The organism is Rhizobium sp. LEGMi-198b, from assembly GCF_054114205.1.
In genome coordinates this window covers 1-56,114 of record NZ_JBSYVH010000008.1, presented here as the reverse complement: position 1 = coordinate 56,114, position 56,114 = coordinate 1, and the positions used below count along the sequence as shown (strand labels likewise).

Here is a 56,114-nt window from a genome sequence, read left to right as displayed (position 1 = left end):
TACACAACTGGCTGGTGCTTGCCGCCTTTGGAGCAACCAATTTCTCCTTTGCGCTCGTCCTGTTTCTCGCCGGCGCGAAGCGCATGCCGCCCGCGGACGCCGCTCTTATCGGGACGATGGAGATTGTGCTCACGCCATTCTGGGTCTGGCTGTTTTTTTCCGAAAAACCGCCGCTTGCCACCTTCGTCGGCGGCGCCATCATTCTTGCCACCGTCCTCTGGCACACGTTCATCGATCTCAAGAAGAGCCGGCGCAGCCCAGAGCCTAGAACAACATGCCCATAAGACCAGATCTGGAAGGTATCACGCTTGAAACCAGACGCTAGACCGAGAGGAGCAATATGACCTCAGCGATCTCCATGACGAATATAAATATTCTCTTATGAGCTGTATATTTGTTCAGCTAACATTCATTTAGCGGAAGGCAAATAAACAATCGCCGCAACGCCTTGCGGTTGATCGAGGCTCGGCTGCTGACAGCTCACGAGGCAGGTGGCCGGGCCTCTCAAGTCCCTGGACAGCACGGATAACTCGCATGCGGCTGCTTCTCGCTTTGATTGACTGGCTCTCGGAGCGATGCCGGAAGCGGGCGGAGCAGGAGACCGTTCACTATTCCGCCGATGATCCATGGGTGCTCCGGCAGATCGAAGCGTTCGAGCGAGAATTGAAGCAATAAAGCGCACCAGTGAAATGCGGACGTAGAGCCGGACGTTTTCCTCCGGATCGACCGATATTGATAATGACTTGGACCTCACACGAGTCATCCCACTGGCGATAGGGATCTTGTCGTGGTGACGGGCGTCTTATTCGCGCTCCCCGCGGACACTCCAGTAAAATACGTCGAGCTTGTGGCTGGGAGTTGCGCCTTGGAACGTATCACCGAAAGCCTTGTCGAGGATGGAGGGGTTGAACACGACCTTTTGTGAAAGAAACTCAAAAAAACTGGCGACCAGCAACTGACGCGCGGTACCCCTATTGTCATTCTCGGGCCTAGCCTTCCCGAAGACTGCGTAGCGATCGTTAGTATAAGTCCTCGTGCCGTTGTCATATGCGCATCCCGGGATCATCTTGACGTTTTCGGTAATGATTTCGAGATCACCCACGAAATAGTGAAAATCATCATGGCAGAATGCGTTTGCCGCGGCTGTATACCCGCTATAGGACTTGACCCTGTTTTCAGTACCTTCTCCGCACAAAGGCTTTGAATCCGGATTCAGCGGATCGCCGCGCAAGTAATCGATTAGCGCGTCTTCGAATTTGGGAAGCTCATGCGCAATCAGAAGCGCGTTGATTCCCTCATTCTGAGCTGTCGTCCCACCTACAAGACCGATTAGTGGCTTTTTGGGGTAGGAACAGATTTTATCCGGCGGATCCTCCCCCTTGCGTGTGATGTAGCTTATCCCGGTTAAAAAGAGCGGCGCAGAAACTATGAAGCCGTTGCGCCGTTCATTGGTGATCGTTGCCGGATCGCAAAGTATGTCAAACTTGACGCCAAGGTCGAGGAAACGCGAATCGTTTATCGGGGAAATAGTGTTGCTCGTGGTGGCGTCTTTGCCTGCAACGGTGGTCGCACCTGCTGAAGCTTCTTTTTCACGCGCCTCGTCAATGTCGTAGATGCCGATGTCATTGAAGGTCAATTCGCCTGGCTTTGCGTCCAGTATCATCTCGGCGAGGGCGGCATCACATATTCGCACCATGTAGCCCGTATAACCGGCTCGTTCCAACGGACCGCGTGCCGCATCGGATGCCTTCTCGCCGGGCAGGCTGGACCTATAGGAAAAGGGCCGGGCATCGCTTCGGACCCCGATGCAAAGCTGCGTCTTCTCGTTGCATGTCGTGACTGGCGGTTGCTGGGGAGGCTCGGCTTCCGCGACCCCTCCCGCAATAAAGGTAAAACACGCAAAAAGCGAACTGAGCAGTGCAGTATTCATTGATCGCCCCCTTAGTTCAGTTTCTATTTCGCGTCGTCGTCTCCAGCCTCCGTAATCTCAAGCATAACGGCAAATGTCAGAAGAAATAGAAATGGAACGAAGCAAAAAATAAACGTGTCTCTCGTTTGTTGAGAGAACAAAGCGGCTTTTGGTGCTGAGGGAAGTGCAGATCCATAGGTCAGGAAAATCGCAAGCCACATATATCCCGCATATACTGCAGAGAAAATAATACTGATTAATACTGTCCAAAAAACACTGAGATGTCTGTGCTTATCCATAATAACGAGGGCCGCGAATGAGAGGATCAACCCGGCCCCAAAATGGAGGGCAAAAAACTCTCCCGATTGTTCGAATAAAAAAATGATTTGCGTTTGTGTCAGATGAAAATTTACGGCCCATGCCAACTTAGCAAAGTTGACCGCAGCCGACGCAAAAACTGCGATAAGCCCCGACAGTAAGGACATGCCAAGCAGCGTCAGGAACGGAAATTGATAGAATTTCCAGTCCGTTCGCCATGATTGTTGCTCGATGCGTACCTCGCGCGCGACGAGCACAAAGAAAACGCTCAAGAGAACCAGAAGTCCCGAATGAAGAGTATCCCAGGCTGTCGTTTCGATAAAAATGGGCCGTTGGGAAAGATTATATCGGTGAATGGCTTCCTTCGTCTTGCAGTCGGCGTCAGCTGGAGAACAAACAGGCTGGGCGATGGTATCCTTTGTATTTAATTTATCATTGTTCGCGCTTGCATTATTGTTTGCTCTCACTTGATTAGCAATTTCGTTCTCTAAGACGCGTGTTTGTTCGCTATACACGCCTGGATCACTTTGCACTTTCCAGTCACGCCACTGGTTGTAAATGAGAAAAGTCGCGATCGCGCCAAGGACCAAGCCAACCATCATGCTGATCGCGAACGAGTTTTGTTCGGCGTTATATTTTTCCTGGATTCGCTTTATGGTTTTTTCCATCGGGCTCAGAGGTCTTGTTTCTTCTTTCCTTTGAGACTTCTGACCGAGTTTCGGAGGGCGCCTGCGGAGCAAGCCGCTTTGGCTGAAGACTGACCGGTTATTGCGCACAAATAAGACGGCGAACACTGCCATCGTATTCGATCGCGCGATCGCCGCTTCGCGCTGGAGATTCGAAAGCGCGTCCCATATTTCATGTATATCGGGCTTTGCGGCTCCGTCTTCGCTGCCGGATTGAAGCTTCTTTTGTAAAGCAGCTATGAGGTCATGCAAGGCGGTGAGCTGCCCGTCGAGCTTGTTCGACAGTGCTTCCAGCTCAGACATTTGATATAGCGGGAAGTATAGCATTCGATTATTCGCGTTTGTAGCGACTGAGAGATAGTCAATTGTGGCCAACGATGACTCGATCTCCGCTATTTTCCTGCCTAAACCGATACTATTCTTGATTGATTCAGTCGCGTCGCGAAAACTTGTGACCAACAATCCCGGTTGATCTCTTAGGAACTCCTCATAGTCCACGCTGCGTAGACTCTCTATGACCCTGTAGACGCCCCGGGGGATGCCGGCCATCCGATGAGCAAGACTTCTCATCGTCGCTTCGATGGGTTTGACAGCGCCAATCGACAGGAATGAAATTAAGAGGGCAGAAACGAAGATGGGTTTGCCGTAGCTCGTCGCAGACAGTACCGACGGGTCACTTGCGGGCAACAGGACGTTGTCGGTTGCACCGATTTCGCTTCTGGCCTTGCTCGCGCTCAATAACAGGTCATACACCTCTGCCGAGCCCAAGACCACGGCGTAGACGATAAGGTACAAGCCAGCATAGAAGGTAAAACCGGCGATAATCTCGCCGGTCGTGCAGAGGTTCCTGACCTCGACTTCTTTGAGAATCGGATGCAGCGAGAACGGATGGTCGCCGGTCTGCGAGTTGAAATTCCGAAATGCCTCGATCAGCAGCGTCACCGCTCCGGCTGCAATGGCGCCCGCGTAGATCAAATCGTTCATCGCCAGGCGTCCGAGGTCTGTCTCTCAGGGGCAGTTTTGAGCTGATGAATTGCAAGGACCAGCGGCCATTGCTCGGTTCTCGTCGATGACGACAAAACCAGCAATTCCAAAAGCGAGGACACTCATCATCAATAAGAACTTGATCATGTGTTCACTCTTTTAATGGTGGTGATTTTTAATTATATCGCACTTAAAACTTGCGTCAACTGCGCGACAAAGGACGTATGTTCGCCTGTTAGTCGACATATGTCGCCGTTCAGCTTTATGGCCAAAGCTCGTAGAAGTGCTGGACCGGCCCATGACCGGTGCCGACGGTGAGCGTTTGGGCCGCCGCAACCGCGCCCGCAAGATAATGCTTGGCGGTGGCAACAGCTTCCGTCAGTGTCGAACCCTTTGCAATCTCCGCCGCCAAGGCGCTGGACAGCGTGCAGCCGGTTCCATGCGTATTCTTGGTTGGCATGCGACCGGCTTCGAACCAGGTCAGCCCCTCCGGGCTTGCGAGAACATCAGGGCTTTCATCGCCGGCAAGATGCCCGCCCTTGACCAGAACGGCCAGCGGGCCGAGCTTTGCTAAGCTTTCTGCCTGCCGCGCCATCGTCTCGCGATTTTCGGCAACGGGTTCGTGCAGAAGTGCCGCCGCTTCGGGCAGATTGGGCGTCAGCAGCGCGGCCAGGGGAAGAAGACGGTTGGTCAGGACGTCGACGGCATCCGCGGCAAGCAGCGCTGCACCGCCCTTGGCGATCATGACGGGGTCCAGCACGATTGGCACGCCTCGATGGGGAGCGAGCGCATCGGCAACGGCTTCGGCGATTGCCGCATTGGCAATCATGCCGATCTTGACGGCATCGACGCGTATATCGGCAAAGATCGCCTTGATCTGATCGGCGACGAACTGCGGAGGAACGGGGTGAACGCCGGAAACGCCTTGCGTGTTCTGGGCCGTCAACGCGGTCAGCGCCGCCATGCCGTAGACGCCGCGTGCCGAAAATGTCTTCAGGTCGGCTTGAATGCCGGCGCCGCCGGAGGGGTCGGAGCCGGCGATGGAGAGGACGTTTCGGATCATGGGCGTGCCTTTCTGATCCCGCCGATAGACAACGCACCGGAGATTGCGGCGAATTCGCCGACCTCCGTTTCGGCAAACGCCGTCGCGACCAAGTTGGTGATGCATTGCACCAGTGGAGGGTTTGTCCGCATGGCCGTCAGCAGCGCGCCGGGAGTGGTTTTATCTTGCATATCGCCCCTTTCGGGCGGGGCGAGACGCGAAGGGGACAACGACAAGAGCACGCCGAGACCCCGAGCGACTCCCTCCGCCAGCATTATCTGGTTCAGGTTCAAAGGGTGCTTCTCAGCCCATCACGCGACGGGCGCCCCTGTCTCTCATCACCGTCTTTTTCGCAGAGAAAGACCGCCCTGTCACCAGCAAATCGCAGTCTCGAGATGACCGAGCTTCCGCAGCGTCGAATGTGTCTAGTGGTGGTGGCCCGCCTCCGGCCCGTGTTCTGGCTTTCTGATGAACAAGGCGGCCGCGATCGCTCCCAGCGAGATGATCGCCCCACAGAGAAATGCCGCCTTAATGCCGCCGGTCGTTGCCGTAAGGATACTGGCGCCGCTAGCGGAGAGGCTGGTGGACCGGAGCGTCATGATCGCGACGAACAGCGCGGTGCCGGCGGCACCGGCGACTTGCTGGGTCGCACCGAGCATGGCGCTGCCATGCGAATAGAGGTTCGGCGGTAGCGATCCCAGGCTGACGGTGAATAGCGGCGTGAACATCAGCGCAAGACCGATGCTGAGCACGATATGGGCGATCAACAGCATCCAAAACGGCGTATCCTGCTGAATGAAGACCAGTCCGCCCATCACCATGCTGAGCATGATGGCCCCCGGAATGATCAACGGTGCTGGACCGTATTTATCGAACAGGCGCCCGACGGTCGGTGCGCAAAGGCCCATGATCAGCCCGCCAGGCAGCAACAGCAGTCCGGTTTGCAGCGTCGACAATCCCAGCACGTTTTGCAGATAGATGGGCAGCAGGATGAAGACGCCGAACATCGACATCATCAGAATGGCCATCATGGCGGCGGCGATCGTGAAGGTCTTTGTGGTCAAGGTGCGCAGATCGAGCAGCGCTCTATTCTGTTTCTGCAAATGCAACTGACGCAATACGAAAACCGCGATGACGACAGCGCCGGTCAGGAGCGGAATCCATGGCGACACCACGGGCGCGCGAAGTGCTGCGTCGCCGAGCCCGCTGAGGCCGTAGACGAAACCGCCGAAACCGATGGCTGAGAGGATGATCGAAAAGATATCGATCGGCGCGGTGGTTGGAACCGTCACGTTCTTCATCCGCAAGGCGCCAAGCGTCAATGCGCCCAACGCGATCGGCAAGACCAGGAGGAACAGCCAGCGCCATTCGAGCGCCGAAAGGATGAGGCCGGAAATGGTTGGCCCGATGGCCGGCGCCACCGATATGACGACCGAGATATTACCCATGGTCCTGCCGCGGGAGTCCGGCGGCACCAAGGTCATCACTGTCGTCATCAGCAGTGGCATCATGATCGCCGTGCCCGAGGCTTGCACGATCCGCCCGAGAACAAGTGCGGCGAAACCCGGCGCCAGCGCCGAGATCAGCGTACCGGCGCTGAAGAGCGACATGGCGAGAATGAATACTGGCCGGGTGTTGAGCCGTTGCAGCAGGTATCCGGTGATCGGGATGACGACGGCCATGGTCAGCATGAAGGCCGTGGTCAACCACTGAGCGGCACTCGCGGTGATATCGAGATCCGCCATCAGATGGGGGAGCGCAACACCCATGATGGTTTCGTTGAGAATGACGACAAAAGCCGACACCAGCAGCAGGGCTATAACGAGTTTGTTGCGGGCACTATGGTCTTCCACGGTGGGAATATCCTGTTCCACATCGGCAAAAGTCTGGCTTTCGGTCGTCATGGTGCTGCCTTGAGTTTGAATTCAGAAGGGCAATCGAATTGCCTGGAACGGTGAACCGCTTGGCGCTTTCCCGATTATGACGAACGGCCGCGTGAGATTACGACACGTGCAGCGAATTATTTTTGCGCCATTGATTGTCTGAGCAACGCGCGCCTGCAATTCTTGCCGGTTGCTCACCGGCAAGAATGCTAATGGGCTGACAAAGGTCAACCCTAAAGATGTTTCGGTTGGCCTGGTCCGGAGAGAGAATTTGAAGTGACAGAATGGGCCGCCTTCAGACCCATGCGCTACTTGCATGGGTGCAGTGAAGCCTTGGCGCTGCAATAACCGAGGGTGCCGTATTATATACCTCTCATCGAAGCAAAGGGGAGCGCCACGGACGGCAGCTCGGCTTCGAATGCCCGAAGAAAGGGGATCATCATGAACGTAGCACGCTCTTTCAACAACTGGCGGAAGTATCGTCAAACGGTCGCCGAACTGGGCCGTATGTCCACGCGCGAACTGGATGACCTCGGTATCGGCCGCGGCGACATCCGCAACATCGCTCGTGGCGCGGTTGCTCGCTAACGGCTCATAAACGCCATAACTTCGACTTTTCGTCAGCGCCTGCTTCCTCCCGAGCGGGCGCTTTTGTTTTGCGCACGCTGTCGGCGGTTTCCCGCATTTTCAATGTAAGTCGATGCTAATGGAGCATCCCGCTTTTCGCATAACGCATGCCTGCCCTGCAAAGAAATGCCTATGAACTGAGCAAATCTGCGATATGATCTTGGTTATCGAAGCGATGCACCTCCTCCCGCATCCCTTCGTGATGTAGGCGCCCTTATCCTCCTCCCAAGGTCGTCTGCGGGAACAGTAGCACTCCTCCTCCCAGCTACTGTTCGGTTCTTTTCGAAAGCCTGCCGCACCTCCTCCCGCGGCAGGCTTTTTCGTTTGGAGCTTCGGCAACAGCAGGGAGAGTTGATCGATTCTCGATGTTGTCATGAGGCTCAATGAGCTTTTCGCCGTAGAGGGGCCGCGCCTGCGCTTGCCGGATGACCCATTCGTGCGGAAAATATCGAGCAATCGTTGGTGCCGCCATCTGCGTCCCATCGGCAAGTCAGCTTCGCTCCATCTTATTTGTCCTAATGTTCCGTGCCCGAAATCATCCTGCGGGCCTCGTGCAGATCGCGGCGCTTGACGCGTTTCGATCTCAGGACTGTGAGAGGAATGTTTCCGCATGCTGAAGACCTTTGACGACTACGCCCCCGGCCTTGCCCCGAACGGCAAAATGGCTGAGACCGCAGGCGCGCCGTTAAAGCCGTCCGGCAAGGACAAGGATGCGCTTCTCACCTGCCTGATTTCCGGTGGGGACGAGAGATTGGAGTGCGACGCTGCAACCGGTCTCAACATGTATGGTTACGGGCCATCGCCCCGGCCGCAGGATCTGGCCTTCGGCTCCTCGACGGCATCGACCATTTCCGCACCGGCTTTCGCGGCGGTCGGCGCTTATTATGCTGATCTTTTGCGGGAGATGGAAACGCGGGCTGCGACCGACATCTACGCGCGGGAGATCGCGCGGATGCGGACGAAACTGCTGCATCTGCTTGGCCTCGATCAAGGCTCAGGGCCTTCGCGGGTGGATGCCGTCATGGCGACGTCAGGCACCGATATCCATCTTTTCGCTGCGGAGCTGCTGGCGCGCCAGGACGATCGGACCTTGATGACCATCACGCTGATGGGCAACGAGACCGGGAGCGGGGTGATGACTGCCGCAGCCGGGCGTCACTTCATGAGCCGCGTCAGCAGCAATAGGCCCGTCGCCAAGGGTGAGGAACTAAGCCCGGGACATGCCACGCGAAATACGACGGTCGCGGTGCGCAATCCGGATGGCACGTTGCGGAGCGAAGAAGAGATAGAATTGGAATTGAGGGGGTTGATCGAGCTTGCCCGCGCGGCAGAACTCAGATGCCTTTTGGTCGTCACGGATGTTTCCAAGACCAGCCTGCTGGCGCCAGGCCTCGAAACGGTCTTTCGCCTGAAAGCGCGCTTCGGCGCTATGCTCGATATCATGATCGATGCCTGCCAGTTTCGCGTCTCCGGGGCAACGATCCGTGCCTATCTGGCCCATGATTTCCTTGTGGCCGTCACCGGCTCCAAATTCCTGGCCGGTCCGATTTTCAGCGGGGCGCTGCTGTGTCCGCCTCGGATGTCGGATCGCTTGAAACAGCGGCCTTTGTCTCCGGCTTTTGCCGATTATTGCGCGAAAGCGGATTGGCCGGAAGGCTGGGTGGCCCGGGACGCGTTGCCAGATCACGCCAATTTCGGCCTCTTGCTGCGATGGAAGGCGGCGCTGTTGGAACTGGAGCGCTTCGTTGGCATGCCTGAGCAAAAGGTGATTTCGGTGCTGAACACTTTTGCAGAGGCGGTCGGAGAGCGGCTGAAGCACGATAGCGCCTTCGAACTGCTCGATAGCCGGCCGATAGACCGGAAGAGCCTGTGGGGCGACTCGCACGCCCCGCGCTGGGATGAAATACCTTCGATCTTCTCATTCTATCTGCGCAATCCCCATCAGGACGGCATCCTGACGGCGACGGAGATGGCCGCGGTGTACAAGAACCTTGCCGTCGAGCAGAACGGCCTTACACCGGTGCGTCTCGGTCAGCCCGTTCGCTGCGCCGATTTCGGTGACATGCCCGCCAGTGCCTTGAGGATATGCCTGAGTGCGCCGTTGATCGTGCGGGCTTGTGAGAGTGCCGATGCGCTTGATGAGCTCATCTCACAGGCAATGACGGTCCTAGATCGAACGGCTGACATGGCCGCGCAATTGGCATCCCAGCCGAGCATGGCCCGCACGTCAGGCGTCCAAGCCTAGCATCCCACCGAAGCGGCGACAGCAGGGCATCTCAGGCGGCGGCACTATGTTCGCCCCTGGCCGCCGTCCATACCTCACGCGCCGCAGCGGCGTTCATGGCGGCGATGGCGATGCCGACGATCAGGTCCGGCCAGGCGGAATTCCAGAGAAATGCGGTCACGAGACCTGCCGCAATGATGGCGACATTGGCGAGCGTATCGTTGCGAGCCGATAAAAACGCTGCCCGGGTTAGGCTGCCGCCATGCGCGCGAAAACGGGCTAGCATCATGGCGCAGGAAAGATTGATGGCGAGCGCGCCGAGGCCCGCCAGCGATAGGGGCAGCGGTTCCGGCGCAACCGGCATCATGAATTTCTGCCAGGCGGTCCAGATGGTCGCCAGCCCGGGAACGAGCAGGATCGCGGCAAGAGCCATGCCAACGCGGGCGCGATTGCGGGCGCTCCAGCCTAGTGCCATCAGGATCAGGAGATTAACCGACGCGTCTTCGAGGAAATCGACGCTGTCGGCAAAGAGCGATACCGAACCGATGGACAGCGCGACCACAAACTCGACACAGAAATAGCCGAGGTTAAGAAGCGCCACACGTTTGACCACGTTGCGGAGTGTAATGTTGGTCATATCAGCTCTTCACACTCCTCGCCGACCCCAGCTTATCGAGAGCTATTAGGTCTTCCTTACAACCCGCTGAAATCCACCAAACCTCAGCTAAGCGACCGAACAAGACGAATATGGGCTGAACCTAAGTCGCTGCGGTGAGTTTTCAGTTTAACGTCAGCTCGCCGCGATAACAGCTTGGCCACGCCAGACGCAGAACCCTCGTGGCCTTCGGAGAATAAGATTGAATCTCATAGTACTGCGTGATTCTCCTGTTCCGGAGTTCGTGCGCCAGCCTATTCCAGGCCATTTAAAATATCGCGCCGATATCGACGGGCTTCGCGCGCTGGCGATCCTGCCAGTCGTGCTGTATCACGCGGGCATTCCGGGGTTCAGCGGCGGTTTCGTCGGCGTCGATGTTTTCTTCGTCATCTCCGGGTTCCTGATGGCTTCGCTGATCTCGGGTGAGGTTGCTCGCGACGATTTCAGCATCGTGCGTTTCTACGAGAGGCGAATACGGCGAATTTTTCCGGCGCTCTTTGCCGTCCTTGCAGCCTCGTCCATAGCGGCATGGTTGCTTCTGATGCCGGTCGAGCTGGAATATTTCGCCCGCAGTGTAAAGGCCGCCGCATTGTTCACCTCGAACATTCAGTTCGAGAAGGAGAGCGGTTATTTCGACATCGGCGCGCAGTTGAAACCGCTGCTGCACACCTGGTCGCTGGCAGTCGAAGAGCAGTTCTACATCCTGTTTCCGCTGCTGCTGTTGGCGGTCAACCGATTTGCGCGGCGCTATACGGTGCCCATTCTGCTTGGCCTGTTGATCGCCTCGTTCGCGGCGAGTGCCTGGACGGTCTTCCGCACGCCTGCGGCGGCATTCTACCTGTTGCAGTTCCGCGCCTGGGAATTGCTGATCGGCGCTTTGCTGGCTTTCCATGTGATACCGAGACCGGCCCGGCCTGTGGTGCGGGAGAGCCTTGCGGCCCTCGGCGTAATCCTGATCGCCATCGCCGTCTTCGGTTTCACCGATCATACTCTATTTCCCGGCCCTGCCGCTTTGCTGCCCTGCCTCGGTGCGGCCCTGGTGATCTATGCTGGAGCGGAACATGGATTGGCCGGACGAGCGCTGCGGGCGAGGCCGCTAGTGTTCGTCGGCCTGGTTTCCTATTCCCTCTATCTCTGGCATTGGCCGATCATCGTCTTCACACGCGAAATCTTTGGCCGCGAGCTTTCCCCGGTCCAGAGTGGCTTGATCGTCGTCGTCTCGCTCGCTCTCGCCGCATTTTCGTGGCGGTTCATCGAGCAGCCTTTTCGCGGTCGTGGCAGTCGTTTGGGTCGAAGGCCCTTATTCGCGGCCGCAGCAGTGGTCATGGTCGCGGTGGTCGGATTCGGTAGCTACGTCATTCGCGACAATGGTGCGCCGAGCCGCCTCCCGGCCGATGTACAGAAGGTCTACGCCGCAACATATGACATCAGCCGTTACGGCGCACCGCCATGTTTTGCCGACTCCGATACGACCGGCCCGTCTCTATCAGACATACGCGCGGGAAAACTTTGTCCGCTCGGCGCTGACGGATCGGCCTCTCCTTCCTTCCTTGTTTGGGGAGATTCGCATTCCGGAGCTATGTCTCCGGCGATTGACGAGGCGGCGAAACAGGCTGGCGTTTCCGGTCTGTTTGCGGGACATGCGTCATGTCCGCCATTGCCGGATGCGCAGCTTCCGGCTCGCGGTGATGTGAAGCGGTGCGGCGAGTTCAATGCAGCCGTCCGTGATCTCGTTAGATCGAAGCATATTCCGCTGGTATTCCTGATCGCCTACTGGCCGAAATATGTGCATGATGCCGAGTTGCCGCATGAGGGCGTCTACTTCGACCCATCGGTGCCGCCGCCATTAGAGGACAAGTCCGCACCAGTCACGGCATCCCTCGACAGGCTGGTGGCGGAGCTGACGCAGCAGGGAACCAAGGTTGTGCTGGTCATGGACGTGCCGGAAATGGGCCGGTACATGCCGGAAGCCGTCGCCAAGGCTGTGATGACCAAGACATCGACGGAGGTTGCCCCGCCGTGGAGTTACGTTGCGAAACGGCAGGCATTGTCGCGCGCTATTCTGGCTGGTCTAGCGGCCAAATACGGCGCGGCTATAGTCGACCCGCTGCCTGCGATCTGCCACGATGGGCATTGCGACGCGACACAAGACGGCATGCCGCTCTATAAGGATGCCGACCACATCACAGCCACTACCTCGAAAAGGCTCAGCTACCTGTTCTCTCCCATATTCTCGGCCCCGAAGCGAACATCCGCTGCCTTCGGTAATTCATAACCGGTTCAACGCAAGATGCCTTGAGCCTTCAGTGCATTCCACCGCCGCCTTTTCCAAGGTCGATATTGCTGAGGATCAGGGCAAGTGGGATTGCCGAGAGGGCGATGAGAGTCAGCACGTAAAAAACGTCGATATAGGCGAGATAGCTCGATTGCATCTGAACCTGTTGTCCGATCCATGCTGTCGCCTGCGATTGCGCGTCGGCCATGGTCGCGCCTTTCTGCGCAAAGTAGCGCGTCATGGTCTGGAGGGTCTCCTGGTAGGCTGGGGCGGATGGGACTATGTGTTCGACGAGCCGGCTTTGGTGCCATTGCTCGCGATGTGCCAGAACGTTCAAGGCAATGCAGACACCGATCGAGCCGCCGATATTGCGCGCCGCGTTGATCATGGCGGAGGCCTGATTGGTCTGGTCCGGCCGCAGGCCGTAATAAGAGGCTGAGGTGATCGCGATGAAGATCAACGGCAGGCCCAATCCGATATAAAGCCGCGACCAGACGAAGAACGCAAAATTGAGGTTGGGATTGAGCCGCGTCAGCCACCACATCGACCCTGCAATGATCAATGCACCGGTGGCGATCATGTATTTCGGCTGAACCACCGTGGTCAGACGACCGGCGACGAACATCATGACCATGGTAACGAGGCCGCCCGGCGACAGCGCCAAGCCGGCCCAGGTGGCGGTGTATCCATAATCCTGCTGCAGGACTTGCGGAAGGAATTGCGTCGTCGCGATCAGGATCGCGCCGGTTGCCATCATGACGATGAAGCAGGATCCGAACTGCCGGGTTCCAAGCAGCCGACCGTCGATGATCGGGTTCGATTTCGTCAGCACCCAGGGGATCGCCAGTGCAAAGGCCAACACACAAAGCGCGGTCATGGCGATGATGAAATTTGAATCGAACCAGTCTTCCGTCTGGCCGCGATCGAGAACGAGTTCGAGCGAACCGAGAAATGTTGCCACAAGCAGGAAGCCGACAAGATCGAAGCGGACGCCTTGCCTGCGGAGTTCCTGCCGTTTTCGGTGCATTTCCTGCGATCTCTCCACCAGAAAATATACGAGGATGAAGGCAAAGACGCCCACCGGGCCGTTGATCAGGAAACACCAGTGCCATGAGTAATTATCCGAGAGATAGCCGCCGAGCGTGGGGCCGATCACTGGCGCCACCACGACCGCAACGCCGAACATCGCAAATGCCTGGCCGCGTTTTGCCGGCGGAAATGAATCGGCGAGGATCGCCTGCGACGTCGGCACCATGCCGCCGCCGGCAAATCCCTGGATGACGCGGAAGATGAGAAGCGATTGGAGATTCCACGCCAGTCCGCAGAGAACGGAGGCGATCGTGAAGATCGCGAGGCAAGAGAGATAGAAGCGACGTCTGCCATATCGTTCGGCGATGAAGCTGCTGGCGACCAAAATGGTTGCGTTGGAAACGAGATAGGTCGTAACCACCCAGGAGGCTTCGTCGGCGCTGACCGCAAGGCCGCCCGAAATATAGCGCAGCGCCACATTGGCGATCGTCGTGTCCAATACCTCCATGAAGGTCGCAAGCGAGACCACGACCGCGATCAGCCATGGATTGGTGGCGCCCGCGGCGGGAGTGGTCGCTCCGCCAGCGGTTGTGTTTGCGCCGCTCATGTCAATGCCTCGGCCGGACGGTGACCGTGGGGACCACGGACATGCCGGGACCGATCGAGAGATCCGCCGGCCAATTGTCGACGACAATCTTCACCGGCACGCGCTGTGTGACCTTCACATAGTTGCCGGTCGCGTTCTCGGCGGGAAGCAGGGAGAACGCCGTGCCGGAGCCGGGCTGAACCGATGCGACCTTGCCGTGCAGCTTGTGATCCGGATAGGCATCGATCGTCACATCCACCGGCTGCCCCGGCCGCATGTCGGTCAACTGCGTCTCCTTGAAATTCGCGGTGATCCAGATTTCGTCGGGAACGAACATCGAGATGGCCTGTCCGGCTTCGATGTATTGCCCTTTGGCACCAGTGAGGCGGACGACACGGCCGCGTTGGGCCGCGACGATCGTCGTATATTTGAGGTTCTGCTGCGCCTCTTCGGCCTGAGCCCGCGCTTGGCTCAAACTCGCGGCAGAACTCGCCCTCTGGGCTTCGGCAACCGCCTTGTTCTTCTGCGCCGAGGTTATGTTTGCCTCGGCCTGTGCAAGGCTCGCCTGGCTCTGCTGCAGGTTGGAGGTCGCCTGCTGCACCGCCTGCACGCTGCCGGAACCGCTTTTGACCAGTTGCTGCTGGCGTGCGGCCTCCTGCTGTGCATATTGCAGCGCGGCCGCTGTCGAGTTCTGCTGGGCCTTTGCGACATCGATCGCGGCGCCTGCGGCGTCGATCTGGGCACCGGCGCTTTGGAGCGCGGCGGCCGCAACATTCACCTGTCCGTTGGCCTGGTCGAGGGTGATCTGGTAATCGCGCGGATCGATCTTCAGGATGACATCGCCAGCCTGAACATGCTGATTGTCGGTCACGGGAACATCGGTGACATAGCCGGAAACCTTCATGGCAAGCGAGAAGCTGCGAGCGTCGATGAAGGCGTCGTCGGTCGATTCATAAGGTTGGAAATAGATCTGCCAGGCGAACCACGTAGCGGCGGCAAGGGCAGCGACAACAATCAGGCCAAGCAGGATCCAAAGGGGATGCCTGCGGACGAATGACGGACGCTTTTTCTCCGCCCGGTCAGTCTGGTGATCGTTGCCGGGATGGACACGTTCAATCCGAGGTTCGGTCTGGTTGTCTTTCTGAGCGAGATGCTGATCATCGACCACGGCACAACTCTCATATCTGTTGGCCATAGGGTCGGTAACGTTTGGGTAGAAGATCAGTTCCTGATCGCTTTGATCGGCGCCCCGGCATGGCGGTTTTGTCGCAGGGCCGAAGACATGCTCTAATCACCCACGCGTGGTCGTCGGTCGTCACCATCGAAGCCTGCAAAATCTCCCCGAACAATGCCATGGCGCTGGAGCTTGTCGTAGAAAGTCTTCCGCGGGATGCCGAGGGCCTCGATCGTACGGCGGACATCGCCGGCGTTTTGAGCGAGGGTCTCGCGGATCAGCTCGGCCTCATAGCGCTCGATGCGGGCGGGCAGGGGCAATGTGTTATCTGCGGAGAGGATTTCGCTTGCCTTCGGCTCCGCCGCCGATTCCAGACCTAGAACGAAACGCTCCGCAAAATGCGAAAGCTCGCGAACATTGCCCGGCCAATCGTGGCTCTGCAAATGATGGCGAATAGCGGCGGACATGGCGGGCACTTCACGCTTGAAGCGGCTGGCGGCGCGATCCGCGAAATAGCCGAAGAGCAGGGGGATATCATCGCGCCGGTCGCGCAGCGGCGGGATGGATATGGTGACGACGTTGAGGCGGTAATAGAGATCCTCACGGAAGTCGCCGCGTTGGCGCGGGTCGCCCAGATCGACCTTCGCGGCCGCCACCACACGGAGGTCGACCGGACGCACCTCGTTTGTGCCAAGCGGGGTCACCTCCCTCATTTCCAGAACACGCAACATCTGTACCTGTATTGCCGGCGGCATACTCTCGATCTCATCGAGAAACAACGTGCCGGCGCTTGAATGCTCGATGCGGCCGATGCGCTTCTTCTGTGCGCCGGTAAAGGCACCGGGCTCGTGGCCGAAAAGCTCGCTTTCGATGACGGTCTCCGGCAGCGCGCCGCAATTGAGCGCCACGAAATTCCCCTTGGCGCGCCGGCTCCAGCGATGCAAGAGGCTTGCGACTACCTCCTTGCCGCTGCCGGTCTCGCCGGTCACCAGCACATCGACATCCGTATCCGCGATCTGCCGCAGCGTATGACGCAGCCGCTCCATCGCCGGCGTCTGGCCGATCAACGGCAGATCGCCCTGTGCCTGTTCGGCCGCAACGCGGAGCGCGCGGTTTTCCAGAACGAGCCGGCGCTTTTCCGCCGCCCGCCGCACGCTTTGCACCAGCCGGTCGGTGGCGAAGGGCTTCGTGATGAAGTCATAAGCGCCATCCTGGATCGCCTTGACCGCCATCGGGATATCGCCATGGCCGGTGACCAGGATGACCGGCAGGTCCGCATCCTGCTCTTTGACGCGACTGAATAGCTGCTGTCCATCCATCTGCGGCATGCGGATATCGGAGACGATCACGCCGGCAAAACCGGCCTCCAGCGCGCCGAGCGCATCGGCCGCGGTGGAGAAGGCGGAAACGGAAAAGCCGGCGAGTTCTAGCGTCTGCTTCGTCGCTTTCAGCAGGTCCCTGTCGTCGTCGATTAGAAAGACCGCGGAAACGTCGCTCATGAAATTGCCCTGCGCAAATGAATGGTGAAACGGGTGCCGTTCTCGCCGCTTTCAACCTCGATGCGGCCGCCATAGTCGGCGACGATGTCCTTGGAGATAACAAGACCGAGGCCGAGGCCCTTTTCCTTCGATGTATTGAACGGCGTGAACAGCGAATGGAGGATGGCCGGCGGAATACCGGGGCCGTTGTCGGAGACGATGACAGCAATGCCGTCGGTCGTTTCCTGCACCGAAACCTCGACTTTCGGCTGTTCGCGCCCTTCCAGCGCTTCGAGCGCGTTTTGGAAGAGATTGATCAGCACCTGCTCGAGCCGAACGCGTGTGCCGATGACCGCCAATCCGGCGGGCGGAGGATCGATCACCAGTGCATCGAGCCGGCCGGCAAAGCGGCTTCTGAGCAGGATCACGGCGCCTTCGATGACGCTCCTCAGTTCCACCGGTTCCGGCGCGGTTCGTCCCTTGCGGGCAAATGCCTTCAACTCTTCGGTAATCGTGCCGATCCGTTCGGTCAGGGCCGCTATGGAAGTAAGATTTTCCTTTACCGGCGCGATCTGCTGTCGCTCTAGGAAGATATGGGCATTGTCGGCATAGGCGCGAATGGTCGCGACCGGCTGGTTGATCTCATGGGCGACGCCGGCGGCGACCTGGCCAAGGATTGCTAGGCGATTGGCCTGTACCAGATCCTGCTGCACGACCTGCAGCTTCGCCTCCGTCGTGCGGTGATCAGCAATTTCCGCTTCGAGCCGATCCCGGGCGCGGCTGAGATCTTCGGTGCGCTCCAATACGCGCCGTTCCAGCTCCTCGCGAGCGACCCTGCTGATGGCGATCTGCATCACGGATACGTGGCGGCGCCTTAGCAGGAAGGCGGCGATCGCCAGGATCGGCACCAGCACAGTCAGGACGAGGAAGCGCGTTTCGCGGACCGTGGAAGAAATTGCCTGATCCGTCGGGACGAGATAGTCCAACTGCCAGGGCGTCGAGGGGATTGCTGTTCTCAGCCGCAGATATTCCGCAGCGCTGCTGCCCGGCAGGACCGCGCGCACGATCGAGACATCCGGACCGATCGCTTCGGGGCGGGCGATCGGCAGAGGTGTCAGCGACGCATCGCCGAATTGCAGGCTCTTGCGGATGGCGGCGAGGTTTTCAGCAGGCAGCGGCGATGCCGTCATGAAGCGCCAGGAGGGAACGCTGGTGATCAGCACGACCCCATGCTCGTCGGTGACATAGGCCGGACGGCCGGCTTCCCGCCAATCGGCTTCGAGCTGGTCAAATTCCATCTTGACCACCACGACACCCAGCGCGTTCTCCGCGTCGCCGACGCGGCGGGAAATGTAAAGCCCGGGGCGGTTGCTGACATTGCCGAGCGCGAAATGCTCCGCCGTTCCCGCCTCCATCGCCCGCCGGAAATAATCACGGAAGGAATAATCATTGCCGACGAAGCTCAGTGGTTCGCGCCAGTTGCTCGATGCGATCGCGACACCGTCCTTGCCGGTGACGTAGAGCACCGAGGCCTTGGTACCGGAGACGAGGCTTTCGAGCTTGCGGTCGAGCGTGGTAACGGCATCGCCTTTAGCCGCCGCAAGTGCGTCGCGCACCTGCTGGTCGTCCGCGAGGAGAAGCGGCAAGGCGCGGGGCCGTTCGAGGACGGCTCTCAGCAGTGCGACCTTCAGGTTCGCGTCGGTGCGACCCTGGACCTGCAATGCCTCGATTGCGGTCATGCGGCCGTAAACGCCGGCGCCATAGAGCGCGGCTGCGATGAGGATCGCGCAGAAAGCCGTAAAGACCAACCAGACACGGCGAGAGCGCCGGCCTAGCTGCTCTGGCGTCGAAAATCGTTCCATGGTTGGCCGCTGCAGCATCATGACATTGTGCATGATTTCGCGCGTATCGCAATTCGATCTGTGCGGATTGCCGCACAGATTTGGAGATCTAGCTACCGACCTGCATAAAATCTGCTTTTATATCAATAAATTATTAGGAAATCCTTCATTTGGCACGCCCGTTGCAACGATCCGTCAAACAGTCGGAGGCTGTTGAAGATCAGTAGTCGTTGCCCGGAGGGCCGAAGGATCGGTTGGGCATAACGGAGGATATCATGATTGCACCCGTCGCTGCCGAGACACACGGCAAAATTCCCTTTTACAGGCATCTCTATGTGCAGGTTCTTGCCGCGATCGCCGCCGGCATCCTGCTTGGACATTTCTATCCGCAGATCGGTGCGTCTCTGCAGCCGCTCGGCGATGCCTTCATCAAGTTGGTCCGCATGGTCATCGCGCCGGTCATCTTCCTGACGGTCACCACCGGCATCGCCGGCATGTCGGATCTCAAGAAGTTCGGCCGCGTCGTCGGCAAGGCGTTCATCTACTTCCTGACCTTCTCGACGCTGGCGCTGATCGTCGGTCTCATCATCTCGAACGTCGTACAGCCGGGCGCCGGTATGCACATCGATCCGGCAACGCTGGATACGAAGGCCGTCAACAATTACGCCGCTCAGGCTCATGACGCGACGGTGGTCGGCTTCCTGATGAACATCATTCCGGACACGATCGTCGGCGCTTTCGCCAAGGGGGACATCCTCCAGGTTCTGTTCTTCTCGGTCGTCTTCGGTATCGCACTCGGCGCTGTCGGCGAACGCGGCCGCCCTGTACAGGACTTCCTGCAGGCACTGACCACGCCGATCTTCCGCATGGTCGCCCTGCTGATGAAGTTCGCGCCCATCGGTGCTTTCGGCGCCATGGCTTTCACCATCGGCAAATACGGCATCGGCACGATCGCCAACCTGGCCTTCCTGATCGGCACCTTCTACGCTACATCACTGCTGTTCGTGCTCGTCGTTCTCGGCGCCGTCGCGCGCTACAACGGCTTCTCGATCCTGGCGCTGATCCGCTACATCAAGGAAGAATTGCTGCTCGTTCTCGGCACCTCGTCGTCGGAAGCAGCACTTCCCGGCCTGATGAACAAGATGGAACGCGCCGGCTGCAAGCGCTCGGTCGTCGGTCTCGTTATCCCGACAGGCTATTCCTTCAACCTCGATGGCACCAACATCTACATGACCCTGGCGGCGCTGTTCATCGCGCAGGCGACCGATACTTCGCTCTCGCTCACTGACCAGATCTTGCTGCTGCTCGTGGCCATGCTGAGCTCCAAGGGGGCTGCCGGTATCACCGGTGCCGGCTTCATCACGCTGGCCGCTACCCTTGCCGTCGTGCCGTCGGTTCCGATCGCCGGCATGGCGCTCATCCTCGGCATCGATCGCTTCATGTCGGAATGCCGCGCCCTGACGAATTTCGTCGGCAATGCCGTTGCGACTATCGTCGTCGCCCGCTGGGAAAACGAACTCGACCAGACTAAGTTTGCCGCCGCCATGGCTGGGCGATTGACCAGTGACGTCGATCCGCCGGCGTTGCAGGCAGCGGAATAACGACGCTATCGGCATCTCTGGAAAATGCGAACGGCCTCCCTTCATGGGAGGCCGTTTTCAGTTTCTGCACCCTGAATTAAACCGGAACATCGGCCGCCAACAGACGTTTTCCATTGACACTGCAGGCCGTGCCAAACGGACGTGATGGTGCTGAAGAACATGGAGATTTTTCCGTTTTCTCTCCATGGCCAACGAAATGGCAGGCGAGCTTCCAATCCATCCGGTCTGCAGCCCGCACTTTCATCGATGGAGAACAGCATGGACGAGAGCTTCAAGCTTTGTCGGCCGGTTCCGATCGCAACAGTTGGCAATCGCGATGCCGGTCACATCACGAGCGTGGTGTCATCGCCGGTACGAGCAACGACCACGCCATCAACTTCACCTAAGTCTGAAGCCAAGCATCGATCGCTTGGACGGTTCCTGCTGCTGGCGGCTGCGCTAACAGTTGCAATGCCGGGACTCATGTCCGCGCAACAGCTCAAGATGCCGAACAGCGAACGCTGCCGGGCTCCCGACGCCAATAGCCAGACCCAAGGTGAAAACCAAACCGCATTGGCTGATCCTCAGGATAACGACGATAAACTTTCGGATTGCGGCGGTGTGCTGAAGCCGCCTGTGACTGGAGACAGCGCTATGGAAAAGCCTGCGCCGCGTGGCGGCAAGACACCGGTTATTCCGCCTAGCGAGGTCCCGGGCCAGCAGGAACAGCAGACGCCGGAAGCCAAATAATCCGTTTTGGGAACTCTACGGCTTGGGTTCCGGTTGCTCGATGGTTTTCTGAGCGACAGTCGAATCCTGGTTCTTTCCGGTCACGAACGGCTTGATGACGAGGATGCTGAGGATCGAGGCGACCATCAATCCGATAATGATGATCAACAGTGCGCGCATGCTTGCCTACGCTTTCTATCGCGGCCTACGAACACAAAGATTGCTGTCGTGACCGCTGATGCCGCTTACCTGCCGCGAATGGGTCTCGACGCGTCGCTTGGCCTCGTCGTTTTCGACGGATCCTTCGATGAGAACGCGGCCATTGTTGACGGTGACGAAGACGCCGGAGATATCCAGCAGCGGGTCTTCGCTCAGTTTCCTATGGATTTCCGCGCGAATCTCCGCATCCGGCCGCCACTGCGATTCGGATACCTTGAAAGGGTTTTTCTCAGGCTTTGTCGACGGCGCATATGTCTTGGGCTGACGTCGCATGACGCTTTCCCTTCGTTGGGTTCATGAAATGCAACATGAAAAACGCCATAAGGTTCCATCTCGCAGCCCCGGGCCGCCTATCGACTCCTGAGGACCTCGTGCAGCAAAAAGCCGGCAAGGCCGCCGATTGCCAGCATCGTAACATTGCGCATCGTGCGGTGCTCTCGCGGCTGCGAGGCTCTGACCGCCTCCGCAATCCGGCCGGCGGCAGCATCCAGGGCTTGCTTGCGTTGCCTGTCACAATCCGGCGTATCTGCCGACCGAAAGTCGTCCGTGCCCGGCTCCGCGTAGGTGAAGTTCACTTCCAGCCTCTCCATATCAGGCGCAAGGGCATCGATGTCTCCGGAGCCGCCGGCAGCCTGATCAAGCGCCTGCTGGGTGCGGATATCGGCGTCAGCGGAGGGGGTGGCGTTGGTTTCCATCTCTCTCATTTTGGCCATGGCATCCTCCTTTTGTTCGAAGGGCAAACCATCGCCAGTCAAGAATGTTCCCCGTGAGCATTCTTGTGCATTTCATGGTCATGTAGTCGTCGTCGTCATCTCGAAAGAGACTACTTTGTAGCGCTCTTCGACATCAGCCAGCAGTTTTGGCGCGCCGCCGCTGATACCCCCATGCTTCCATCGCACCTGATAGGCGGCATGAGCCGCGCCGTCGGCCTCATTTATCGATTTGCCGACAAAGCAGAAGGAATATCCGAGTGGAGCGAAGGCCGTTTCGATCTTTGCAATATCGGCGCTGTCGGCAAGCTCGATCACCACGCGCGCCTTTTGCTTATGCGATATCAGCTCATCGAACCATTTAAAGAGTGTGAGCACGATGAAGGCCACCATAGCTCCGGCGGACCCGACCACAAGTTGCCCGCCGCCAATGCACAGGCCGATTGCCGTCATGATCCAAAGCGTTGCCGCTGTTGTCACGCCTGTGACCAGATCGCCGCGCTTGAGGATGGCACCACCGCCGATAAAGCCGACGCCCGTCAGCACGCCGAGCGGAAAACGCAGTATGTCCATGGAGACGAATGATTGGAATGTTTTGCCCGTCATGGGGAGCAGCAAATTGGCCTGAATCATGGTCAGGCATGCCGCCAATCCGACCAGGATCGTCGTCCGAAATCCGGCGGCGTGCCCACCTGCCTCGCGATTGAGGCCAATCAGCCCGCCGGCAGCGACGACCAATAGGACGCGCATCGCGATATCCATCCAAGTGGGATTCAAAGGCATGAGCTCGATCATCGTACTCGGCATCGCACCCTCCTGACGTTCGTGGCCGGCTTGAATGCCGGAACAAAGCTGAAAGGATTTCGTTCCGCCTTCAAGGAGATGAAAGGGCTCGCCGCGATTCCGGGCCTATGAAACCTCAGGAGAATGCATATGACCATGACTGCAAAAGAGATCGTCTCCGTTCTTGGACCAGTCGATGAGACTCTGATGGCCGATATCTCCGCGACCGGCGCAACTCTGGGCGAGCTTGCGGAGGCTTGGGCCTGGGTCAACAATGACGAGGCTCTGATCGGCGAGGGCAGGACTCTGCCGAGCGGCAAGGTAGCCACGCTTGTCGATCTGCTTTCTGCCGATGAGGACGACGAATTCGCGATGTAATTTCGATTATCCGCGCTGTGGACGGGAACAGATCGGCGCTTCGCCTGTTGTTGTAGCGGGCTCTCAGCGGAGGGCACCGCGACCAGTGGGGTGCCGGGCGCCGCCCGATCTAAGGTCGCTGGAGAGATTGTCCTGTGCCTAAAGGCCGGACGAAGCGTCCGCTCATGGAGGAACCAATGAAAGTTCGAGACGCCATGACGCACGACGTGCGCATTACCAATCCTGACGAAACGATCCTGCAGGCTGCACGGACGATGGCGGATCTCGACGCCGGTGTCCTGCCTGTCGGCGACCATGACCGCCTAGTCGGCATGATCACCGATCGCGATATCGCCATTCGCGGCATCGCCAATGGCAAGGGGCCGGACGCGAAGGTCCGCGATGTGATGACATCGGAAGTCAAATATTGCTTCGATGATCAGGAGATCGACGAGGTCTGCCGGAACATGGGCAACATCAAGGTCCGTCGCTTGCCGGTGCTGGATCACAGCAAACGGCTGGTCGGTATCCTCTCGCTCGGCGATATCGCCCTGTCGCAAAGCAACGGTAGTGCCGGCCAAGCGCTGAGCGGCATTTCCCGCCATGGTGGCGAGCATAGCCAGACGGCGTGAACGGCGGCTTGTGCGGGAGTGGAGACAGCCGGCCATGCACGGGCGTCTTCATATGGTGGAAAAACAGATCGCCGGGCGCGGCATTCGCGACCCGGCGCTGCTGAATGCCATGCGCCTGATTCCACGGGAAAACTTCGTCGAAAAGGGCTTCGAGATGTTTGCTTATAACGACTGTCCGCTGCCGATCGGCAAGGGGCAGACGATCTCTCAGCCCTACATGGTTGCGCTGATGATCGAGGCAGCCGAAGTTAAGCCCAGCGACACGGTTCTGGAAATCGGCGCGGGGCTTGGCTATGCGACCGCTATCCTCAGCCGCATGGCGGCTCATGTCTTTGCCGTGGAGCGCCATGCCTCGCTTGCGGCCGGAGCGACCGAACGACTACAACGTCTCGGCTATGACAATATCGATTTGCGTTGCGGAGACGGTTCAAAGGGGTGGCCGAAGGCCGCCCCCTTCGATGCCATCCTTGTTTCAGCCGCCGCGCTGGAGGTGCCGCAGGCCCTGAAAGAACAATTGACCGTAGGCGGCCGGCTGGTCATCCCGGTAGGGCCGGAAGAGAGCAGGCAGACGCTCCTGAAAATTGTGCGGAAAGGCTCGGATAATTTTACCACCCAAAATCTCGGCGCCGTGATTTTCGTGCCGCTGATCAGCGAGCACGGCGGAACTGAAGACTATAATTGATCACATTGCTTTTGCCGCGAAGTACGCACGCCCTCTCTGTATTCGTTCATCTTGCAAACGCGTGCAAATGCCGCATGACCTTACGGCACCCATCAACAGCTTTCTTCATAAAACTGTCACGACATCGGCTCACAGGATGATGCACGCAATTGCAAAACCGAGCAAAGCCGCATGCCGGCTGGAGAGAAGCGTGTCGCAGAAAGTGTTCGTGAGCGCACAAGAAGTCGCGGACTGCGCGGGGGTGTCCCGCTCGGCCGTTTCGCGCACGTTCACGCCAGGGGCGAGCGTATCGCCGGAGACGCGCCGGAAAGTGCTCGAGGCCGCCGACGCACTCGGCTATCACGTCAATCATCTCGCCCGCGGGCTGATGCGCAACGAAAGCGGTATCGTCTGCCTGATCGTGTCCGACATGGCCACCCCACATCGCTCCGGCCTGATCAAGGCGCTGACGCAGGAACTGCAGCACAGCGGCAAGATTGCCATGCTCGTCAATACCGATCTGCTGGACGGCAGTGTCGACCTCGCGTTGCGCCAGGCGATCCGCTACCGCGCCGATGCCTCGATCATTATCTCCGGGATGCCCGATAAGTCGATTACGCAACTCTGCCTGAAGAGTGGCCAGCGATTGGTGTTGATCAATCGCGATGACGAGCAGGACGGGCCCTTGCGGATCAATCTCGACGACGAAGAGGCTGCTGCCCGCGTCGTTACCGCCTTCCTTCGTGCCGGCTGCCGCAGGCTCGCCTTTGCCAATTCGGAGGCCGGCACACCAAGCCTCATGGCAAGGGAGCACGGCTTCGTCGCTGCGGCCAGGGCGCATGGTCTGGAGGTCGTCGTCGAGCGCTACGGGTGGACAAGCTATGAGAGCGGCAGGGTCCTTGCGCAGAGGCTCCTAACCCTTCACGAGCGCCCGGATGCCGTCTTCTGCGCGACCGATCTGCTTGCCTGCGGCTTCATAGATGCCGCCCGCCACCAGTTTCGCATTTCCGTTCCCGACCAGCTCTGCGTTGCCGGTTTCGACGATATCGAGCAGACCTCCTGGGCATCCTACCAACTCACGACCTTTGCTCAGCCTCTTGCCACGATGGCGCGGGAGGCGGTCGCGTGGCTGGAGAGCAAGGAGGCGGCGAAGCCTGAAGGACGGGTACATGCCATCCGTCTTCATGCCGATCTCGTGTGGCGCAACTCGATCAGGGGTGGCTGACGACATGGCACCTTTGACCTCAGGGCAGACAAAATCCTCGAGAGGAACGGACAGATTTCTTTCCGATCTCGCCTCCCATGCGGATGAGCTCTTTAACGGCCCCGTATATGAGCAATGTGCGGCGATCTGTTATCGGAGAAATGAGGAGCTTGGCATATCGGAAGTGCTTCTCGTCACCAGCCGCGAAAGCGGGCGTTGGGTTATTCCGAAGGGCTGGCCGATAAAAGGGAAAAAGCCGCATGAGGTGGCCGCGATCGAGGCTTTCGAGGAAGCCGGCGTTCGCGGCAAGATCAAGAAGAAACCTTTCGGCTATTTCACCTATCTGAAGCAGCTCGCCGACGGCAACCGCGTTCCCTGCATTGTGCAACTGCATTTGCTCGAAGTCGAAAAAATCTACGAGGATTTTCCGGAAAGAGGCCAACGCCGCAACGCATGGGTCTCCTTCATCGAGGCTGCGAACCGCGTGCGCGAACCGGAACTCAAGGGCCTTCTTCTGGTGGCTGACCGAAAGCTTAGGCGGGCGAAAGCAAAGAGATAGCGTTCGCCACGTCCGTCCTCAGCCAATCTCCGTTCGCCCGCTCATCGCCAGCCGCAGCGGAATGCGCGTCGCAGCTACCGCCGGCAATGCACCGCCGACGGCGCCGATGATCAAGGACAGCCAAACGGCCTTCGTTACCAGGGCAGGAGACAGGACCAGTTGAAACCCGATCTGCGTATGATCGGCGCTCATCGTTGAGGCGGTCCAGCCGTTGAGGACGGCATAAGAAAAGCCGACGCCGATCAGGCATCCGAAGCAGGTCAGGATCATTGCCTCGATCCAAGTGCCGGCAAAGGCAGCCCGCCGGCTGAAGCCGATTGCGCGGACGGTGGCAATCTCGGTGCTGCGATCCGACACGGAGCTGAACATGGTCGTCATCGCACCGACCACCGCGCCCGCGGCCATGATCACCGCCAGCGGCCAGCCGAGAAGGAGGATCAGCTTCGACGTGCGTTCTGCGAGCGCTGCGAAATAATCCTGTTCCGACCGCAGAGTCAGCCCGATCTGCGGCGTATCTGCCGCCATGGATTGTAGTGCCGGCAAGGCTTCCTGCGCGGTGAGCTTGATCCTGACGCTCTCAACCAGATTGGGCCGGTTGAACAACGTCTGCACCACGCCGATATCCGCCAGCATTTCGGATTCGAAGACGGAGCCGCCGGCGTCGAAAATACCGACGACGGTCCATTTCGATGTGCCGAGCGTGAGCCGTTCGCCAAGCGCCAATCCCTTGTAGTCAAGGCTCAGCCGACGCCCGACGATGATCTCGCTGGCGCCGGGATTAAACATACGGCCATCAACGATCCTGACATTCGGGCACAGGCTGAGCCCGAACGGACCGATGCCGCGCAAGGAGAGTGTTGAAAGCAACCCGCCGATCTTCTCCGGCACATCTACCGGGACGACCATTTCCGGCGACATCACTGAAGCTCCGGCCGCATTGGTCGCGATTCCGGCAGCGCCCTCGAGAAAATGAAGCTGGGACGGTTCGATCCGGCTGCCGAGCTCCGTCGCCGCCCCTTTTCCCAGAGCAATGACGATATCCTTAGAGCCAGCTTGCAGCAGGGAAGTCCGAAAGCCGTTCGACATCGCCAGGAAGCCGAGCAGAACCGTAACGACCATCGCAACGGAAAAGACCAGGGAAAGGGAAATCCATATCCGGCGGCGAAGCGATTTCAGATTGGATATGGTCAAAGCCATGGATTGATTGATGATTGTGCTCATCGTCTCATCTTTCTCTTAAAGCGGCGTTGGGCGGCACTCGAATGGCATTGAAGGCCGGCGCGACACCCGTTGCGAGCGCCAGCAGGACAGCGAGGCCGGTTGCTTCGAGAATGATCGCGGGGGTGAGCACGAGATCCGGCACGATCGTGCGCAGCGGCTCGCGCAGAAACATGACAGCCGTAAAGGCAAAACCGAGGCCGAAGCTCAGGCCTACCGCAAACAGGGCGAAGGTCTCAGCCAGAATATTGCCGAGGATGAAGCGCCGCGAAAAGCCGAGGACCTTCAGCACGCCGATCTCCCGTGTCCGTTCGCGGATGACGAAGAACATAGTGTTGGCGACGATCATCAGGATGGTCACGAACGCCACGCCGATCACCAGACGCACGATGGTCGCGATATCGGCAAACTGTGCGATAAAGGCCCGCATGAACTCGGCTTCCGTCCTCGTCCGTGTCTCGTAAGCGGAGTTGGCAAAGAGGGTGTCGACGGCTTTGATGACGTCGTCGGCGCGGACACCGTTCTTCGGCACGATGCCGAAGCTGCTGACGGTGTCGCGGTCGGTACTGCGCTCGAAATTGACGTAGTCATACCGCGCCATCACGAAATGGGTATCGGCGGATTGCTTGCCATCCAATATGCCGACGATTTCGAATTCGAAGTCCGAACTGCCGTCGGTCTTGAAGAAGCTGGAGGTATTCAGCGTGATCTTCTGGCCGAGCACCCAACCCTCCTGTGTTGCGATGCTCCGTCCGGCGATCGCGCCGTTCCGGATTTGGGCGAAGCGGCTGAGAGCATCGGCGGGGATATCGTATTGATCGCCGATGAAGCCGGCGAAGGTGCCGGGCTCCGCCGCCGTCAGGCCCAGAAAATTCGCCGGTGTCCGGTAGGTCGCGCGGCTGCGCGCCATGTAGGTTGCCGCAGCGACATCGGGCAGGGCCAGGATCTTGTCGTAATAGCTGATCGGGAGAGGAAGCGTGTCGCCAACCTTGTTGGTCACGATCAGACGCTCCGAATCTACCTCACCACCCAGGAAGCCATGTTCGAAACTCGTCAGGATGAGGTGGATGAAGAAGGCGATGGCGATGCTCGCGATCAGCAGGGCGCTGCGCATCGGTTTGCGTGCCATGGTCCGGCGAATGAGAGTGAAGCGGCTCATGATGATTACGCAGCCTCGCGTTCGACAAAATGGCCTTTGTCCAGGCGCAGAACACGTCTGGCGGAGCGCGCCGCCGCATCGTCATGGGTGACCATGACGATGGTCTTGCCGAGCTCCGAGTTGAGAATGCGCAGCATGGCGAGCACGTCTTCAGCGGACTCGCGATCGAGATCGCCGGTTGGCTCGTCGCAGAGCAGCAGTTTCGGATCGCTTGCCAGCGCCCTGGCGATCCCCACCCGCTGCTGTTGGCCGCCTGAAAGTTCCGACGGTAGATGCTTGCGCCGGTCGGTGAGGCCGACGAGGGAGAGGATCGTTTCGACCCGCTCGCGACGCTGGCGTCCGGTCAGACTCGTCAGCAACAGTGGAAGCTCGATATTCTGCTCCGCCGTCAGCATCGGCATCAGATTATAGAACTGAAATACGAAGCCGATATTGGCGCCTCGCCACTTTGTCAGGGCGCTTTCGTTCATTCGGCTGATGCGCGCATGGCCGAAATTGATGTCGCCGGCATCGGGGCGGTCGATGCCGCCGATAAGGTTCAGAAGCGTGGATTTGCCGGAGCCGGAAGGGCCGACGATCGCGACGAAATCGCCCCCTCGGATCGTCATGGTCAGATCCGAAAAGATCGTCACGGCGTTCTTTCCGATGCGGTAATCCTTGCGCACATTATTGATCGAAATGCTGCCGTCTTCCGGCGTCGATGCGCTCTCATCCATTTCAAAATCCTCTTTTGTCCAGGTTTGCTTGAAGGTCCGGAGCGTCCAAAGTGACCTTTGCGGCCATGTTGGGCAGCACCCGGGAGGGTGGCGTCAGGAATTCCAGCCGGGCGGTCACGGTGCCTTTCTGCAGCGAGGCCTCCGGCACGATGGTCCGCACCCGCATTTTGAAGGGGTGGTCAAGAAAGGCGTCGAGAATGGCCACCGCCGTCTGGCCGGGCTGTATCCGTGCGGCATTGGACTGCGCGATATCGGCATCGATGGTCAGGGAGTTCGGGTCGAGAAGGATTGCGATCCCGTCTCGCGGCCCGCCGCCATCCGTTCCCGAAGCAACCATATCGCCGAGGCCAACCAGCCGGGTGACGACCACGCCATCGAAAGGCGCGACAATCTGATGGAGCGACAGGGTTCTTTCCTGCTTCTCCACCTGCAGTCGCGCGGTCTCGGCTGACTGCCGCGCAGAGTCGAGATCGCTGGTCAATTGCACGACCGCCAGGCTATCGGCGTCGAGGTTGCTGGTCGCGACGACACCGCGCTCGAGAAGGAGCTTGGTGCGTTCGAGGGTTTTGCGGGCCTGCTCCAGCGAAACCTCGACGCGGCGTGCCGCTGCGACGGCGGCAGCGGCCTGGGATTTGGCAATCCTCAGCTCAATCTCATCCGTCGTCTTATCCAGACGGGCAATGACCTGTCCCGCCAGAAAATGATCGCCGACATCCAGCGGCAGGTCGACCACTCTGCCGCCTATCTCCGGCCGCAGGGTGATCATCCGCCCGGCAACGACATAGCCGGACCCGACAATCGTTTGGGGCAGGGGTTTTGCAGTTTGCTCCTGGGCGGTGGGAGCTTTGCTTTGTGAGGACGTTTCGGTCCCTTTTGCCGGCTCGGTGACAATTCTCGTCGCGAAAGGTTTCCAAGGCGCATCGGATGGCACGGGGGTGAAATAGACGGCCGCGAATGTTGCGGCCGTGCCTGCCAGTATCATACCGAGCATCCGCAATCGGCCGGTGGGGCGTGAGGCGCGGGGAGGCGGCTCAACGCGCTCGATCGATAGCGACCGAAGCCGAGTTGCGATATTCGCGTCAGAATTCATGGGCGGGTCTCCAGACGTTTACGGCGTCAATGTCCGCCACCGAAGCGTATTGGGCGACCTCGATCATGATTCAGCACGTCTCAGATCGCGATCTGGATCGCCGGGAGCCGCGAGTCAGGCCATAGTGGCGGCAAATATGGTTGCCCCGGGGAAGGGTCTCATGCTGTTCGTGCCGCTGCCGTTCGTCGTCGCCTTCATGCTTCTTCTGCTGTTTCTGACAGTGGTGCGGCGTGATGACGAGCTGGCGGCAAACCGCCCTTTCCTCGTCCTGCTTCTGGCTTGTGCCTTGCAGTCGGTTTTCGTTGGGCTGCGCTGGGGCTATGGCTTGCAGCAGGTCGGCCATCTGACGCTCGCCTTGGCAACGATCATGCCGCCCCTTGTTTATGCCGGTGTTCGCAGGTTGGGTGCGGACAGCCGCCGCCGCTGGCCCGCTCTTTTGATATTCTATGGCTTTCCTGCTGTTGTCATCGCCTTGCTGGTCGTCGTCTGGCCGGAGGCTATCGATATCGCCATGATCCTGATTTACGTGGCCTACGCCCTCGCACTGCTCTGGCTCGTCCGGTCCGGTCCCGACGTGCTGCGCCTTGCGCCCTTCGAAGCGGCGCAGCCGGCCCATCGCGCGCTCGTCTTTGCCGCTGGCGCATTGTGTTTCTCAGCAATGGTCGACGCACTGGTGCTGTTCGATTTCGAATCGACCCGTGGCGCGCATGCCGGCATGATCATCAGCATCGCCAATCTTCTCGGCCTGTTCATGCTCGGCACTGCGGCAGCCGCGGCCAGCCGCAACTCCACGCCCACCGAAAGCTTGGAGGCCGCGCCTCCATATGACCTCGCCGAAGACAAGGATACGATCGCCAAAATCCATGAGCTGATGCAGGAGAAAAAGCTCTACCGCGACGCCAATCTCAATCTTGAGCGTCTGGCCCGTAAGGCAGGGATACCATCGCGGCGCATTTCGGTCGCCATCAACCGGAGCATGGCCAAGAACGTCTCGCAATATGTCAACGATTATCGCATCGCCGAGGCATGCCGCCTGCTGGCCGAAACCGAGCGATCGGTAACCGAGATCATGCTGGAAGCCGGTTTCCTGACGAAATCGAATTTCAACCGCGAATTCCGCCGTGTCACCGACATGACGCCTGTCGGCTGGCGCGAGAAGTGCGCCTATTCCGCAGGTCCGGCTTAGCGCCCAAGCTGGTCTCATCGGTGCCTCCAAAGCTGTGTCCATCACCGCGGATAAGCAACTATCCATTGCGGAGGGCCGATCTCTGCTACTATGCGATCGGCCAACAAAACGCCGAAGAATTGTCAAAAAAGTATCAGTCTTGCGTCGATGGCGTAGTAGCGGCCATGGATATCCGCGCGTAAAGTCCCATTGTCGGAAAAGAAACAATGGCCTCTGGGAGGAGGTGCCGGCGGGGAATAAGCCCAGCCGAGTGCAGGCAGGAGGACGACATGAATCCAGATTTGGAAGTGGTCGCGATCGGCAGCGCCGAGTCCTTCAAGGCATGGGAACATGGCTATCCCTATCGCACGGTCCGCTGGCACTTCCATCCCGAATATGAAATCCACCATGTCGTCGCAACGACGGGGCAATATTTCGTGGGCGATTTCATCGGGGAATTCGAGCCGGGAAATCTCGTGCTCACAGGCCCGAACCTGCCGCACAACTGGGTGAGCGATGTGCCTCCGGGCACATGCCTGCCGCTGCGCTGCCGGGTCCTTCAGTTCTCCGAATCCTTCTTTGCTGACGCAAACAGGGTTTTTCCCGAGCTTTCCGGATGTATCGACATTCTGGAGATGAGCCGCCGTGGCGTGCTGTTTGCGCCGGAAACGGCAGCGGTTGTCGGGCCGATCCTCGGTGAATTGGTCGAAGCGAAGGGAATTCGTCGCATCGAACTTTTCATGAATGTGCTCAATGCATTGAGCAGCGCCCAGAATGCCAGCACTCTCGCCAGCACGCGTTATCATCCCGATCCTTCTGGATTCATGTCGGCCGGGGTCAACCATGCGTTGGCCTATATCAACACGCATCTGACGGAGCCGTTCAGCGAAGCTGATCTTGCCGAGTTGACCGGCCAGAGCCCGAGTTCGTTTTCCCGCAGCTTCCGCCGGCATACCGGCATGGCGCTCGTTCAATACGTCAATCGGCTGCGGATCAACTTCGCCTGCCACCTGCTGATGAGCAAAGCCGAAATGTCGATAACCGACATCTGCTTTGCCGCGGGTTTCAACAATATCTCGAACTTCAATCGTCGTTTTCTGGATCAGAAGGGCATGGCGCCCTCGCGCTTCAGAACATTGCTGGCACAGAACGTAAGAGCGGTGGAGGCCGCGTAAAACAAGGAGGACCGGGAGGAGAGACCAGACAATCGGGGCAAGGAGGACCGGGTCATGCGAATGACCCGAAGGGGAACCTTTGCCCGGAAATCAGCTCATAAGCATCGCGCTCAAGACATGAGCCGAGGCTTCATCGACACAACTATCATTTGGAGCGGAGGAATTCCAATGACCCAATTCGCATTGAAACTTGCAGGCGTTGCAACACTCGCCATCGGTCTTCTGAGCGGCACGTCCGCATTTGCCCAGTCCGCGAAAGTGACGGACGCGACGGTCGCTTTCCTGATGCCCGATCAGAGCTCGACGCGCTACGAGGAGCATGACTATCCGGGTTTCCAGGCAGAGATGAAGAAGCTCTGCGCCGGCTGCAAGGTCATCTATCAGAATGCAAACGGCGACGCTTCGCGTCAACAGCAGCAGTTCAACTCCGCGATTTCTCAGGGCGCGAAGGCAATCGTGCTCGATCCGGTCGACTCGACGGCGGCAGCGTCTCTCGTCAAGATGGCGCAGAGCCAGGGCGTAAAGGTCATTGCCTATGACCGTCCGATCCCATCGGCGGTGGCCGACTATTATGTTTCCTTCAACAACGAGGAAATCGGCAAGATGATCGCCAAATCGCTAGTCGATCATCTGAAGGCGAAAAACGTGAAAGCTGGTGATGGCGGCCTTCTGGAAATCAACGGTTCGCCGACCGATGCGGCGGCAGGCCTGATCAAGAAGGGCATCCATGCCGGTCTTGCTGAAGGCGGCTATCCGGTGCTTGCCGAGTTCGACACCCCGGAATGGGCGCCGCCGAAGGCACAGCAATGGGCAAGCGGCCAGATCACCCGCTTCGGCAAGAAGATCCTGGGTGTTGTCGCAGCCAATGACGGCACCGGCGGAGCGGCTGTTGCCGCTTTCAAGGCCGCCGGCGTCGATCCCGTGCCGCCGGTTACCGGCAATGACGCGACGATCGCAGGCCTGCAGCTCATCATCGCCGGCGACCAGTACAACACGATCTCCAAGCCGAGCGAGATCGTTGCCGCGGCAGCGGCGAATGTCGCAATTCAGTTGCTGTCGGGCGAAACGCCGAAGGCCGATACGAAACTCTTCGACACGCCGACGCAACTCTTCGTGCCTGCACTCGTTACCGCGGAGAACCTGAAGGCAGAGATCATCGACAAGCAGGTCAACGACAAGCCGATCCAGACTGCGGAGCAGCTCTGCGGAGATCGCTATGCGGAAGGCTGCAAGAAGCTCGGTATCGCGAAGTGATCATATCCTCCCGCCAATTCCTCCGGCCGCTTACGGGCGGCCGGAGGACCGGGAACTCATCCTGTTCCGTTCATATAGAAAGGCTCGCGACATATGACTGACGCTTCCGACCAGACAGCCGCGGCAGGCGAGTTGGTGCTCAGCCTGCGAGGCATCTCCAAACATTTCGGCGCGGTGTCGGCGCTGACCGATATCGATCTGGATGTGCATGCGGGCGAAGTCGTCGCTCTCGTGGGCGACAACGGTGCCGGCAAGTCGACGCTCGTCAAGATTCTCGCCGGCGTCCACCAGCCGAGTGCCGGCACGATCACCTTTCGCGGTTCCAAGGTGACGCTGAGCGACCCCAGCACCGCCCTGCATCTGGGCATTGCCACCGTCTTCCAGGATCTGGCGCTCTGTGAAAATCTGGATGTCGTCGCCAATATCTTCCTCGGGCGGGAACTCAGTCCGCTGCGACTGGACGAGACCGCGATGGAGGTCCGTGCCTGGACGCTGCTGAACGAACTTTCGGCCCGCATCCCAAGTGTCCGTATTCCGATCGCATCGCTCTCCGGCGGGCAACGCCAGACGGTGGCGATCGCCCGTTCGCTGCTTCTGGAGCCGAAACTCATCCTGCTCGATGAGCCGACGGCAGCCCTCGGGGTCGCCCAGACGGCCGAGGTTCTGAACCTCATCGAGCGCGTCCGCGATCGAGGCCTGGGGGTGGTCATGATCAGCCACAACATGGAAGACGTTCGGGCCGTGGCGGATCGCATCGTCGTGTTGCGGCTCGGCCGGAACAACGGAATTTTCTACCCTGACGCATCGAACCAGGAACTGGTCAGCGCGATTACCGGCGCCACGGAAAATGCCGTTTCGCGCCGCGCCGGCCGCCGTCAGGCACAGCGGCAAATAGGGCAGGAGGGTCAGATATGACCAGCGACATCAAACAGGCGGGAACGCTCCTCGACCGCAGCGATATTCGTGTCAAACACGAAGCAGGTCTTAGTGGCACGATCCGCGCGTCGATCGACAAGGTGCGCTCGGGCGATCTCGGCTCGCTGCCGGTGGTCGTTGGTCTCATCATCATCTGGACTGTCTTCGGCACCCTCAATCCGACGTTCCTTTCGAGCAACAACCTTGCGAACCTCCTGTTCGATGCATCGACGGTCGGCGTCATCTCGCTCGGAATTGTCTGCGTTCTGATGGTGGGGGAGATCGATCTATCTGTCGGCTCGATCAGCGGCTTTGCTTCCGCCATGGTCGGCATGCTCTGGGTCAACGAGGGCTGGCCGGTAGCTATTGCCGTTATCGCCGCACTTCTCGTCGGTGGGTTAATCGGTTCGCTCTATGCCCTGCTTTTCAATCGCCTGGGAATGCCGAGCTTCGTTTCGACCTTGGCGGGCCTGCTAGCGGTGCTCGGCATGCAGCTCTACCTGCTTGGCGCCACGGGTTCGATCAACCTGCCCTATGGGTCGGCGATCGTGAACTTCGGCCAGCTCATGGTCATCCCGCGTCCGCTCGCTTATGTCTTCGCGTTGCTTCCCGGCATCGTGATGCTGGTTTCGGGTTATCGTGCGGCTCTGCGCCGCCGCGAGGCCAATCTCTCCTCTCGTTCCGTCGGCGGCCTTGTGGTGCGTGCTGTCGCGATCACCGTCGCGCTCGAATTCGTCGCCTTCTACCTCAATCAGGACCGTGGCATCCCGTGGATGTTCGCGCTCTTCGTAGCGCTCGCCATCATCATGAATTATGCGCTGACGCGGACCCAATGGGGCCGATCAATGGCGGCTGTCGGCGGCAATCGTGAGGCGGCGCGGCGCGCGGGCATCAATGTCCGGTTCATCTATACGAGCGCCTTCGTTCTCTGCGCGATGTTTGCGGCGCTCGGCGGCGTGCTCGCGGCGGCGCGGCTGGCTTCGGCAAGCCAGCAGGCCGGTACGGGCGATGTCAACCTGAATGCGATCGCCGCTGCCGTCATCGGCGGAACGAGCCTCTTCGGCGGCCGCGGTAGCGCATATTCGGCGCTGCTCGGCATCATCGTCATCCAGTCGATCGCAAGCGGGCTGACGATGCTCGATCTGTCCTCGGCCCTTCGCTACATGATCACCGGTGCTGTCCTCGCCATTGCCGTCATCGTCGACTCGCTGGCGCGCCGGTCGAGAGTCTCCCACGGCCGGGCCTGATACAACGACCAAGGTAAGGATTGATATGAGACAGGAACTTTCTGGAAAGGTCGCGGCGATCACCGGGGCAGCCTCGGGGATCGGCCTTGAATGCGCTAAATCGCTATTGCAAGAGGGCGTCAGCGTTGCCCTCGTCGACAGGGCCGAGGAGTCCCTGAAGAACATATGTTCCGAGCTTGGTCCGGAGGCTTTTCCTCTGGTCATCGACCTCACCAATCCCGCCAGCGTCGCGACCATGATGCCGCAGATATTGGAGAGGTTCGGAAAGCTCGATATCTTTCATGCCAATGCCGGCTCCTATATTGGCGGCGAGGTGGTCGATGGGGATCCCGACGCCTGGGACCGGATGCTGAACCTGAACGTCAACGCGGCCTTCAGATCGGTCCAGGCAGTATTGCCGCACATGGTCGAAAGGAAAACCGGCGATATCATCATGACCAGTTCCATCGCCGGCCTGGTTCCCGTCGTCTGGGAGCCGATCTATACGGCCTCCAAGCATGCGGTGCAGGCCTTCGTTCATACAGTGCGAAGGCAAGTCGCCAAACATGGTATTCGCGTGGGTGCAGTTGCTCCCGGCCCGGTGGTAACGGCCCTGATCAGCGACTGGCCCAAGGCAAAGCTCGATGAAACCATCGCGGCAGGCGGACTGATGGAAGCGACGGAGGTTGCCGAGGCGGTCTTGTTCATGCTGTCCAGACCTCGCAACGTCACGATCCGCGATCTCGTCATCCTTCCGAACAGCACGGACCTCTGAAAATGACGCAATATTTCATCGGTGTCGACGTCGGTACAGGCAGCGCCCGGGCGGGTGTCTTCACGGAGAACGGTAGTCTGCTGGCTTCGGCAAAACGCCCGATCAGGATCTGGCATGAGGCCGGCAGCATTGTCGAGCAATCCAGCGAACAGATATGGCGAGCGGTTTGCGACAGCGTCAAGGAAGCCGTCGCCTCGGCCGGAATCCAGGCCACTGCCGTCGCCGGGCTGGGTTTCGACGCGACCTGCTCTCTCGTCGTCGTCAAGGTTGACGGCGCGCCGGTTGCCGTCGGGCCGTCTGGCGATCCGGATCGCAACATCATCGTCTGGATGGACCATCGCGCCGCCGGCGAAGCGGCCGAAATCAACAGCGGCAATCACGGGGTTCTGCGTTACGTTGGAGGTACTATCTCGCCGGAGATGGAAACCCCGAAGCTTCTCTGGCTGAAGCGCAATCTGCCGCAGTCCTTTGCGGCTGCCGATCACTTCTTCGACCTTGCGGACTATCTCACCTGGCGTGCGACGGGCTCGCTCAGCCGATCGGTCTGCACCGTTACCTGTAAGTGGACCTATCTTGCCCATGAGAAGCGTTGGGATGCGGACTATTTCAAGGCTATCGGCCTGGCAGAGCTGGCAGCCGAAGGCTTTTCGAGACTCGGTACGGACATCGTCGAACCCGGCGCCGCACTTGCAAGCGGGCTGACCGAGGCTGCAGCACGTGATCTAGGATTGCCGATCGGAACCTCCGTCGGAGCGGCGCTGATCGATGCCCATGCGGGCGGCGTCGGCACGCTCGGAGGGGACGGCGCAGATGGCCAATCGAAAGTGCAAAACAGACTTGCCTATGTCTTCGGCACATCGGCCTGCTCGATGGCTTCGAGCGACAATCCCGTCTTTGTCGGGGGCGTATGGGGACCATATTACTCGGCAATGATACCGGGGCTCTGGCTGACCGAAGGCGGCCAGTCGGCAGCGGGAGCGGCGATCGACCATCTGGTTACGATGCATCCCGCATCTGCCGAGGCGCGCGCCAAGGCGGAAATGGAAAGCCTTTCCCTGGTTGCGTGGCTTGACCGTCAAGCGACCGAATTGTGCCCTGACCTGACGCGTGCCGTCGAGCTTGCAAAGTCTGTCCATGTGGTTCCGGAATTCCTCGGAAACCGGTCACCCCATGCCGATCCCGACGCCCGCGCGGTGATCGCGGGCGTTGGACTTGAGGTCGAAATCGCCGACCTGATTTCGCTCTATGTCGCCGGTCTCTGCGGTATCGGCTATGGCCTCAGGCAGCTTTTGGAGACGCTGTCAAAAGACGGCATCGACATTGGTACGATCGTTGCGAGCGGCGGCGCCGCGCAAAGCAATCTCGTGCGGCAGCTTCTGGCCGATACGACGAACACCCCGGTGGCGATCGCCAATGCCGAGGAGCCGGTATTGCTTGGCGCGGCGATGCTGGGAGCCGTTTCCGCCGGACGCTATGTTTCGCTGCTGGAGGCGATGAAAGCAATGTCGAGCCTCTCGACAGTCTTCTCGCCTGCAGGCGGCACGATCGAGACGCTACACAGGAACCGTTATCGGGCTTTCGAGCTGTTGCAGTCGGCAGACCGGCAAATTCGTGGATTCGCCGCAGCGGGCGGATGAGCAGTGTCACTTGCATACTGCGGATATTCGCGGTGATATTAATTACGCAAAAAGTTCGCTCAGCTCCGTCCGCGCGACATCGCGGAGCCTTTCTGCCTCGCTCATGTCGATCGAACGGTACGGCCAGCGCAGGCGCGTGCCGACGGGTCCCCAGTTGCCGATGGCGCAGAGAAGCTTGTCGAGCGCTGCGTTCGAATAGCCTAATCGCTGGCGATAGGGGACGATGTGGGTTTCCATGAACTTGCAAATTCGGCGCTCCAAAGCGAGTGCGGCATGGATGTCGTCCTGCATGGATGCGGTCCACATCTGCGCGCCTCGGGGGCTTAGACAGGCGACATTGGAAAAGGATCCCGCCGCAATACCCTCCATAATACCGGTTGCAAGATGATGGCCGGGGACAAAGAGTGAGAGTTCCGAAAGGTGCTGGCGCGCGTCCGCGTACCATTGCTTGTCGCCATCAGCCACCTTGGCGCCGATGACGCCTGGTGCCGCAGCGCAGACCCTGCCCAGTTCTTCCGGCGTCAGGACACGCTTGGCATGCGGTGGGTTATAGAGGATCAGCGGAATGCCGCTTCCGACATCGACAGCCTGGTTCAAAAAATCGATCGCTTCCCGATCCGTTACAGGCCACCAGTCGGGCAGGATAACTTGAATCGCCAGCGGTTTCAGGAGCGCCGAACGCCGAACCCGCTCCAGCATGATGCGAGCATCCGGTTGGCAAGCGCCGATGACGAAGTTCATACTGGCAGCAGCGCATCGTTCGGCCAACATCGATTGAATGCGGTCGAATTCGTCTTCGGTCTGGCTATGGAATTCCCCCGCCGTACCATTCGAATAGATGCCGTCGACGCCGGCCGCGATCAGGAGATCGATTTCCTCGCCGAGCTTTGCGAATTCGATGTCATCATTCACCCCGATCGGCAGGAGAAGGGTCGCCCAATTGCTGGCGATGGCATGCCGCTTTTTTGCCGTCATTGATTGCCCCTCAATTCAAATCGTCGCGAATGCAGGCCTTGAAATGACCCGGCGCGACCTCTCTCAGCTCCGGGATGGCCTTCCCGCAGGCGTCCAATGCGTACGGACAGCGGGTGCGGAAGACACAGCCGGAGGGTGGATTGGCCGGGCTCGGTATGTCACCTCTGAGGATCTGGCGGTCGCGGCGGAGATTGGGATTGGTCGAGGGAATCGCCGAGAGCAGCGCGCTCGTATAGGGATGCTGTGGGCTGGCGTAGAGATCGGCACTCGGCGCAATTTCCATGATGCGGCCGAGATAGAGCACGATCACCCGGTCGCAAATATATTCGACGACGGCCAGATCATGCGAAATGAAGAGCATGGTCAGGCCGAGTCGCATTTGCAATTCGCGCAGCAGATTGATGATCTGCGCCTGGATCGAGACGTCAAGTGCGGAGACCGGCTCGTCGGCGACGATGAATTCCGGCGACAGGGTCAAGGCGCGGGCGATGCCGATGCGCTGGCGCTGGCCGCCTGAAAATTCATGTGCATAGCGATTGATCGCATCGCCAGGCAGGTCGACCTGGGCGAGGGCGGAATGCGCCCGCTCGAGCCGTTCCTTGCCGGTTCCGATGCGCTGGATATTCAGCCCTTCCGTCAGGATTTCGCCGATCGTCATGCGCGGCGAGAGGCTGGCGAAGGGGTCCTGAAAAATATATTGCATGCGCGGCCGCGTGCGTCTTAGAGCGGAGGCGGAAAGCGTGGTCAGTTCCACGCCATCGAAGCGGACGCTGCCTGCCGAGGGTTCTACGAGGCGCAGCACCGAACGTCCGATCGTGGTTTTTCCGCTGCCGGATTCGCCAACAAGCCCGACGACCTCGCCTTTGGCGATATCGAAGGAGATATTCTGAAGAACATTCAGCTTCGTGCCTCGGGACGTATAGTGTTTCCCGAGATCGCGAACCGAGAGCAAAGGCTCGCTCATCTAGATCTCCTGCCATCTTATGCAGCGGCTGCGGTGCCCCGGACCGACCTCTTCGAGCGCCGGCACGGCGGCGCGGCAGGCATCGATCGCGTATTTGCAGCGCGGGGAAAATGCGCAGCCGGCCGGCATGTTCATCAGGCTGGGGACCACACCCGGAATGGCGGCGAGCTTCTCACCGGCCTGTTTCATCCGCGCCGCATCGCCAAGACGCGGCATGGAGGCGAGAAGGCCCATTGTATAGGGGTGGCGCGGATTGCCAAAGACCTTGCCGACCGGCCCCTCTTCGACGATCCGGCCCGCATACATGACCGCAACGCGATGGGCGATCTCCGCAACAACGCCGAGATTGTGCGTGATAAACAGCATGGCCATGCCGCGTTCGCGTTGCAGCCTCAGGAGCAGATCGAGAATTTGCGCCTGGATCGTCACATCGAGCGCCGTTGTCGGTTCATCGGCAATCAGCAATGTCGGATCACACGCCAGCGCCATGGCGATCGTCACCCTCTGCCGCATGCCGCCAGAGAGTTCATGCGGATATTGGCCGGCGCGTCGCTTCGCATCCGGAATACCGACGCTGCCGAGGAGTTGCACGGCCGCATTCATCGCGGCTTTCCGACCCGCGCCGCGATGAATGCGGATCGGTTCCGATATCTGGTCGCCGATCGTGAAGACGGGATTGAGGCTCGACATCGGCTCCTGAAACACCATGCCAATATCATCGCCCCTGATCCTGCGCATATCCTCATCGTCAAGAGAGACCAGATTGCGGACCGCGCCATTCTTGCGCTTCAGGTGGATAGTGCCCGCGGCGATCCGGCCGATATTGCGGGTGAGCAAACGCATGACGGAAAGGCTGGTCACCGATTTGCCGGACCCGGATTCGCCGACGAGCGCCAGGGTCTCACCGGCTGCAATGGTCAGATCGATATCGTTGACAGCCGTGATCTCGCTGCCGCGGATACGGAAGATCGTTCGCAGCCCCCTGATATCGAGAACGGGATCGGCGGTCGGCTCCATTATGTGCCTCAGTTCAGCAGGCCGGTTGCGCGCAGGATTTCATCGATCCGTGCGGTTTCAGCCGCGTTCAGCGAAGCGCGGGGCCGCGGCATGATGGCGCTATCGATGATCCCGAGGCTGCGCATGGCGGCTTTGAAAGCGCCTATACCGGATGCACCGCCGCTAACGCGGCCCTGGGCGACCCAAACGATTTCGAAGAGACGGCAAAGGCGCTCCTGCTCTTTTCGAGCGGCGGCCCAATCGCCGCGCTGTGCGGCGTCCCACAGGCGCACATAGCCATGCGGGTCGACGTTGGCGATGCCCGGAACGACACCGTGAGCGCCCATCAGCAAGGCATTATCGACGACGATCTCGGAGCCGGTCATCAGGAAGACATCCTCGTGGGCGGCGAGATCGAGCAGCGCATAGCGGAAATTGCCGTCGTCGCCGCTTGAATCCTTGAGGCCGATGACGGTGCCTTCCTTGGCGAGCGTCACGACGGTCTGCCGCTGCAGCTTCACATGGACGCAGACGGGAATGTCGTAGGCGACCAGCGGAACGTCCACCGCATCCCTGATATAGCGGAAATGATCGAGGATCTCGGATTGGCTGGTGACCGTATAGAAGGGTGCCGTGACCACTACCGCGTCGGCCCCAGCGGCCTTCGCGACCTTCGAGTGCGCGATGACGCGATCGGTCGTCGGATCGATGGCGCCGACGATGAGCGGCACGCGGCCGTTCACCACCTTTGCCGAATGCTCGATGATCTCACGCCGCGTCTTTTCGTCGTGAAAGACGACTTCGCTTGTCGAGCCGAGCACGAAGACGCCGTGGCAGCCGGCATCGATCAGATGTTCAAGAACCCGCGTATAGGACGGATAGTCGACAGTGAAATCCGGATTGAGCGGCGTTACGACAGGGGGGACGACACCCTTGAATTTGGTCATGTTTGCTTTCTTTCGGTTGTCAGTTCAGTTCGGCACGGGGATCGAAGGCATCTCTGAGGCCATCGCCGATGAAGTTGATTGCAAGCACGGCAAGGATCAGCGCTCCGCCGGGGAAGAGCCATTGCCAGGGATATTGTTCGAGCACAGCGGTCGACCGGGCGGCGTTCAGCATGTTGCCCCAGCTTGCCGCAGGCGGGGCAATGCCGAGACCGAGGAAGGACAGACCCGCCTCCAGCAGGATGGCATTGGCGATCTGCAGCGTTGCGTAGACGACGAGGATGTCGATCGCGTTCGGCAGGCCATGGCGAAAAAGCAGGTGTCCAATGCCGGCGCCCATACCGCGCGAGGCCATGACGAAATCGCGTTCGCGCAGTTCCAGAAGCCGCGAGCGGACCATGCGCGCAAGAAGCGGCCAGGAGAGCAGCGAGATGACCAGCACCGTCGGCCAGATGCCAGTGCCGGCGATCGAGGCGAGCACCAGCAGGAAGATGACAGGCGGCAGGGTCATCACCAGATCGACGAAGCGCATGGAGACGGCATCAGCCCACCGGCCGGCGAGTGCCGAGACGGCGCCGAAGAGGAAGCCGATGATCGCGGAAAGGACGGTCGATGCGGCGGCAACGAACAGCGAAATCCGCCCGCCTTCCAGAACACGCACAAACACGTCGCGGCCGACGCCATCGGTTCCGAACCAGTGCGTTGCCGTCGGGCCGCTGTTCATGGCCAGGAGATCGATATCGTTCGGCTGAAACTTCCACCACAGCGGATAGGAGAGGATCAGCAGCAACATTGGAATAGCGACGCAAATGCCGGCGACGGCGGCGTGGTTCAATAGAAAGCGTTCGAATGCGCGAGCGAGCGGCCCGGGGCTGCGGCGGGACGTGGAGCGAGCAAACATCGTCAGCCCACCTTGATGCGCGGATCGACAACCGCGTAGGTGATATCGGTCAGAAGATTAACGACGATGACGCAGATGCCGATGACGAGCGTCGCGCCCATGATGACGGGGTAGTCTCGCGTCTCCACTGCATTGACGAGAAGCAGGCCCATGCCCGGCCAGTTAAAGACGCTCTCGATGAAGATGGCGCCGCCGATCGCAAGCCCGATGGTCGAGCCGATGAGGGTTACGATGGGAAGGAGGGCATTGCGCAGCGCATGCTTGGTGATGACCCAGAACTCCTTCACTCCCTTGGCGCGAGCCGTGCGCACGTAATCCTGATTGAGGACTTCGAGCAGCGAAGCGCGCATATAACGCGTGATCAATGCGGCCTGCGCGATGGACAGCAGCGCGGCGGGCAGGATCAGGTGATGAATAAGATCACCGATCGAAAATTCCTCGCCAGGCGTCAGCATGCCGCCGGAGGGCATCCAATGCAGCCGGACGGAGAAGATATAGAGGCCGATAAGGGCGCTGAGGAACGCAGGGCTGGAAATGCCGGCAAGCGCGAACACCGAGAAGGATAGATCGGCTAGCGAATTGCGGCGGACGGCGCTGAAAAGGCCCACGGCAATGCCGGCAATAATGGCGATCACCAGCGCCGAACCCATGAGGAGCACGGTTGGTCCGATCCGGGATAGCACCAGACCGAGAACCGGCTGGTCGAGACGCTTGATCGAATAGCCGAGATTGCCCGTCAGCGCGTTCTGCAGCCAACCGAGATATTGCAGCGGCAAGGGCCGGTCGAGCCCCAGACTCCTGCGCAGATTCGCAAGGTCGGCCGGCGACATGGGGACATTCGGATCGATATAGGCGTCGATCGGATCGCCGGGCGTCAGACGCAGCAGCAGGAAGATCAGCATGCTCAGGGCGATGAGCATGCCAACCCCTATGGCCAGGCGTCGAAGGCTGTATCGAAGCATTGTAAATCCGTCCTGTCAGGGTGGCCGAGGCCACCCTCAAGGCCTTGGAAGGAAGCGCCTTATTCGGCGATCGACCATTTCTGCGGATCGGCCTGATAAGGACCGCCGCCCGGTGCCGGCGTCCAGACGAAATCCTTCACCTTGGACGAGACGATGCCATAGCGCTTTGCCACCCAGAGCGTTGCCCAGGGCAGATTTGTATTCATGACCTTGCAGACGTCCTGATAGCGCCCGTCGCGTTTGGAACCGTCGGTCTCGGTCAGTGCGGCGTTGAGCGCAGCGCTCAGATCCGGCATGCGCGCTCGAACGACATTCGCTCCGGCTGGCGGAATCTGGCTTTCGTTCAGCCCGACATTGATGCTTCCGGCATCCGGTCCGTTCTGAAGTCCGGCATAGACCATCTGGAACTGCGCGATATCCGGTTTCGCGTTGAGCACGATGCTGTTGTAAGTTGGCGCATCGACGGCGCGTGGGACGACATTGATGCCGACCTGCGCGAGCATCGCTTGGACGGCAGCAAGCACATTGGTCGCGAGCGGCGTTGTGTAATAGGTCAGCAGCGTGATCGGCTTGCTACCGTTGATCTGATCCCATCCCGCTTCCATCAGCAACTGCTTGGCTTTTGCCGGGTCGTAGGCATAGTCGTCGACGCCTTTTGGTATCAGTTGCTCGGCAACATAGGCGCAATTGGCAGGCTTGGCTGCGCCGCCATAGAGGCTCTTGATGATGGCATCGCGATTGATCGCGTACATCACCGCCTTGCGGACGCGCGGATCCTTCCAGATGGGAGAATCATGGTTGAAGCCGAGATAGTTGACGACGAAGGAATCGCCTTCGATGACCTTGAAATTCTTATCGTCCTTGAAAGTCGGCACGTCGTTGGAATCGACGTAGGTGAACTGGATTTCACCGGATCTCAGAGCCGCGATCGCCGCAGCCGGATTGGCGAAATAGCGGTTGATGATGCGTTCGAGTGCAGGCTTGCCCCCGCGGTATTCGGTGTTGGCGGCGAGCTCGACATATTGATCGGATACGTATTTCGTGAACTTGAAAGGTCCGGTGCCGATCGGCGTGGTGGACCACCATGTACTCTTGGCCAACTGATCGGCCGGTATCGCGGACAGGGCATGTTCCGGCAGCATCATGACCTTGGTCATGGTGTCGAGAAAGCTGCCGGTCGGCGCGCTCAGCTTGACCACAACCGTGTGCTCGTCCGGTGTTTCGACGGATGAAATGCCCTGCAGCCGGGCGGCGAGTACCGAACCGGTCTTGGCGTTCATGGCGAGGCCGATGGTGAACTTGGCGTCCTTGGCCGTGAACGCTTGGCCGTCATGCCATTTGGCGTCCGTCAGCTTGAACGTGTAGGTCTTCTGATCCGGGCTCACCTCGTAGGAGCTAGCGAGTTCGCCGACGACTTTCTGCAGCTTCTCGTCATAGGCGACGAGCGGTTCGTAATAGATGCTGAGCCAGGTGAATCCCGCCGTTGCGGCAAGAGGATTGAAGTTGCCTTGGAAGCCGCCCGGGCCGACATCGAAGCCGCCGGAAAGGGTCGCGGCCCGCGCCTGGCCGACAAGGGCCGGAATTGCGGTCGTCGACAGCATGGCTGCAAGGGCGATGACGGATAGTCTATATGCTCTCCTCATGTGTTCCTCCCACATTTGAACTTGTTTTGTTGTTGGCAATCACCCGGGCAATGCCTTCGTAGTGCCGATCCAGGCGTCTGCGCGCCTCCTCCAGATCCTTTGCTTCCACTGCATCCACGATCGCGGCATGATCGCGCCAGGTCGCCATCGGATCGACGTTCTCCAGGTTCACGAAGTCCGAAGCCTTGTAGAAAGCGAGCCAGAAGACATCGATCAGCCGCACGAGCGTTTCATTGTGCTGGCAGCGAAAGAGCAGCCGATGAAAGAGCTGATCGTCTTCGGCAAAGGTCTCCCCGCGCTCGGCATGGACGCGCATCCTGTTGACCGTGCTGCGCAGTTCGGCGATGTCTTCCTCGCCGATCATCTCGATCGTCTTGCTGATCAATCCCACTTCCAGCGTGCGGCGGATTTCGAGGACCTCCTCGATTTGCCGCAGCGCGCCACCGAGGCCATAGGCGAGATTGTCGAGCAACGGTTCGAAGGAAAAAGCCTTCACGAAGATGCCGACACCGCGCCGCGTCTCCAGCACACCGAGCGATTCCAGCGCCTTAATCCCCTCCCGCAGCGAATTCCGGCTGACGCCGAGCTGCGTCGCGAGCTCTCCTTCGGCCGGCAGAAGCGTGCCGGGCGCTAACCCGTTTTCATCGATATAGGCGCGCAAACTCTCCTGCACGGAAACATGCAGCAGGGGTGCGCGGGTCAGGGGCTTCATCGATTTCAAGGCCATCGTTGGTTCTTCCGCGCATATTCGTAATGGAGATGAAGCTTACATATCCACTTGTAGGATATCTGTCAAATGGCGGCCTACCGATTGATGCCGAGTGGCCAACTTGATCGCCCGCCACACTTGAAATGCCCCTCCGCTTCCGGCAAACAGCCGCAAGAACGAGGACGAGGAAATGAGGCACATCTATTTAGTCGGCATCGGAACGGGTAATCCCGAGCACCTGACAGTGCAGGCGATCAATGCGCTGAATAAGGTGGATGTCATTTTCATCCCCAGCAAAGGGGCGGCCAAGGCCGAGCTTGCCGATGTGCGGAAAGACATCTGCCAGCGCTATGTGACGAACGAGGCTGTCCGCTTCGTCGACTATGCCGTGCCGGTACGCCAGACGGCGGATCGCAGCTACGTGCAAAGCGTCGATGACTGGCATGCCCAGATTTCGTCGACCTACGAAGCGCTGTTCCAGGATCATATGGCGGAACACGCAAGCGCTGCCTTCCTGGTCTGGGGCGATCCCAGTCTCTACGACAGCACGATCCGCATCATCGAGCGGGTCAAGGCACGGGACCGTGTTGCCCTGGGCTATAGCGTCATACCCGGAATCACCAGCATCCAGGCTTTGACGGCAAGCCATCGCATTCCGCTCAATCTTGTCGGAAAGCCGGTGCAGATCACGACTGGGCGCCGACTGGCCGAGAGCTTTCCGGGTATGGTCGAGACAGCCGTCGTCATGCTCGACGGCGAGCTGGCTTTCAGCAAGATCGATGATCCCGATGCCTATATTTATTGGGGCGCCTACCTCGGCACAGAGGATGAAATCACCATTGCAGGCCACCTTGCCGATGTGTCTGACCGTATCGTGGCGACCCGGTCGGAAGCGCGTGCGAAGCATGGGTGGATCATGGATATCTATCTGCTGCGAAAAGGCTCAGATTTCGACGATCAGGCATGAGGCACTGTGCCGCCGCCAAATTGTTTGCCCGCCGATGAGGATTATGTAAGGACATGTCCTTCGGGAAGGATGGTCCTATGGCGAAGGCCGACAGGCAATTGATGGAAGAGCGCGATATTTCCTTGCGGAAGGATATCGATGCCATTGCCTGTGTTCCGGGCGCCTCGTCGATGGCCCGCGGCGCCTGCCCGTCGCTCAGTGCCCCGATGATTACTGGTGACGGACTGCTCGTGCGGCTGCGCCCGACGACGCCGGGTCTGACGATCGGACAATTCCGGGCGCTCGCCGAGGCGGCGGAGAGACGTGGCAACGGATTGATGGAAATCACGGCGCGCGGCAATCTTCAACTGCGCGGCATGACTACCGAAAGCATGAGCGGACTTGCCGCGGATATCGAACGAGCCGACATCGTCCCGGAAACCGGCGTCACGATTGAGATCCCGCCGTTCAGCGGACTGGACCCACTGGAGATCGCCGATGCCAGGGAGTTAGCCAGCCGGCTTCGTCAACAGATCGCCGCCCTCGATCCTAAGCCGATACTGGCACCCAAGCTGGCCATTATCATCGATGCCGGCGGGCGGCTGAGCCTCGATACGATCACCGCGGATATTCGGTTGAAGGCGGCGAGAACCGCCAATGGTTCGACGGCATGGGTTCTCGCAATCGGCGGTACGGCAAAAACGGCGAAGGTTCTTGCATCTTTGCCCACCGAACAATCCATATCGGCTGTCATCAAGCTACTGAAAACGCTGGCGTTTCTCGGACCGCGCGCACGCGGCCGCGATCTGGATGTAAACAACCTGCGCATAGAGTATCAGTCGCCGGCAGCCAGCGTACTCGGCACAGCCGACCCGCATGTTTCACCAATCGGCATCCATTCTCTCGGCGGCGATCGTCTCGCGCTCGGCCTGCGCCCATCCTTCGGGCAGATCCATGCGAGAGACATTCTCCGCTTTCTCGCCATCGCCGAGGCCGCTGGAGCAAGCGAAATCCGCACTGCGCCGGAGCACGCCATGGTGGTGCTGGGGCTGGGGCTCGAGGCGGCAAAGGCCGTTCAGTCGGCCGCAGCCGATTGCGGTTTTCGGACGCGTGCCGATGATCCGTCAAATCACCTGGAAGTCTGCGCCGGAGCAGGGGCTTGCGCTTCCGCTTTCTACGCGACGAAATCCGCAGCGGCGGATCTTCTGGACCTAGCTCCCGAACTGCTCGACGGCTCGCTCTCGGTGCATCTGTCCGGCTGCCGCAAAGGCTGTGCCCATCCGGGCAATAGTGCAGTCACCATTGTCGGTGCGCCAATGGGCTATGGGGTTGTCGTAAATGGGTCCGCATCGAGCGAGCCTGTGGCCTACATCGGGAAAGAAGAGTTAAAATCCGCTCTGGCAGAGATGAACAGGCTGGTGCGGAATAACAAAGTTGCTGGCGAATCGGCGGAGGAGTGTCTTACACGGCTCGGCACCGACGCGATCGTTACAGCACTACGACAGGGGTAGGAATGCCGGACTATGATTATATCCGCGATGGGAACGCGATCTACGAGCGCTCCTTCGCGATCATCCGCAGCGAGGCCGATCTGTCGCGCTTTTCGGAAGCTGAGGCCGACGTTGCGGTACGCATGATCCATGCCTGCGGCCTCGTCGAAGCCTCGGAACACTTCGTCTTCTCTCCCGATTTCGTTGCGACTGCCCGCGCGGCGCTTGCCAACGGCGCGCCGATCTTCTGCGATGCCGAAATGGTCGCCCATGGTGTCACGCGCGCACGCCTGCCGGCGGCCAATGAGGTGATTTGCACACTGCATGATCCCCGCACGTCGGAACTGGCGAAGACGACCGGCAACACCCGCTCGGCAGCCGCGATGCATCTCTGGGGCGATCGTCTGGCAGGCGCTGTCGTCGCCATCGGCAATGCGCCGACGGCGTTGTTCCATCTCCTCGAAATGCTGCGCGACGGAGCGCCGAAGCCGGCCGCTATCATCGGCATGCCCGTCGGATTCGTTGGCGCTGCTGAATCCAAGGACGCGTTGGCGGAAAATTCCTATGGCGTTCCCTATGCCATCGTTCGTGGCCGTCTTGGCGGCAGCGCCATCACCGCCGCCGCGATCAACGCATTGGCGAGGTCTGGCCTATGAGCGCGCAGTCTACTGGCCGGCTGATCGGCGTTGGCACCGGGCCTGGCGATCCGGAATTGCTGACGGTCAAGGCAGTCAAAGCCCTGGAGAAAGCCGAGGTCGTCGCTTATTTCGCCAAGCAGGGTAAAAATGGCAATGGTCGCGGCGTCGTTGGGGATGTGCTCAGAACCGACGTGACGCTGCTGCCGCTCTACTATCCCGTGACGACGGAAATCGACAAGAACGAGGCGGAGTACAAGAGACAGATCACCGATTTCTACGATGCCTCCGCCGAGATGGTCGCTGCCTACCTAAAGGATGGCAAGACGGTAGCCGTGCTCAGCGAAGGCGATCCGCTGTTCTACGGTTCCTATATGCATCTGCATGTGCGGCTTGCCGACCGCTATCCGACAGAAGTCATTCCTGGCGTAACGGCGATGTCCGGCTGCTGGTCGCTGGCCGGCATGCCGATGGTGCAGGGGGATGATGTTCTTTCCGTGCTTCCGGGCACCATGGCGGAAGCCGAACTTGCCCGGCGCCTCGCCGACACCCAGGCGGCGGTGATCATGAAGGTCGGCCGCAACTTGCCGAAAATCCGCCGTGCCCTTGAAGCTGCAGGACGCCTTGACGAGGCAATCTATGTCGAGCGCGGAACGATGGCGAATGGCGCGGTCACACCCCTCGCGGAAAGGGGGGATGCCGAAGCCCCCTATTTCTCGCTGATCCTTGTCCCCGGCTGGAAAGACAAGCCATGAGCGGCCGTCTCTATGTCGTCGGCACCGGCCCCGGCAATCCGGCGCAGATGACGCCGGAAGCGCTGGCGGCTGTGGCCGACTCGGCGGAATTTTTCGGTTATGGCCCCTATCTCGACCGCCTGTCGCTACGACCTGATCAGCTTCGCCACGCCTCCGACAACCGCGAGGAGCTGGATCGCGCCAAGACGGCGCTGGAGCGTGCGGTCGCCGGCGCCAATGTCTGCGTCGTTTCGGGTGGCGATCCCGGCGTTTTTGCCATGGCGGCAGCAGTCTGCGAGGCGATCGACAATGGACCGAGCGGATGGCGGGATGTCGATCTCGTCGTCGTGCCGGGTATCACCGCCATGCTCGCCGTCGCGGCTCGCATTGGGGCGCCCCTCGGGCACGATTTCTGCGCCATCTCGCTATCGGACAATCTAAAGCCCTGGAATATAATAGAAAATAGACTGCGCTTGGTTGCGGAAGCAGGGCTTGTGATCGCCCTCTACAATCCCATCAGCAAAGCGCGTCCCTGGCAGCTCGGCAAAGCCTTCGACATCTTGCGTGGGGTTCTGCCCGCTGAGGTTCCCGTCATTTTCGGCCGTGCTGCGGGCCGGCCGGATGAGCGCATGACAGTTGCAAGGCTGGCGGATGCGCAAGCGTCGAGCGCTGACATGGCGACCTGCGTCATCATCGGTTCGGCCGAGACGCGTGTCATTGCCAGGGAGACAAAACCCGATCTGGTCTATACGCCGCGCTTCATCAAGGACGGGGCAAGATGATCGATATGGTGCAGCGCCGCCTCGACAGTCTCGACCGCCAGCATATCGGCAACGGATGCGCGCTCGATCATGATCACTTCGATGCCGAGTTGCCGCGCCGCCTCGATCTTCGCGTAGGTCGCACTGCCGCCGCTGTTCTTCGTCACGATCACGTCGATGTGATGGTGCCGCAACATGACCAGCTCGTCCTCCAGCCGGAACGGACCCTTGGAATGGATATAGGTGACGTTGGGCACCGTCAGCGGCGGCTCGACCGGATCGACGCTGCGCACCCAATAATGATGGATGGGCGCGGCATTAGCGTAATGCGCCTCCTGTCGGCCGATCGCCAGGAAGACGTGACGAGGGGTCGGACCAAGCGCAGCAATTGCCTTCGAAACAGTTTGCACCGAGCGCCAACGATCGCCCTCGACGGGCAGCCAGGCCGGCCTGCGAAGTGCGAAGGCGGAGATGCCGCTCAGGGTAGCCGCTTCCGCGGCATTGGCGGAAATGCGGGCGGCGAAGGGATGGGTCGCGTCTATCAGCAGATCGATCGCCTCATCCACCAAATAGCGGGAAAGACCCTGAGCACCGCCGAACCCGCCGCTGCGCACGGGAACCGGCTGCGGAGCCGGATCGACGGTTCTGCCGGCCAGCGACAACACGACATCGAGATCAGCGCGCGCCGCCAGCGCCTCCGCCAATTGACGGGCTTCCGTCGTGCCGCCCAAGATCAGAATGCGGGTCTTGCCCATGTCTGAGATGCCTTCCACTCAACGCTGGCTCACTCTTATCGGCATCGGCGAGGACGGTCCAGCCGGGCTTGGCGACGATGCGAAACGTCTGATTGCTGCGGCGCCCGTCGTCTTCGGCGGCACGCGGCATATCGAACTGATGCAGGCGCTGATCAAGGGCGAAGCGCGGAGCTGGCTGAGCCCCTTCGAGAAATCCGTTGAAGCCGTGCTGGCGCGACGCGGAATGCCGACCGTCGTTCTTGCCTCCGGCGATCCCTTCTTCTATGGCGCCGGCGCCACGCTCTCGCGGCATGTTCCGGCATCTGAGATGACCGTCATTCCGGCACCCTCTTCCTTCAGCCTTGCCGCCTCGCGCCTCGGCTGGCCTTTGCAGGACGTGACCGTTCTTTCCCTGCATGGCCGGCCGCTCGACCTCATCCGCCCGCATCTCCATCCCGGCCGCAAGATCCTGGCCCTGACGTCGGATGGTGAAGGTCCCGCCGATCTGGCGCGTCTGTTGCAGGAAAGCGGATTTGGTCAATCGACGCTGACAGTTCTCGAAGCCCTGGGTGGACCCTATGAGCGGGTTTCGACGCGGCGGGCGGCGGATTTCACGCTTTCCGGCATCAATGATTTGAACCTTTGTGGTATCGAAGTTGCGGCAGTTGATGGCGCTCGCATCCTGCCGTTCAGCGCCGGACTGGATGACAGCCTGTTCGAACATGATGGCCAGATCACCAAACGGGAAATCCGGGCAATGACCTCGTCGGCGCTGGCGCCGCGCCACGGCGAGTTGTTGTGGGATATTGGCGCTGGCTCCGGTTCCATCGGCATTGAATGGATGCTGGCGCATCCTTCGATGCGCGCCGTCGCCGTCGAATCTTCCAGCGAACGCGCTGCACGCATTCGCCGTAATGCGGCAAGCTTCGGCGTTCCGGGGCTTACCATCATTGAAGGACAGGCGCCGCAAGCGCTTGCCGGCCTGCCGGCACCGGATGCGATCTTCATCGGCGGGGGCGGTAGTGAAGCCGGCGTCATGGATGCGGCCATTGCCGGATTGAAACGGGGTGGGCGGCTGGTCGCCAACGCGGTGACCACCGAGATGGAGGCTGTCCTGCTTGCCGAACACGCCCGTCGCGGCGGCTCGCTGATCCGTATCGATATCGCCCGCGCCGCACCCGTCGGCACGATGACCGGCTGGCGACCGGCCATGCCGGTGACGCAATGGTCCTGGGTCAAACCATAAAAATGAAAAACGAGGTATCGGAATGACGGTGCATTTCATCGGAGCGGGGCCGGGAGCGGCGGACCTGATCACCGTGCGTGGGAGGGATCTGATCGGCAAGTGCCCGGTCTGTCTCTATGCAGGCTCGATCGTCTCGCCCGAACTCCTGCAATATTGCCCGCCCGGCGCCCGTATCATCGATACGGCGCCGATGTCGCTCGATGAGATCGAGGCCGAATATCTAAAGGCTGCCGCGTCCGGCGAGGATGTCGCCCGCCTGCATTCGGGTGACCTCTCCGTGTGGAGCGCCGTCGCCGAGCAGATCCGCCGTCTGGAAAGGCACGGCATCCCTTATACACTGACCCCCGGCGTTCCCGCTTTCGCAGCGGCGGCGTCTGCGCTCGGGCGCGAGCTGACCATACCTGCCGTCGCACAAAGCCTTGTCCTGACACGCGTTTCCGGCCGCGCTTCGCCGATGCCGAACAATGAAACACTGGAAAAATTCGGCGCCACGGGCGCGACGCTCGCCATCCATCTGGCAATCCACGCACTCGGGCAGGTGGTCGAGGAACTGACGCCGCTTTATGGCGCGGATTGCCCGGTTGCTATCGTTGTTAAAGCCTCCTGGCCGGACGAACGCGTCCTTCGCGGCACGCTAGGCACGATCGAGGCACAGGTGGCGGCAGAACCGATCGAACGTACGGCGCTGATTTTCGTCGGCCCATCGCTGGCCGCCAGCGATTTCCGCGAAAGCTCGCTCTATGATCCCGCCTATCAGCGCCGCTTCCGAGGCAGGGAATAACGGCGGCTTCGGGAATTTGTATATCATTCCGTCAGAGTATGGCTTGCATAATCGTCGGCTGCACCTGCGCAATTGACCAACGAGACCCAGTGGTCTCGTTGGTCAAGCTGCCTCAAACGTGTGCGGCCAGATATGCCATGCTTTCCTTCAAAGCTTCGACGGGTTCCTTCAGCGCATGCACATCCGGCGCAAAGGGCTCGAAGGAGAAGGGGCCGGCATAGCCGGCGGACAATAGCGCCCGCATTTGTCCGACATTGTCGAGACGATCGCTGGCATCGACCAGAACGCGATGCGGATCGCGCATATCGGCAACCGAGACGGCGGAATCGCTGACGCCGGAAATATGAACCAATCCGGTGAGATTGGGGAAAGTTGCTGCTTCGCCAGCGAGATGATGATGGAAGGTGTCGTGAACAAGACGGAAGATCGATTGCGCGCCGAGCTTTTCGATCGCAGCGGCGGCTTCGGTCTTCGAGCGCAATGAGCAGATCTCGAAGCCAAGCGGTTCCACCAGGCCAATGATCCCGGCGGCATCCAGCATCGGCTTCAGCGCCGTCAACGCCGTTTCGAGGTTCTGCCTGCGCGCCTCGGGCTCCCTGCCGCTACCGTCATTGACGGGGACAAGCACCAGCGCTTTTGCGCCGCAATCCCGCGCATAGCCGATGAGTTCCGCCGCTTCCGTGGCGCGCGCCTCGTTCCACTCGTTGAAACGCTGCAGCGCGTTGATCGAGATGATCGTCAGTCCATGACGCGCCGCGAGTTCCTTGACCGCTGCTGCCGGCGTTCCGTCCAGGATAGCATTGCCGGCCAAATCATTGCGGATTTCGACGCTATCGATGCCGAGTGTTTTCGCCGCGGAAAAGAACGATTCCAGGCTGAGGGACGGCGCACACATATGATTGAGCGCGAAACGAATGGAACTCATGGCGGGCATTCCTCCTCTTGGTCGCCGGCCCGACAGGACGTCGATCGGCCGTGCGTTTTCAGGAAATGACTACCGACAATCACGCGGCCGATCCACAGGCAAGCACCGGCTTCTTCCATCATCCATGATAGAAATATTCTGCCCGATGATGGGATTCCATCACATTCGCTAGATATTTTCCGAGACGAAGATGTCGAAGGGCAGGAAGGACTGCCCCGGCATTGCCGCTTCGCCGCGTTCGATGGCACCGATCATCAAATCGATGAGCTCCTTGCAGAGCGAAGGGAGAGGGGTGCCGATGACCATGGTGACGACATCGTCGGCGAGTGCCGCCTTCGATTCCGGCGTTAGTTCGTTGACGACGACGATCAGCTTGCCGGCAAGCCCCTCCTCGCGAATGGCGGAAATCGCCCCTTCCATGCCGCCGCCGCAGACATAAAAGCCGATGAGATCGGGATGTTTCTGCAGCAGGTTGAGCGTTGCCTCATGGGTGATTTCCGCCGTGTCCAGATTGATCAGCGTATCCAGCACCTCGAAATCCGGGGCGTTCTCGCGAAAATAGGAGCGAAAGCCAATCTCGCGCAGTTCATGGCCGTGAAAGCGATGGCTTCCGACGAAGCAGGCGACCTTGCCTGGATGGCGAGCAGATCGGGCAATCGTCCAGGCGGCGGTGCGCCCGACCTTGCGGTTATCGACGCCAACATAGGTTTCGCGCACGCCTGTCGCGAAATCGGAGAGCAGCGAAAAGACCGGGATGCCTTTTTCCTTCAGCTCCTCTATTGCCGTCGTCACTGCAGGATAATCCGGCGCAACCAGGGCGATCGCCTGGCTCCGGGCTGCCATGGATTTCAGCTTCTCGACAATTGCCGTCGGGGTCGATGCGGCGACGAAATCGATATGTGCATGGACGCGCGCGGTTGCGAGTGCCTGTGCCGCCGCGCCGATCTCCTTGGCAAACGACTGGTAGAAGGGCTGGGACGGTTTTTGCAGCAAGAACCCCAATCGATATTGGGGCAGATCCTCAAAGACACGCTGCCGCAGCAAGCCCACGGCATGGTAGCCGATCGATTGCGCTGCCTCATAGACACGCTTGGCCGTCTCTTCCCGGACACGATGGCGTCCGTTCAGCACGCGGTCGATGGTTGCGACGCTGACGCCGGAAGCCTTAGCGAGATCAGCGATGGTTGGTCTGCGCATGGATGGTCCTGAGGTATTCCATCATGAATGAGATGGGCGGTTGATGGAATATGATAGATTCCATCATCGTTGCATTGAGGCAAGCAAAAACTCGAC

The 56,114-nt window shown here is 59.9% G+C and carries 53 protein-coding genes, 1 pseudogene and 1 riboswitch (1 of these 55 running past the window's edge); of the genes and pseudogenes, 25 read left to right on the top strand and 29 right to left on the bottom strand.

From position 1 onward, the window contains the following. Window positions 1-284 carry the final stretch of a DMT family transporter gene (locus ACXHXG_RS25915; RefSeq protein ID WP_104826493.1) on the top strand. It extends 637 nt beyond the left edge of the window, so 284 of the gene's 921 nt are visible here — the last part of the coding sequence; the start codon falls outside the window, past its left edge; it ends in the stop codon at window positions 282-284. A gap of 518 nt (window positions 285-802) precedes the next feature. On the opposite strand, the gene ACXHXG_RS25910 is transcribed toward ACXHXG_RS25915, so the two are convergent. The 5 genes and pseudogenes from ACXHXG_RS25910 to ACXHXG_RS25890 form a co-directional block, all read right to left on the bottom strand. Next, a complete protein-coding gene (locus tag ACXHXG_RS25910) occupies window positions 803-1,930 on the bottom strand; it encodes a type 2 periplasmic-binding domain-containing protein (protein WP_104826494.1) in 1,128 nt (375 codons plus the stop codon). Window positions 1,931-1,953: 23 nt separating this feature from the next. After that, a complete protein-coding gene (locus ACXHXG_RS25905) occupies window positions 1,954-3,897 on the bottom strand; it encodes a hypothetical protein (protein WP_457901207.1) in 1,944 nt (647 codons plus the stop codon). A 262-nt stretch (window positions 3,898-4,159) separates the two neighbouring features. Further along, window positions 4,160-4,960: a bifunctional hydroxymethylpyrimidine kinase/phosphomethylpyrimidine kinase gene (gene thiD, locus ACXHXG_RS25900; RefSeq protein WP_457901206.1), complete on the bottom strand. Its 801-nt coding sequence runs from the start codon at window positions 4,958-4,960 to the stop codon at window positions 4,160-4,162. A gap of 23 nt (window positions 4,961-4,983) precedes the next feature. After that, a pseudogene (locus tag ACXHXG_RS25895) lies at window positions 4,984-5,130 on the bottom strand (hydroxyethylthiazole kinase); the annotation flags it as partial. Between the two features lie 52 nt (window positions 5,131-5,182). Then, window positions 5,183-5,279, bottom strand: a riboswitch (TPP riboswitch). Window positions 5,280-5,364: 85 nt separating this feature from the next. Next, on the bottom strand, window positions 5,365-6,843 hold the full coding sequence (locus ACXHXG_RS25890) for a DHA2 family efflux MFS transporter permease subunit (RefSeq protein WP_457901205.1): 1,479 nt from the start codon (window positions 6,841-6,843) through the stop codon (window positions 5,365-5,367). Window positions 6,844-7,263: 420 nt separating this feature from the next. Between ACXHXG_RS25890 and ACXHXG_RS25885 the strand changes: the two genes are divergently transcribed. Together ACXHXG_RS25885 and ACXHXG_RS25880 are read left to right on the top strand one after the other, a co-directional pair. Then, window positions 7,264-7,410: a DUF1127 domain-containing protein gene (locus ACXHXG_RS25885; protein ID WP_104826498.1), complete on the top strand. Its 147-nt coding sequence runs from the start codon at window positions 7,264-7,266 to the stop codon at window positions 7,408-7,410. Window positions 7,411-8,059: 649 nt separating this feature from the next. After that, window positions 8,060-9,694 carry a hypothetical protein gene (locus ACXHXG_RS25880; protein WP_457901204.1) on the top strand — a complete coding sequence of 545 codons (1,635 nt, stop codon included), beginning with the start codon at window positions 8,060-8,062 and terminating at the stop codon, window positions 9,692-9,694. Between the two features lie 31 nt (window positions 9,695-9,725). On the opposite strand, the gene ACXHXG_RS25875 is transcribed toward ACXHXG_RS25880, so the two are convergent. Beyond that, window positions 9,726-10,310: a cation efflux transmembrane domain-containing protein gene (locus tag ACXHXG_RS25875; RefSeq protein WP_457901203.1), complete on the bottom strand. Its 585-nt coding sequence runs from the start codon at window positions 10,308-10,310 to the stop codon at window positions 9,726-9,728. Between the two features lie 220 nt (window positions 10,311-10,530). On the opposite strand from ACXHXG_RS25875, the gene ACXHXG_RS25870 reads away from it, so the two are divergent. Beyond that, window positions 10,531-12,603, top strand: a complete 2,073-nt coding sequence (locus tag ACXHXG_RS25870; RefSeq protein WP_245464170.1) for an acyltransferase family protein — start codon at window positions 10,531-10,533, stop codon at window positions 12,601-12,603. A gap of 28 nt (window positions 12,604-12,631) precedes the next feature. Here ACXHXG_RS25870 and ACXHXG_RS25865 read toward each other — a convergent pair whose 3' ends face one another. The 4 genes from ACXHXG_RS25865 to ACXHXG_RS25850 form a co-directional block, all read right to left on the bottom strand. Beyond that, window positions 12,632-14,239, bottom strand: coding sequence for a DHA2 family efflux MFS transporter permease subunit (locus tag ACXHXG_RS25865; protein ID WP_457901202.1), 1,608 nt, complete (start codon window positions 14,237-14,239; stop codon window positions 12,632-12,634). A 1-nt stretch (window position 14,240) separates the two neighbouring features. Continuing rightward, window positions 14,241-15,413, bottom strand: coding sequence for an HlyD family secretion protein (locus ACXHXG_RS25860; RefSeq protein ID WP_457901201.1), 1,173 nt, complete (start codon window positions 15,411-15,413; stop codon window positions 14,241-14,243). Between the two features lie 92 nt (window positions 15,414-15,505). Beyond that, window positions 15,506-16,891, bottom strand: a complete 1,386-nt coding sequence (locus ACXHXG_RS25855) for a sigma-54-dependent transcriptional regulator (RefSeq protein ID WP_457901200.1) — start codon at window positions 16,889-16,891, stop codon at window positions 15,506-15,508. Continuing rightward, a complete protein-coding gene (locus tag ACXHXG_RS25850; protein ID WP_457901393.1) occupies window positions 16,888-18,750 on the bottom strand; it encodes a sensor histidine kinase in 1,863 nt (620 codons plus the stop codon). Before ACXHXG_RS25850 ends, ACXHXG_RS25855 begins: the two co-directional genes overlap by 4 nt. 236 nt (window positions 18,751-18,986) lie before the next feature. On the opposite strand from ACXHXG_RS25850, the gene ACXHXG_RS25845 reads away from it, so the two are divergent. Then, window positions 18,987-20,312: a dicarboxylate/amino acid:cation symporter gene (locus tag ACXHXG_RS25845; RefSeq protein ID WP_104826506.1), complete on the top strand. Its 1,326-nt coding sequence runs from the start codon at window positions 18,987-18,989 to the stop codon at window positions 20,310-20,312. Between the two features lie 144 nt (window positions 20,313-20,456). Further along, window positions 20,457-21,041, top strand: coding sequence for a hypothetical protein (locus tag ACXHXG_RS25840; protein WP_260304942.1), 585 nt, complete (start codon window positions 20,457-20,459; stop codon window positions 21,039-21,041). A gap of 15 nt (window positions 21,042-21,056) precedes the next feature. Here the strand turns inward: ACXHXG_RS25840 and ACXHXG_RS25835 are convergent, their stop codons facing one another. The 4 genes from ACXHXG_RS25835 to ACXHXG_RS25820 all read right to left on the bottom strand — a co-directional run bounded on the left by ACXHXG_RS25835 (window position 21,057) and on the right by ACXHXG_RS25820 (window position 22,756). Then, the gene (locus ACXHXG_RS25835; RefSeq protein WP_199773645.1) at window positions 21,057-21,200 is read right to left on the bottom strand and encodes a hypothetical protein; all 144 of its coding nucleotides are present in this window, start codon (window positions 21,198-21,200) and stop codon (window positions 21,057-21,059) included. Window positions 21,201-21,215: 15 nt separating this feature from the next. Further along, entirely contained in the window at window positions 21,216-21,512 is a 297-nt protein-coding gene (locus ACXHXG_RS25830; protein WP_283051505.1) for a BON domain-containing protein, read from the bottom strand. A 77-nt stretch (window positions 21,513-21,589) separates the two neighbouring features. Beyond that, window positions 21,590-21,952: a hypothetical protein gene (locus ACXHXG_RS25825; protein ID WP_283051503.1), complete on the bottom strand. Its 363-nt coding sequence runs from the start codon at window positions 21,950-21,952 to the stop codon at window positions 21,590-21,592. Window positions 21,953-22,030: 78 nt separating this feature from the next. Beyond that, entirely contained in the window at window positions 22,031-22,756 is a 726-nt protein-coding gene (locus ACXHXG_RS25820; protein ID WP_104826511.1) for an MgtC/SapB family protein, read from the bottom strand. 126 nt (window positions 22,757-22,882) lie between these two features. Between ACXHXG_RS25820 and ACXHXG_RS25815 the strand changes: the two genes are divergently transcribed. The 5 genes from ACXHXG_RS25815 to ACXHXG_RS32095 all read left to right on the top strand — a co-directional run bounded on the left by ACXHXG_RS25815 (window position 22,883) and on the right by ACXHXG_RS32095 (window position 26,145). Then, window positions 22,883-23,110: a hypothetical protein gene (locus ACXHXG_RS25815; protein ID WP_104826512.1), complete on the top strand. Its 228-nt coding sequence runs from the start codon at window positions 22,883-22,885 to the stop codon at window positions 23,108-23,110. Window positions 23,111-23,286: 176 nt separating this feature from the next. Then, entirely contained in the window at window positions 23,287-23,721 is a 435-nt protein-coding gene (locus tag ACXHXG_RS25810; RefSeq protein WP_104826513.1) for a CBS domain-containing protein, read from the top strand. 34 nt (window positions 23,722-23,755) lie between these two features. Beyond that, on the top strand, window positions 23,756-24,403 hold the full coding sequence (locus tag ACXHXG_RS25805) for a protein-L-isoaspartate(D-aspartate) O-methyltransferase (protein WP_457901199.1): 648 nt from the start codon (window positions 23,756-23,758) through the stop codon (window positions 24,401-24,403). A 190-nt stretch (window positions 24,404-24,593) separates the two neighbouring features. Further along, complete coding sequence (locus ACXHXG_RS25800; protein WP_457901198.1) at window positions 24,594-25,607, top strand: LacI family DNA-binding transcriptional regulator; 1,014 nt, start codon at window positions 24,594-24,596, stop codon at window positions 25,605-25,607. Between the two features lie 163 nt (window positions 25,608-25,770). Then, window positions 25,771-26,145, top strand: coding sequence for an NUDIX hydrolase (locus ACXHXG_RS32095; protein ID WP_245464172.1), 375 nt, complete (start codon window positions 25,771-25,773; stop codon window positions 26,143-26,145). A gap of 18 nt (window positions 26,146-26,163) precedes the next feature. Here the strand turns inward: ACXHXG_RS32095 and ACXHXG_RS25790 are convergent, their stop codons facing one another. Genes ACXHXG_RS25790 through ACXHXG_RS25775 form a run of 4 tightly spaced genes read right to left on the bottom strand, consistent with a single transcriptional unit; the run spans window position 26,164 to window position 30,328 of the window. After that, window positions 26,164-27,366, bottom strand: a complete 1,203-nt coding sequence (locus ACXHXG_RS25790; RefSeq protein ID WP_457901197.1) for an ABC transporter permease — start codon at window positions 27,364-27,366, stop codon at window positions 26,164-26,166. A 4-nt stretch (window positions 27,367-27,370) separates the two neighbouring features. After that, window positions 27,371-28,522 carry an ABC transporter permease gene (locus ACXHXG_RS25785; protein ID WP_457901196.1) on the bottom strand — a complete coding sequence of 384 codons (1,152 nt, stop codon included), beginning with the start codon at window positions 28,520-28,522 and terminating at the stop codon, window positions 27,371-27,373. A gap of 5 nt (window positions 28,523-28,527) precedes the next feature. Beyond that, window positions 28,528-29,238 carry an ABC transporter ATP-binding protein gene (locus tag ACXHXG_RS25780; protein WP_283051490.1) on the bottom strand — a complete coding sequence of 237 codons (711 nt, stop codon included), beginning with the start codon at window positions 29,236-29,238 and terminating at the stop codon, window positions 28,528-28,530. 1 nt (window position 29,239) lies between these two features. After that, window positions 29,240-30,328 carry an efflux RND transporter periplasmic adaptor subunit gene (locus tag ACXHXG_RS25775; RefSeq protein WP_457901195.1) on the bottom strand — a complete coding sequence of 363 codons (1,089 nt, stop codon included), beginning with the start codon at window positions 30,326-30,328 and terminating at the stop codon, window positions 29,240-29,242. A 160-nt stretch (window positions 30,329-30,488) separates the two neighbouring features. Between ACXHXG_RS25775 and ACXHXG_RS25770 the strand changes: the two genes are divergently transcribed. The 7 genes from ACXHXG_RS25770 (at window position 30,489) to ACXHXG_RS25740 (ending at window position 38,475) form a co-directional block, all read left to right on the top strand. After that, the gene (locus ACXHXG_RS25770) at window positions 30,489-31,514 is read left to right on the top strand and encodes a helix-turn-helix domain-containing protein (protein ID WP_457901392.1); all 1,026 of its coding nucleotides are present in this window, start codon (window positions 30,489-30,491) and stop codon (window positions 31,512-31,514) included. Window positions 31,515-31,783: 269 nt separating this feature from the next. After that, window positions 31,784-32,668 carry an AraC family transcriptional regulator gene (locus ACXHXG_RS25765; protein ID WP_260304950.1) on the top strand — a complete coding sequence of 295 codons (885 nt, stop codon included), beginning with the start codon at window positions 31,784-31,786 and terminating at the stop codon, window positions 32,666-32,668. Window positions 32,669-32,836: 168 nt separating this feature from the next. Beyond that, a complete protein-coding gene (locus tag ACXHXG_RS25760; RefSeq protein ID WP_283054228.1) occupies window positions 32,837-33,922 on the top strand; it encodes an ABC transporter substrate-binding protein in 1,086 nt (361 codons plus the stop codon). A gap of 93 nt (window positions 33,923-34,015) precedes the next feature. After that, window positions 34,016-34,837, top strand: coding sequence for an ATP-binding cassette domain-containing protein (locus tag ACXHXG_RS25755; protein ID WP_104826522.1), 822 nt, complete (start codon window positions 34,016-34,018; stop codon window positions 34,835-34,837). Then, entirely contained in the window at window positions 34,834-36,084 is a 1,251-nt protein-coding gene (locus ACXHXG_RS25750; protein ID WP_457901194.1) for a sugar ABC transporter permease, read from the top strand. Before ACXHXG_RS25755 ends, ACXHXG_RS25750 begins: the two co-directional genes overlap by 4 nt. A gap of 25 nt (window positions 36,085-36,109) precedes the next feature. Continuing rightward, window positions 36,110-36,838 carry an SDR family oxidoreductase gene (locus ACXHXG_RS25745; RefSeq protein WP_104826524.1) on the top strand — a complete coding sequence of 243 codons (729 nt, stop codon included), beginning with the start codon at window positions 36,110-36,112 and terminating at the stop codon, window positions 36,836-36,838. A gap of 2 nt (window positions 36,839-36,840) precedes the next feature. Beyond that, window positions 36,841-38,475 carry an FGGY-family carbohydrate kinase gene (locus ACXHXG_RS25740; RefSeq protein ID WP_457901193.1) on the top strand — a complete coding sequence of 545 codons (1,635 nt, stop codon included), beginning with the start codon at window positions 36,841-36,843 and terminating at the stop codon, window positions 38,473-38,475. A 42-nt stretch (window positions 38,476-38,517) separates the two neighbouring features. Here ACXHXG_RS25740 and ACXHXG_RS25735 read toward each other — a convergent pair whose 3' ends face one another. The 8 genes from ACXHXG_RS25735 to ACXHXG_RS25700 are packed head-to-tail and all read right to left on the bottom strand — an operon-like array spanning window position 38,518 to window position 46,587. Further along, window positions 38,518-39,450: a dihydrodipicolinate synthase family protein gene (locus ACXHXG_RS25735; protein WP_457901192.1), complete on the bottom strand. Its 933-nt coding sequence runs from the start codon at window positions 39,448-39,450 to the stop codon at window positions 38,518-38,520. A gap of 10 nt (window positions 39,451-39,460) precedes the next feature. Then, entirely contained in the window at window positions 39,461-40,414 is a 954-nt protein-coding gene (locus tag ACXHXG_RS25730; protein WP_457901191.1) for an ABC transporter ATP-binding protein, read from the bottom strand. After that, on the bottom strand, window positions 40,415-41,431 hold the full coding sequence (locus ACXHXG_RS25725; RefSeq protein WP_457901190.1) for an ABC transporter ATP-binding protein: 1,017 nt from the start codon (window positions 41,429-41,431) through the stop codon (window positions 40,415-40,417). Between the two features lie 8 nt (window positions 41,432-41,439). Further along, on the bottom strand, window positions 41,440-42,357 hold the full coding sequence (locus ACXHXG_RS25720) for a dihydrodipicolinate synthase family protein (protein ID WP_457901189.1): 918 nt from the start codon (window positions 42,355-42,357) through the stop codon (window positions 41,440-41,442). Window positions 42,358-42,376: 19 nt separating this feature from the next. After that, window positions 42,377-43,255, bottom strand: coding sequence for an ABC transporter permease (locus ACXHXG_RS25715; protein ID WP_457901188.1), 879 nt, complete (start codon window positions 43,253-43,255; stop codon window positions 42,377-42,379). Window positions 43,256-43,257: 2 nt separating this feature from the next. Next, window positions 43,258-44,217: an ABC transporter permease gene (locus ACXHXG_RS25710; RefSeq protein WP_457901187.1), complete on the bottom strand. Its 960-nt coding sequence runs from the start codon at window positions 44,215-44,217 to the stop codon at window positions 43,258-43,260. Window positions 44,218-44,276: 59 nt separating this feature from the next. After that, window positions 44,277-45,860 carry an ABC transporter substrate-binding protein gene (locus ACXHXG_RS25705; RefSeq protein ID WP_457901186.1) on the bottom strand — a complete coding sequence of 528 codons (1,584 nt, stop codon included), beginning with the start codon at window positions 45,858-45,860 and terminating at the stop codon, window positions 44,277-44,279. Further along, the gene (locus ACXHXG_RS25700; RefSeq protein WP_457901185.1) at window positions 45,844-46,587 is read right to left on the bottom strand and encodes a FadR/GntR family transcriptional regulator; all 744 of its coding nucleotides are present in this window, start codon (window positions 46,585-46,587) and stop codon (window positions 45,844-45,846) included. Before ACXHXG_RS25700 ends, ACXHXG_RS25705 begins: the two co-directional genes overlap by 17 nt. 172 nt (window positions 46,588-46,759) lie before the next feature. Between ACXHXG_RS25700 and cobF the strand changes: the two genes are divergently transcribed. The 5 genes from cobF (at window position 46,760) to ACXHXG_RS25675 (ending at window position 51,156) form a co-directional block, all read left to right on the top strand. After that, complete coding sequence (gene cobF / locus ACXHXG_RS25695) at window positions 46,760-47,536, top strand: precorrin-6A synthase (deacetylating) (protein ID WP_457901184.1); 777 nt, start codon at window positions 46,760-46,762, stop codon at window positions 47,534-47,536. Between the two features lie 77 nt (window positions 47,537-47,613). Next, window positions 47,614-49,026 (top strand): precorrin-3B synthase, encoded by a 1,413-nt coding sequence (gene cobG, locus ACXHXG_RS25690; protein WP_457901183.1) that lies wholly within the window; start codon window positions 47,614-47,616, stop codon window positions 49,024-49,026. A gap of 2 nt (window positions 49,027-49,028) precedes the next feature. Then, complete coding sequence (locus ACXHXG_RS25685) at window positions 49,029-49,661, top strand: precorrin-8X methylmutase (protein WP_260304965.1); 633 nt, start codon at window positions 49,029-49,031, stop codon at window positions 49,659-49,661. Further along, complete coding sequence (locus tag ACXHXG_RS25680) at window positions 49,658-50,395, top strand: precorrin-2 C(20)-methyltransferase (protein WP_457901182.1); 738 nt, start codon at window positions 49,658-49,660, stop codon at window positions 50,393-50,395. The genes ACXHXG_RS25685 and ACXHXG_RS25680 overlap by 4 nt, the downstream gene beginning before the upstream one ends. Beyond that, window positions 50,392-51,156: a precorrin-3B C(17)-methyltransferase gene (locus ACXHXG_RS25675; RefSeq protein WP_457901181.1), complete on the top strand. Its 765-nt coding sequence runs from the start codon at window positions 50,392-50,394 to the stop codon at window positions 51,154-51,156. The genes ACXHXG_RS25680 and ACXHXG_RS25675 overlap by 4 nt, the downstream gene beginning before the upstream one ends. On the opposite strand, the gene ACXHXG_RS25670 is transcribed toward ACXHXG_RS25675, so the two are convergent. Then, window positions 51,120-51,890, bottom strand: a complete 771-nt coding sequence (locus ACXHXG_RS25670) for a cobalt-precorrin-6A reductase (RefSeq protein ID WP_457901180.1) — start codon at window positions 51,888-51,890, stop codon at window positions 51,120-51,122. The genes ACXHXG_RS25675 and ACXHXG_RS25670 overlap by 37 nt on opposite strands. Here ACXHXG_RS25670 and cbiE point away from each other — a divergent pair. Continuing rightward, window positions 51,889-53,115 (top strand): precorrin-6y C5,15-methyltransferase (decarboxylating) subunit CbiE, encoded by a 1,227-nt coding sequence (cbiE, locus tag ACXHXG_RS25665; protein ID WP_457901179.1) that lies wholly within the window; start codon window positions 51,889-51,891, stop codon window positions 53,113-53,115. The genes ACXHXG_RS25670 and cbiE overlap by 2 nt on opposite strands. A gap of 22 nt (window positions 53,116-53,137) precedes the next feature. Next, the gene (gene cobM / locus ACXHXG_RS25660) at window positions 53,138-53,896 is read left to right on the top strand and encodes a precorrin-4 C(11)-methyltransferase (protein WP_457901178.1); all 759 of its coding nucleotides are present in this window, start codon (window positions 53,138-53,140) and stop codon (window positions 53,894-53,896) included. Window positions 53,897-54,008: 112 nt separating this feature from the next. Here cobM and ACXHXG_RS25655 read toward each other — a convergent pair whose 3' ends face one another. Together ACXHXG_RS25655 and ACXHXG_RS25650 are read right to left on the bottom strand one after the other, a co-directional pair. Then, on the bottom strand, window positions 54,009-54,821 hold the full coding sequence (locus tag ACXHXG_RS25655) for a TIM barrel protein (protein ID WP_457901177.1): 813 nt from the start codon (window positions 54,819-54,821) through the stop codon (window positions 54,009-54,011). A 168-nt stretch (window positions 54,822-54,989) separates the two neighbouring features. After that, entirely contained in the window at window positions 54,990-56,018 is a 1,029-nt protein-coding gene (locus tag ACXHXG_RS25650) for a LacI family DNA-binding transcriptional regulator (RefSeq protein ID WP_457901176.1), read from the bottom strand. Window positions 56,019-56,114: the final 96 nt, after the last annotated feature.

What these genes read in the sequence shown, in the direction of transcription:
- ACXHXG_RS25910 (WP_104826494.1), bottom strand. Translation starts at nt 1,930, where the DNA reads ATGAATACTGCACTGCTCAGTTCGCTTTTTGCGTGTTTTACCTTTATT.
- ACXHXG_RS25905 (WP_457901207.1), bottom strand. Translation starts at nt 3,897, where the DNA reads ATGAACGATTTGATCTACGCGGGCGCCATTGCAGCCGGAGCGGTGACG.
- thiD (WP_457901206.1), bottom strand. Translation starts at nt 4,960, where the DNA reads ATGATCCGAAACGTCCTCTCCATCGCCGGCTCCGACCCCTCCGGCGGC.
- ACXHXG_RS25890 (WP_457901205.1), bottom strand. Translation starts at nt 6,843, where the DNA reads ATGACGACCGAAAGCCAGACTTTTGCCGATGTGGAACAGGATATTCCC.
- ACXHXG_RS25885 (WP_104826498.1), top strand. Translation starts at nt 7,264, where the DNA reads ATGAACGTAGCACGCTCTTTCAACAACTGGCGGAAGTATCGTCAAACG.
- ACXHXG_RS25880 (WP_457901204.1), top strand. Translation starts at nt 8,060, where the DNA reads ATGCTGAAGACCTTTGACGACTACGCCCCCGGCCTTGCCCCGAACGGC.
- ACXHXG_RS25875 (WP_457901203.1), bottom strand. Translation starts at nt 10,310, where the DNA reads ATGACCAACATTACACTCCGCAACGTGGTCAAACGTGTGGCGCTTCTT.
- ACXHXG_RS25865 (WP_457901202.1), bottom strand. Translation starts at nt 14,239, where the DNA reads ATGAGCGGCGCAAACACAACCGCTGGCGGAGCGACCACTCCCGCCGCG.
- ACXHXG_RS25860 (WP_457901201.1), bottom strand. Translation starts at nt 15,413, where the DNA reads ATGGCCAACAGATATGAGAGTTGTGCCGTGGTCGATGATCAGCATCTC.
- ACXHXG_RS25855 (WP_457901200.1), bottom strand. Translation starts at nt 16,891, where the DNA reads ATGAGCGACGTTTCCGCGGTCTTTCTAATCGACGACGACAGGGACCTG.
- ACXHXG_RS25850 (WP_457901393.1), bottom strand. Translation starts at nt 18,750, where the DNA reads ATGCTGCAGCGGCCAACCATGGAACGATTTTCGACGCCAGAGCAGCTA.
- ACXHXG_RS25845 (WP_104826506.1), top strand. Translation starts at nt 18,987, where the DNA reads ATGATTGCACCCGTCGCTGCCGAGACACACGGCAAAATTCCCTTTTAC.
- ACXHXG_RS25840 (WP_260304942.1), top strand. Translation starts at nt 20,457, where the DNA reads ATGGTGCTGAAGAACATGGAGATTTTTCCGTTTTCTCTCCATGGCCAA.
- ACXHXG_RS25835 (WP_199773645.1), bottom strand. Translation starts at nt 21,200, where the DNA reads ATGCGCGCACTGTTGATCATCATTATCGGATTGATGGTCGCCTCGATC.
- ACXHXG_RS25830 (WP_283051505.1), bottom strand. Translation starts at nt 21,512, where the DNA reads ATGCGACGTCAGCCCAAGACATATGCGCCGTCGACAAAGCCTGAGAAA.
- ACXHXG_RS25825 (WP_283051503.1), bottom strand. Translation starts at nt 21,952, where the DNA reads ATGGCCAAAATGAGAGAGATGGAAACCAACGCCACCCCCTCCGCTGAC.
- ACXHXG_RS25820 (WP_104826511.1), bottom strand. Translation starts at nt 22,756, where the DNA reads ATGCCGAGTACGATGATCGAGCTCATGCCTTTGAATCCCACTTGGATG.
- ACXHXG_RS25815 (WP_104826512.1), top strand. Translation starts at nt 22,883, where the DNA reads ATGACCATGACTGCAAAAGAGATCGTCTCCGTTCTTGGACCAGTCGAT.
- ACXHXG_RS25810 (WP_104826513.1), top strand. Translation starts at nt 23,287, where the DNA reads ATGAAAGTTCGAGACGCCATGACGCACGACGTGCGCATTACCAATCCT.
- ACXHXG_RS25805 (WP_457901199.1), top strand. Translation starts at nt 23,756, where the DNA reads ATGCACGGGCGTCTTCATATGGTGGAAAAACAGATCGCCGGGCGCGGC.
- ACXHXG_RS25790 (WP_457901197.1), bottom strand. Translation starts at nt 27,366, where the DNA reads ATGAGCACAATCATCAATCAATCCATGGCTTTGACCATATCCAATCTG.
- ACXHXG_RS25785 (WP_457901196.1), bottom strand. Translation starts at nt 28,522, where the DNA reads ATGAGCCGCTTCACTCTCATTCGCCGGACCATGGCACGCAAACCGATG.
- ACXHXG_RS25780 (WP_283051490.1), bottom strand. Translation starts at nt 29,238, where the DNA reads ATGGATGAGAGCGCATCGACGCCGGAAGACGGCAGCATTTCGATCAAT.
- ACXHXG_RS25775 (WP_457901195.1), bottom strand. Translation starts at nt 30,328, where the DNA reads ATGAATTCTGACGCGAATATCGCAACTCGGCTTCGGTCGCTATCGATC.
- ACXHXG_RS25770 (WP_457901392.1), top strand. Translation starts at nt 30,489, where the DNA reads ATGCTGTTCGTGCCGCTGCCGTTCGTCGTCGCCTTCATGCTTCTTCTG.
- ACXHXG_RS25765 (WP_260304950.1), top strand. Translation starts at nt 31,784, where the DNA reads ATGAATCCAGATTTGGAAGTGGTCGCGATCGGCAGCGCCGAGTCCTTC.
- ACXHXG_RS25760 (WP_283054228.1), top strand. Translation starts at nt 32,837, where the DNA reads ATGACCCAATTCGCATTGAAACTTGCAGGCGTTGCAACACTCGCCATC.
- ACXHXG_RS25755 (WP_104826522.1), top strand. Translation starts at nt 34,016, where the DNA reads ATGACTGACGCTTCCGACCAGACAGCCGCGGCAGGCGAGTTGGTGCTC.
- ACXHXG_RS25750 (WP_457901194.1), top strand. Translation starts at nt 34,834, where the DNA reads ATGACCAGCGACATCAAACAGGCGGGAACGCTCCTCGACCGCAGCGAT.
- ACXHXG_RS25745 (WP_104826524.1), top strand. Translation starts at nt 36,110, where the DNA reads ATGAGACAGGAACTTTCTGGAAAGGTCGCGGCGATCACCGGGGCAGCC.
- ACXHXG_RS25740 (WP_457901193.1), top strand. Translation starts at nt 36,841, where the DNA reads ATGACGCAATATTTCATCGGTGTCGACGTCGGTACAGGCAGCGCCCGG.
- ACXHXG_RS25735 (WP_457901192.1), bottom strand. Translation starts at nt 39,450, where the DNA reads ATGACGGCAAAAAAGCGGCATGCCATCGCCAGCAATTGGGCGACCCTT.
- ACXHXG_RS25730 (WP_457901191.1), bottom strand. Translation starts at nt 40,414, where the DNA reads ATGAGCGAGCCTTTGCTCTCGGTTCGCGATCTCGGGAAACACTATACG.
- ACXHXG_RS25725 (WP_457901190.1), bottom strand. Translation starts at nt 41,431, where the DNA reads ATGGAGCCGACCGCCGATCCCGTTCTCGATATCAGGGGGCTGCGAACG.
- ACXHXG_RS25720 (WP_457901189.1), bottom strand. Translation starts at nt 42,357, where the DNA reads ATGACCAAATTCAAGGGTGTCGTCCCCCCTGTCGTAACGCCGCTCAAT.
- ACXHXG_RS25715 (WP_457901188.1), bottom strand. Translation starts at nt 43,255, where the DNA reads ATGTTTGCTCGCTCCACGTCCCGCCGCAGCCCCGGGCCGCTCGCTCGC.
- ACXHXG_RS25710 (WP_457901187.1), bottom strand. Translation starts at nt 44,217, where the DNA reads ATGCTTCGATACAGCCTTCGACGCCTGGCCATAGGGGTTGGCATGCTC.
- ACXHXG_RS25705 (WP_457901186.1), bottom strand. Translation starts at nt 45,860, where the DNA reads ATGAGGAGAGCATATAGACTATCCGTCATCGCCCTTGCAGCCATGCTG.
- ACXHXG_RS25700 (WP_457901185.1), bottom strand. Translation starts at nt 46,587, where the DNA reads ATGGCCTTGAAATCGATGAAGCCCCTGACCCGCGCACCCCTGCTGCAT.
- cobF (WP_457901184.1), top strand. Translation starts at nt 46,760, where the DNA reads ATGAGGCACATCTATTTAGTCGGCATCGGAACGGGTAATCCCGAGCAC.
- cobG (WP_457901183.1), top strand. Translation starts at nt 47,614, where the DNA reads ATGGCGAAGGCCGACAGGCAATTGATGGAAGAGCGCGATATTTCCTTG.
- ACXHXG_RS25685 (WP_260304965.1), top strand. Translation starts at nt 49,029, where the DNA reads ATGCCGGACTATGATTATATCCGCGATGGGAACGCGATCTACGAGCGC.
- ACXHXG_RS25680 (WP_457901182.1), top strand. Translation starts at nt 49,658, where the DNA reads ATGAGCGCGCAGTCTACTGGCCGGCTGATCGGCGTTGGCACCGGGCCT.
- ACXHXG_RS25675 (WP_457901181.1), top strand. Translation starts at nt 50,392, where the DNA reads ATGAGCGGCCGTCTCTATGTCGTCGGCACCGGCCCCGGCAATCCGGCG.
- cbiE (WP_457901179.1), top strand. Translation starts at nt 51,889, where the DNA reads ATGTCTGAGATGCCTTCCACTCAACGCTGGCTCACTCTTATCGGCATC.
- ACXHXG_RS25670 (WP_457901180.1), bottom strand. Translation starts at nt 51,890, where the DNA reads ATGGGCAAGACCCGCATTCTGATCTTGGGCGGCACGACGGAAGCCCGT.
- cobM (WP_457901178.1), top strand. Translation starts at nt 53,138, where the DNA reads ATGACGGTGCATTTCATCGGAGCGGGGCCGGGAGCGGCGGACCTGATC.
- ACXHXG_RS25655 (WP_457901177.1), bottom strand. Translation starts at nt 54,821, where the DNA reads ATGAGTTCCATTCGTTTCGCGCTCAATCATATGTGTGCGCCGTCCCTC.
- ACXHXG_RS25650 (WP_457901176.1), bottom strand. Translation starts at nt 56,018, where the DNA reads ATGCGCAGACCAACCATCGCTGATCTCGCTAAGGCTTCCGGCGTCAGC.